Source organism: Natrinema sp. HArc-T2 (assembly GCF_041821085.1).
Classification (GTDB): Archaea; Halobacteriota; Halobacteria; order Halobacteriales; family Natrialbaceae; genus Natrinema.
The window spans coordinates 1-57,671 of the sequence record NZ_JBGUAZ010000011.1; the positions used below are offsets into that span (position 1 = coordinate 1).

A 57,671-nucleotide genomic window follows, 5' to 3' on the forward strand; every position below is an offset into this window, starting at 1 on the left:
TCCTCACGTAACTCTCGCCACGGCTCCAGTCTGGCCCGTAGTCCAGTTCCCGAACGGTGTTCAGAATCGCGTTGGTTTCCATGCTCTATAGCTTGAGACAGCAACTCGTCGCATTCCAGAACCCGTCCGGGAATGATTGTTTCTCACGGAATGAGCTTCTCTTGTTTCCACGGATTGTAATAAGTCGTGAGAAGCGATCATCATGGGAGTTCACTCCCATCTACATTAGCGATAACGTTTCTTATAGGTTCGTCGAGAGTGCCAGTCAGTCACAATATCGCTCTCAATTACGAGGTCATTGACTGTAAACCCTTATATCCCAACGCCGGTCGGGATTCCATGTCGGTCACGTCGTGGGAAAATATCAGGCAATCGAGCTTTCCTTGTCCCGTGCAGCCGTCAGGTGTTCCTGTCCCCATTTGGCCATCTCCTGAATCACTGGCTCTAGCGATTTGCCGTGTTCGGTCAACGAATACTCGACCCGGACCGGTTTTTCGCTGATGACCGACCGCTCGACCAACTGTTTGGCCTCGAGGTCCTCGAGTGAGTCCGAGAGGACTTTGCTCGAGATCCCGCCGACTTCTTTTTTCAGTGCGTTGAATCCAAGTGGCCCGTTGGCAAGCAATCGATGGAGGATAACGGTGTGCCACTTCTTGCCAATCAGTGTCGCTGTGGAGGTGACAGGACACCAGTCTTCGCCTGCACACCACACTTCCAGTTGCTCTGTCGACTCGCTCATACCTGTACAATGGTGCTGGAACGGCATATAGTTACGTGTTGTAACCTGGTTACTAACCAGTACTGTATTTTGCCCGCCGATGCGTCCTGCTCACGGTCGGTCTCCGAGTAAGTGAGACGGAACGAACAGACTCACGCGCTACTCGCCCTGATTGGGAGCGTCGTCTCGAGCAACGATAGTACCAACTGAACCGATTTACACATCGATCGCACAGCACGTGCGATCGAGTGTGCAGTGACGGTCAGTGGCTACTATAGCACGTACGCAACGGGAACGGGTAGACGACGTGGCCGACGAGTCGACGTCGATAGACGACTGACTTTCCTCAACGTAACCTCCTAACGAGGAGGTTCGCGAGTGCTTATACGTTACCAAGTGTTATCTAGTAGTGTAAGGTAAGCAATCAAGGAGAGACCCCATGTCCACAGATACGACACACTCCAACCAGCAGCCAACGATCGGCGTCGACGCCGCCCTGCTCGAGCGCTACTCGGCTGTCCAGACGGAAACCGACCAGTTGATCGTCTACGACGAACGGGACGACGACGCCTGGATTCAGTCGGACGACTGGATCGACGCGCTCACAATGGCGTGAACTGCGAACTCGAGCAGTGTGCCGTATCAGTCGTCGCCGACGACGCTCTCTTCGGTGGCAGCACACCGGTTCGGTCCCAGCTCGAGTTCGTCGGCCTCGTCCTTGCTTTCCAATTCGCGCTTGCCCTCGTTCGTCGCGATGACTTCTTCGTAGTTCGGGGGCTTTTCTGGGATGGTTTCGAACGCGGCCTGGACGTACTCGTCTTTGTCCATCTGGATCATTTCGTTGTGGGTCCGGATGTGGCCGATGGGAGACTGCATCGGCAGCCCGGGCGTGACACCGATGTACTCGCCGTCGTCGGTGACGTTGAAGTGCCCCGGAAGGACCGTCACGGTGTCCGGCTCAGCCATCAGCTTCTGTAGCGTCTCGTAGAGCACCCCCGACGCCTCCTCGGCGTCACCGCCTTCGAACTGGAGTTCGGTCCGGCCCACGGACTCGACGAACAGGGTATCGCCGGTCATGATCGCCTCGTCTTCAACCAGCCAGCTCGTCGAGCCAGTGGTGTGCCCAGGCGTGTGGACACCCTTCATTGTGATCTCGCCGATGTCGACGGTATCGTTTGGGTCGACGGGATCGTATTCGAACTGCGGGTCCCGTGTCTCGATCTCGCTCCCGAGGTAGTACGGGACGTTCAGTTCGTCACGCAGGCGCTTCCCGCCGGTCATCAAGTGGTCGGCGTGAATGTGTGTCTCGAAGATCGCCGTCACGTCGAAGCCGCGGTCCCGGGCAGCCTCGAGGAACTGTTGGGTATGCCGGGATGAATCGACGATCGCCGCCTTGCCGGTGCGTCGGCACCCGACGACGTAGCCAAGACAGCCTTTCGCGCGGCGCTGGAGTTGGAGGATCTCGATGTCGTCGTCTCGCGTCGCGATGGGGACGACGTCGTACACTCGGCTCCAGGCCTCCATACCGCCGTCGACCGTGGACACGTTCTTGTAGTTCCGTTCGTCGAGCCACTCGCCAAGCGCCTTGGAGGACCTGCCGACAGCACAGATGGTGATGATTTCGGTATCCTCCTCGAGTTCGTCTCGGACCGCGTCGAAATCGCCCCGGAGTTCGTCGTCCGTGGCCGAATACTCCATGTTCTCAGCCGCCGCGATGTGCCAGTTTTCGTAGTCCTCGGGGCTCCGGCTGTCGAAGAGGGCGAAGTCTTCGTCTCGGTCGATCTTCTCTTTGAGTTCGTCTGCCGTGATTAAATCTGTCATGAGTTGGTATGAGTGTTGGTTCGCTATCGGGTATCCGAACGACAGGTCGCACGGACGAGGGTCATCATCGCGCTCCCACCCGTCGGAGGAAATCGACGATTCGACCGATGCCGCGCCGGACGTTCCGATTCCGAAGTGCGCCGAGCAGCCCCAGGATCCCCATCTCTTTGGGCTCTTCCTCGGCGAATGCGCCCAGGCCGGCGTCGAGTGTCTTGAGGACCTGGGGATCGCCGATCCGCTGCGTGAGCCACATCATGTGTCCCAGATTCTGTCCGAGTTCGTATGGATCGGTGTCGTACTCGGCGGTCGCGTCGACTAACCCGGCCGCGACGAGGCGGGACTGTCGGATCGCTGGCCGCAAATCGCCGCTGGCATCTTGGAGTTCCGGAATGAGGTCGTCGACCAGCCCTTCTGTCGCATCCAGTAGATCAAGTGTCTCGGCAAGCGTATCTGCGTTCTCGCCCAGCCGCTCGACGAGGACGACGATGTCCTCGCGCTCGACGGCCATTCGGAGCCGCCGGAGAACGTCACGGTTCTCACGAACGGCAAAACGGAGTTCTGGCGCCAGATCCGAGGCCAGTCCTTCCGTCGCATCCAGCAGGCCGAGCAGTTCGGTCAGCTCTTCGGAGTGTTCGCCGAGTTGCTGGAGAAGGACGACGGTCTCCTCGCGCTCGAAGGCCATCCGGACCTCACGGAGCGGTTCGCGGTTCTCCCGGACAGCCGTCCGCATCTCGGGAGCAAGCTCCGCAGCCGTCTCCTGAATGACGGTCAGCAGCTCGAGCAGTTCCCGCAGTTCGTCGGCGTTCTCGTTGAGTGTCGCGGCGAGTTCCGCCATCTCCTCGTCGCTGAGGGCCGCTTCGGTCGCGTCACTCGCATCTGTTTTGCTCATGGGTCTATACCGGGAGTGGGTCGTAGCCGTGCATCCACAGGTTCCAGTACACCGACGGCAGGACGTTGACGTCCATGATCCAATTAGAGCGGGTCTCGACGGGTGCAGAGATGCTTTCCTCGTAGTCGAACTCCGCGATCATCGCTTTGCCTTTCTGAGTCAGCAGGGGACATGCCGCATAGCCGTCGTATTCCGGCTTGAGTTCTCGGTCGTTCATCGCGCGGACGACGTTCTCTGCCACGGTGTGGGACTCCTTGCGGGCAGCGGCGGCAGTCTTGGAGTGCGGTGCGTTCTCGCAGTCCCCCAGCGCGAAGACGGTCTCGTACTCGTCGTGCTGAAGGGTGTGCTTGTCGATCGTGACGTACTCGCCGTCGTGTTCGTCGTCACCTTCGGTCAGTGGCGAGCTGTCGGTGATGGCTTGCTGGCCGTACTGTGGCGAGACGGGTGTGTAGAAGTCGTACTCGATCTGGCCGTTGTCCGTGTGGATGACCTGCGCGTCCGGGTCGACCTCGCTGACCGACGTGTTAGCCTTGAACTCGATGTCGCGCTCGTCCCAGATATCGTATAGTTTGTCGCGATAGGGCTGGACGCCGAAGTGGTGGTCGGCGTTCCGAGTCATGATGAACTCGGCGTCGTCGCGGAACCCCTGTCGCCGGGCATAGTCCTCGGCGAGCATCGCCATCTTCAGCGGCGCACCCGGACACTTGAACGGTGTATCCGGAATCGTGACGACGAAGGTGCCGCCATCGAAGTCCTGAAGTCCCTCACGCATCTCGAGGGCTGCTTCGTAGTGGTAGAACGGATACACCACATCGGTTTCTTCCCACGCTTCGACCATTCCCGGGGTCGTCTCCGGGGCGAGCCGGTGCCCGGTGGCCACCACCAGATAGTCGTAGGTCAGATCATCGTCAGCCTCCTCGAGGTGAACGACCTGGTCGTCGGGGTCGACACCAGTCACCGCGTCGTGGACGAACTCGACATCGCTGTGGATGAGATCGCGGACGTCCCGCGACTGCTCTGGCTCCAGATAGCCGAACGGGACGAGGTAGAACGACGGCTGATAGAAATGTTCTACGCTCTTATCGACGAGAGTGATCGTCGCCTCGCTCGGGTCGAGTTTCCGACGCAGGATGTTAGCGGTCATTGCGCCGCCCGTCCCAGCACCGAGAATTGCTATGCGTGTCATTCCCACTCTATGGCTAAGAGAAGTAACGTGACAAAGATAGCGATGGGAGTAATTACCGGAACTGACCCGCCCTGTGCCAAGACTGCTGCAATAATTGCTGATTTTGATCTGAGAGGATTTCAACGCGATGCTCGGTTCGGGTGGTGGCAACGCCATCTGCGAACGCGGACACGTCTCCCGCTTGAGGCGGTCCGAACGGTCGCTTCGTGAGATAGAGTACGACCAGAAGTGCCGATGAACGCAGTCGATAGGGAGACCCGAACGGAACGCTCACTCCGTTTCCACGGGGACATCCACGAGGCTTCCCCACTCGGTCCAGGAGCCGTCGTAGTTCATCACCTCGGGATACCCCAGCAGTTCTGAGAGGACGACCCACGCGAGCGCCGAGCGTGCGCCCACGCCGCAGTACACGATAATCTTTCGACCGCCGGTGATGTCGGCGGCGGCCAAGACGTCCTCAACGGCGCTTCGAGATGCGAACCGGTTGCCATCGAACAGTCGGTCCAGCGGAATGTTGATCGCACCGGGGATGTGTCCCTGGATAGGCGTCGACGCCGACAGCTCGCTCCCGTCGTCTGCCTGGCCGCGGTATTCGGACGCCTGTCGAACATCGAGCAGTACAGTATCCTGACCGATCGCGCGGACGACATCGTCGCGGTACGCACGCACGTGATTAAACAGTCCACTGGCGGTGTACTCGACCGAGGGAAACGACCCCGGAACATGGGTTGTGGGGTATCCACTGGCGACCCAGTGTTCGAGGCCGCCGTCGAGCAGTCGCTGGTTTCGATGGCCGTAGTAGGCGAGCAACCAGTACACGTACGCGGCATGATACCCCTCACCATCGTCGTAGAGAACGAGGCTAGTATCTGCAGTCGCGCCGCGACTGCCGAGTAGTTCCTCGAGGTCGGTCCGGTCGGGAAGCCGCTGGCGGTTGGGGTCGAGCAGGTCCGATTCCACGTTCAGGACAACCGATCCTGGAATGACCGCACCGGCGGCGTCGTCCGACCCGACGTAGACGAGTCGTGCAGACGGATCGTCCTGCTGGAACGACGAGCGTTGCTCGTCGACCCAGTCCGGATCGACGAGGGCGTCGCGCGAGTACGTCGAGCACCCCGAGTCCCTGACGAGGGTATAGCAGGTCTGTCTCGCGTCATAATGTGCCGGATGGGACTCGACAAGTCCGGCGTTCTCGAGTTGTCCGATGGCGTAGTGCAGCGTCCGTGATGAGAGTCTGGTCTCATCGACAAGCTGTTTCTGTGAGAGCCGTCCGTTGTACTCGAGGACCTTGTAGACGAGGTTCGCACTCGGTGGGAGGTCCGACAGTTCGTCCTCGATCCAGTCTTCGGCCATGGCAAGTATCGTCAGTAGTCTCTGTACTGTTGTTAGTTACCGAGTCGAATCCGATGCGGGGAGACTAATTCGGCTGAGGGAAGATGCATATCGCGAAACTGAGGCGTTTCGACGGGATCACATCTCGACGTATCTTTGCCTCCGTGTGAACGGGATGTGTCCTCCAGTTGATCCTTGGCGCGATCTATCTGGATATTTGAACCGTACCTCTCTTCCACCCTTTTTTCAGTTCCTCTCAGAAGGCCATTGGTATTTGGCTCTACTATGCCTGAATATGCGTTTCTCTGATTCATGTATGCCGGTAGCACCCGAGAGACAATTAATCATGGTATCGAATACCAGTACAGTATATAGCAACAGCCGAAACTGTTCATCCACTGGTCACACGGCCTCCGTGCGAGCAGGTGTGCACTGACGGTCAGTGGCTACTATCGTTTATCATCACCGCCAGAACCTGTATGGATGATAACTAATGTTGTCGTTGTGCGATATAGTTGTGTGTAGCTTGATCAAGTACCACTCTGACGCCACCCGATTGCCCATCCAGAGTTATCGAAGTAACCAACGTGGTGAAATCGTAGTTTTTGGTCGATTGATGCAGAAATACAGCGTCTGAGTCGGGACCTTATTGCCGAAGACTGCGACACCGAAAATCGGTTTTGACTCCGTATTTCTTGCGATATATCCACAAGACTATTCGGCATATGTCTTGGCATATGGTTGACCGATAATAGCTCGCGACGGCTTCGCCGTTCTGATATGGGCACCGATTAGTCAGTTCGCAGCTGGTTGCGTGAGGACTGTGTAGTCAGTATGCAACTCGTTTTAGAACGGTTGATCGCTATCCGTCGTTCGATCATACTTTCCACTAATACTGATGGAAAGCAGAGCCGCTTGCGTGACACTGGCTCAATTCATCGATTGCTTTCCAACAGTACTGATGTAAACAGAGGCTTATTTATGACTGTGCGAGAACGTACACTCAGTCAATGAAACTGACACAGCACCGAGCGGGGTGTACCGCTCTCGATGGTTGAGCCAGCGGGTTGTTCGTGTAAAATCGGTCGGAATATCGAGACGTACGGCCTCGAGGAGCTAAACGCAGACCTCGTCGAGAAGCGACGAGAGGCTGACGCGAGCCTCCGAACTCTCGCAGCCCACTGTAATCGTCGGCTCTTGGAAGCAGCACTCGTCACTGCAGACGTCGACGTGACTGATGCAGTGTTCGGAGCCGTACACGGCGACGATGTCGTTGAGTTGGTGTACGATGCGCTCTCGAACGACGATGCGTCACCCGATACAGCGGCACGTGTCCGAACCCGGCTCGAGCAACAGGGAATCGATATCGAGACGATCGAATCGGACTGGGTGACACACCCGACGGTTCGGTCCCATCTCAACGAGTGTCTCGACATCGACACGAGCCGATCGGGGACGATCACAGTCGAGGATGCGAGGAACACTATCGAATGGGCACGGACGCAATGTACAGAGATCATCTCCAGAACGATCACACGACTCGAGAACGCTGGACTCGTTACTATCGGCACGCCGTCCGTGTCCGTCACTGTCCGGATTACCTGCATGGACTGTGGTGAGCGATACAGACCGACTGACCTGTTGACAGAGCGCACCTGCGCGTGTTCTACCACGACAGAGGGTGGATAAATCGAGTTGATCCAATGTTTTATCACAATCAATTTCCTCCGATCCAGTATGACTGACCAATCGACAACGACAGACACAGCGCCGGATCCGGAGCAGATCGAGGTGTCAGTCGAGAACCTCGGTGGGATCGAGCGCTGTTCGGTCGGCCTCGAAACAGGGGTCAACGTGCTGACCGGGAAGAACGCCACGAACCGGACGAGTTTCTTGCGGGCGCTCGTGGGCGCATTGGGCGGCTCGAAAACGACGCTCAAGAGCGATGCAGACGAGGGTCGAGTGTCAGTCGAGATCGGTTCCCACGTGTATCATCGGGAGTTCCACAGAACAGAGACAGGAATCACGACACATGGAACTCCATACACCGACGCGGAGCAACTGGTCGACAGCTTCGTCGCACTGCTCGAGGAGAACCCAGCACGACGTGCAGTGCAACGTGGTGACGATCTCCGCGAGATCATCATGCGGCCCGTCGACACTGACGAAATCGAACGGCAGATCCAAAGCCTCAAAGCGGACAAGGAGGCCCTCGAACAACGTCTCACAGAAGTCGACCGACGGACTGAACAGCTCCCGACTCTCGAAGAGCGACGGGCCAGTCTCACGGCGGAGATCGAGTCGATCAATTCGGAACTGGAGACGCTGCGAGCCGAGGTCGAGGCGTTCGAGGCTGATGCGGAGATGGCTGTGGAAGCTGAAGCGGTAATGGAACGGCTCGACGCTCGGCGGCAACAACTCAACGAAACGGAAGATCGGATCGACGTGCTCACTGCCGAGTTGGATGCACTCCGTGACAAACCGGCAGCCCTCCGTAGCGAACAGGCAGAACTTCCAGACCACTCGAAAGACGATCTGAAAGCCGTCCAGGAGCGACTCGAAGCAGTCAGGCGTGAGAAACGCAACGTCGACGAGACGATCACGAACCTCACGACGATCGTCGAGTTCAATGAGGACGTACTCTCCGGCGACAGCTCTGACTTAGAGAGTCTGCAATCAGCTACAGAGACCCCAGCCGCCGAACTCGCCCCCGATTCAGAACAGTCGGTCGACTGCTGGACCTGTGGCACCACGGTCAAGCGGGGAGACATAACGAACCGGCTGGAAAGCTTGCGCACTGTCATTCAAGAGAAACGGTCCGAGCAGACCGATCTCGCAAAGGAAGCAAGCGAACTGGAATCCAAACAACAGTCGATCATCGAAACGATCGATAGGCGGCAAGCGGTTGCCGACCGGCTCACGACTGTCGAAGAGAAACTCAACCGGAAGTCGACACAGCTTGCGGAACTCGAAACGGACGCCGCCGAGCTTCGAGACAGCATCGAAACACTCGAACACGAAGTCGCAGAAACCGAGGAGCTACGGGATACCGATCTGATGGACGCGTACGAACAGATCAGTGATCTCCAGTATGAGCGGGGCCAACTCCAGCAGGAGTTAGAAACTACAGTGGAGGAAATCGAAGCGATCGAAGCGTTACCGGACAGCGAGCAGCTACACGCAGAACTCGACGATGTCCGGGAATCACTCGCTCGCGAACGAACTCGGATCACAGATATCGAAACACAGGCAGTCGAGCAGTTTAACGAACACATGGACGATCTCCTGGCGGTCTTGGGATATAAAAACATCACGCGCGTCTGGATCGAGCGGAAACAGGCTGGTCGTGAGTCGTCGCCCGCAACCTTCGAGATGAACATCGTCCGCGAAACTGAGTCGGGGACGGTGTACGAAGATACGATCGACACGCTGAGCGAGAGTGAACGTGAGGTTATCGGGCTCGTGTTCGCACTTGCTGGATACCTCGTCCACGATGTCTACGAATCGATTCCGTTCATGCTGTTGGACTCGCTCGAGGCGATCGACGCCGATAGAATCTCGGCGCTCGTCGACTACTTTTCCGAGTACGCCCCATATCTCGTCGTGGCACTGCTTCCCGAGGACTCGGCAGGCGTCGAAATCGACCACAGACGGGTCCCTGCAGACACATTGGACTGATCTCGCGTCCACAGCTGTGCTTCGCGTCGTCGTCATACCTGTGCACTCACCCTCGCCGAGACGCCGTCGCCGAAGCCTACGATTCTAGCGAATGCTGAAGTCGAAGTCAGTTCGCTGAGAGAGTGGGTCCACACATGGTGAACAGCAGACTCCGACTGAGTCTCTTGATATGGGAATCTACTGCCGGTGATGTGGAACGTGACGCTCCTCAGCACCGAAAAGCGTGCATTGCTATTCACGAAAGGCGGAATCAGTACGGCTCGATCCGGGCTCCCGTCACTGGTCGTCCAGTCGTTGTGGATATGTCGTGTCAACCGACTCTCGGACGCTCGCCGAGTTCACGCTACGTGAATGACAACTCTGTTCGCTGGTGTACAAATCGGGTGTCGGGTTCACGATTGTCGATAACTATAACCCGATCCCGCCTAGTCCATGATGTATGATATCAAACCCGTCATCGAGGCAGGTCAAATCCGTCGAGACCTCCTTCGAGATCATCCACCTGCTCCAGGAGTACGGAGGTGCCACGCTAAACGAAGTGGCAGCCCACCTCGAGATCGCCAAGAGTACAGCCCACAACTACCTGGGAACGCTCGAATCGATGGGGTACGTGGTGAAACGGGACAGAACCTACCGATTGGGGCTTCGGTTTCTCACACACGGAATGGCAGCCAGAAACAGTCTGTCCATCGCCGATATCGTCCAGCAGTCGCTTGTAACGGTCGCTCAGGAGACCGGACAGTCGACGTGGTGGATCGTAGAGGAGTTCGGTCGGGGGTTTTTCGTCGATAATGCAGTTCCCGATGAGGACGGTGATAGCTACGGAACTATCGGGAAGCGGTCGTACCTCCACACGCACGCACCGGGAAAGGCGATACTCGCCCAACTGTCCAGAGACTACGTCTGGGAACTCATCGACTATCACGGATTGCCGATTTACACGACGAAGACGATTACGGACGCTGACACGCTCATCCAGGAGTTAGACACGATTCGTGATCAGGGATATGCAGTGAGTGACGGGGAAACAGCACTCGGCGTACAATCGACTGGCGTGGCGTTCGAGGACCCATACGGTGGCACAAACGCGATCGGTGTGTTCGGATACACGCACGACTTTGGCGGCGAGAGTCTCGAGAAAGACATTCCATCGCTGTTGAAACATGTTGTGAGTGACATCACCCAGTCACTCGAACGGGAGGTCGAGTGAGTATGGATGCGATTTCGCCACCTGAAACGCTCCGGACTGTCAAGAGTGCTGTCGAGATGAAAGCAGCGAGGAACAAAGACAAACCCTTCCTCCATTACCGAAACCAAGTGATTTCGTACGCTGAACTCGATCGCAACGCTGACGCGATCGCCACCAAACTCCGCGCGCAGGGAGTCGAAAAGGGTGACACCGTCTGTCTGTTCATGTACAACTGTCCCGAGTACATCTTCGTCTTCTTTGCACTCGCAAAGATCGGAGCCGTCGCGGCCCCGATCGATACGCGGTTCCGGGGTGAAACACTGGTGTACGTTCTCACCCAGTCTGACGCGACCACGATTTTCATCGACGCGAAAACGCGCCCAGAGTACGAGTCAGTCACCGCTTCGGTTCCGAACATCACGAGAGAGTACCTCATCGACGAGACTGGCACCGACCACCCGTACCGGAAGTTCGACACGCTCCTCGAGGACGACTCGATGTCTACGCCGACGACAGCCGTCGAACCGTCGGACCCACTCGCAGTGATCTACGTCCAGCGGAACGCAACCGAACAGCCGAAGGGCGTCGTGCTCCCCCACTACTCGTATATTAATACCGGCTGGGAGGCGTGCGAGAACCTGTTCGATTTTACCGAAGACGACCGCATATTCACGACGCTGCCACTGTACAGTAGCTTCACGTTTCATCTCGGCGTTATCGGGACGCTACTTGCCGATGCGGAGTTCGTCCTCGCCGGACAGTTCGATCCATCGCGGTTCTGGGAGCAGATCGAGTCCTCCGACGCTACCGTGTTTCTATATCTCAGTCGGATGCTCTCGGTGCTTTACAACCAAGACGAGAAACCGACCAACGGTGAGACGCCGATCGAGTTGGCCATCGGCCACAGCTTCGGATTCACAACGGATGAAGAGATGTTCCGAACACTGGAAGAACGGTTCGACATCACCATCCTCGAGGGATACGGTGTCACACCAGCGACCATTGTCACCTACAACTGTCCGGACGACCGACGGCTTGGAAGCGTCGGTAAAGAAGCGTCGTACGTCGATCTTGAGATCGTCGATGGGGACGACTGGCCCGTGTCACCGGGCGAAACAGGTGAGATCGTCGTTCGTCCGACGGAACCGCACACGATGATGCAAGGCTACTACAACCAACCCGAGGCCACCACGGAAGCCGTTCGGAATCAGTGGCTTCACACCGGCGGGATCGGCTACAAAGACGACGACGGATACCTCCACTTCGTCGCGAACAGGGACAACTCGATCTATCGTGGCCGCATCGATGGCCGGATCTCATCGCTCGAGATCGAGAGTGTGATCGATGCCCACCCCGGTGTTCGCCAGTCGAGTGTCGTCGGTGTGACCAACGAGGCGGGTAGCGAAGAGATCAAGGCGTTCGTAGTCCCCGAAGCCGACGCCGACATCACACCGATCGATATCTGCAAACGCTGTGAACGACAGCTCCCCTACCTCAAAGTCCCACGATACATCGAGATCCGCGAGGAGTTCCCCCGGAGTCCATCGGGGAAGATCAGAAAGCAAGAGCTCAAAGCCGAGGGGACAGTGAACGCGTGGGACCGCAAGAGTGGATACGAACTGAGCCGATAACGCCAGTCAGTCTGGATGTGAAAATATTCTTATAAGATTGCCGTGTGGAAAATCGAGCGGTTAGTCTTCGTCGTCGGTGCTACAGACGAGAACCGGACGGGTCGTGTTCAGGATTACCGCCTGCGTGACGCTCCCGAACAATACCTTGCCCGTCGGTGTCCGCTTTCGACCCGCGAGTACGATACGGTCTGCGTCGTGTCTGTCGGCGGCATGAATAATCGCAGTGGCCGGATCGCCACTGGTCCCCTCGAGTTCGACGTCGATGTCGGCGTCCTCGAGTATCTCTCGAGCACGTCTGACTGCGCCGACCTGCTCGACCGTTCCGCCTTGGGGGTTCTCGCCGAAGTCGTGGAGGAGTATCGCCGTAATTTCCGACGCTGCGCACGGAATCTGTGCGACTGTGTTCGCCTGTGACACTGCACGATCGGTATCCGTGTCAATACCAAGTACAACTGTGAACATGTAGCAAACATCGAAGCTATGCTATATTATTGTATCGGACAGTGTTTGCCAGCGGAAGTTATGTGGATATAATAGAAGATCGTCTGACCGGCACAGGTGGCCTCGGCCTGCAGCGTCGAGAGTGCGCGCCCAAGCTGTTTCTCGTTCATGTGGCACCATTCGCCAATTAATATGGTGGAAATAATACTGTATATGCTTACGATGCCGATTATTACACTCTCACGTTGGATGAAAATCCACGATATCCGTAATCTATATATAATATGTATTCATCTCCGTTTGTTGTGTTAATCCATGACAAACCAGGAGATAGCATCTGAAACGGAAGCGTGCGAACGGAGAACAGTGCTCAAAGGATTCGGCGGTGCTGCAGCAGGTGTAACAACGCTGTCGCTCGCCGGTTGTCTCGGTAGCGGCGACGGCAGCGGTGGCGTGTCAGTGCCCGGCCTCTACGACATGAGCGGTGCGACATCTGACGTCGGAAAGCCGTCCGGAATCGGCTCTCGTGACGCGATCAAGTGGATCAACGAAAACGACGAGTTGGACACGGAGATCGATCACCCGTGGCAGGACTACGCGTACGACGTGCCCACGGCAAAGAGTGCGTACGACGAGTACACGAGTGGATCGAAACCCCCCGTCATCATCGGCTGGGGTACTGCTGACACGGAAGCACTGTCTCCGTCGGTCGCTCGAGATCGTATCGTATACATCTCGGCGTCCTACTCGGCGAAGTTGGTCAAAGAGGAGACGCCGTTCAATTTCTTCGGCAACCTCGACTACACTAGCCAGGCCCGCGCACACCTCAAGTGGATCAAAGAGAACGATCCTGACGCGAAGGTGGCGTTTATTTTCTCGAATACGGCGTTCGGGAAATCGCCGGTCGAAGGCGGTCGCCAGTACGCGGAATCACTGGGACTGGATCTCGGTGAGAACATCAACCTCTCACTGACTGCAAACTCGGCGAAGACGCAGCTGCGAAAGGCCAAGAACCGAAACATCGACTACCTCATCCACCAGAACACGGCGGCACCGATGCAGGTGCTGCTGTCCGACCGGCAGGACGTCTACCCTGACGTCAACGTAATGGGACTTACCTACACGGTCGACGAGTTGCGTGCACAGGAATCGCCGGAACTGTTCGAGGGTGTCCGGTATGCGTCCGGGTTCAAGGTGTTCAATGAGGTCATGGCCAGCGACGTGCCGGGCAAGAAGATCATCGAGGAATCCTTCGAGCGTGAAGGACGGTCGATGGACGACCCGTCCGTAGCGAATCTCAACTACGTCCGTGGCGTCATCCACGCGCTTCTGGCGCTGAAAGGGCTCACAGAGGCCGACGACATGAACAGTGGACAGAGCGTCCGCGAAGGCCTGTTCAACGTGAGCGACTGGGACGTCCGCGGCCTGGCAGAGCCGTTCACCTACTCGGAGGACGACCGTCGTCCGACGATGAACGGTCGGATCTACCAGGTGACAGACGGCTCCTTCGAGTACGATTCGACGATGGAACTCCCACGAAAAGACGAATGGATCGGGCTCTAACATGACTGCCGGCGATACTACATCATCGCCTCCCGTCGTCGAACTCGACAACGTCGAAATCGTGTACGACCGTCACTTCCTGGCTGTCCAGGGGGTTTCGATGGAGGCCAACAAAGGTGATATCGTGGCACTACTCGGTCCCAACGGTGCAGGCAAGAGCACCATCCTGAAAATGATCTCGGGAATCGGGCTGACCGAACGCGGTGAGGTAACCCGTGGGACCGTCCGCTATGAGGGGACCGACGTGACTAACGCCGACACCAACCGAATGGTGAGCGAAGGGGTGACCCACATCCTTGAGGGACGGCGGTCGTTCGAGGATCTCACAGTCGAAGAGAACCTCCGATGTGGACTGTACCGGGGTGGGCGACGCCTGTCCTACAGCGAGGAGGACTACGAACTCGCGTTCGAGTACTTCCCGCAACTGGAGGACATCCTCGACCTCAAGGCGGGATACACCAGTGGCGGCGAACAGCAGATGCTCGTCATCGCTCGCGCACTGATACACCGACCGAAGCTGCTGTTGCTCGACGAGCCGTCGCTCGGACTCGCACCGAAGCTGGTTCAGGACATCTTCGAGACGCTGGTCGAGATCAACAGAAAAGAGGACATCACCATGATCGTGGCCGACCAGAACGCCAAACGGACGCTCGAGATCGCGGATTACGGCTACGTTATGGAAAACGGACAGGTCGAACTGCAGGATCCGGCTGAGACGCTGATGAACCGCGAGGAGATCAAGGAGTTCTACCTTGGAACCAGCCGCGAAGAGGGCCGGTACACGGATATCAAACACTACAAGATGCGCAAGCGGTGGACCTGATTCGAGACCATGAGTAGCGAAACCACAACGACAACCGAACCGAACATGGACCTCCGGGGTGGACCGAAGGTACCACCCGAACAGGCTGTCCTGGGCTGCAAAGACGTGACCAAAACGTTCGGTGCCGTGACTGCCGTCGACGACGTTTCGATCGGGATCGATGAGGGAGAGTGGATCTCTATCGTCGGCCCGAACGGTGCGGGAAAGACGACGCTGCTGAACATCCTCAATGGGTTCTACGACCCGGATCCGGGTGGTGAGGTCTACCTCAATGGAGAGGATGTCACCGCACTGAAATCCTACAAGCGTGCCCGCCGTGGTCTCGGTCGTACGTTCCAGGGATTGGAACTGTTCGAGAGCGAGGATGTCCTCGAGAACATCATGACGGTCAGAGCCGTCACGCAGCATCCGAATCTGTTGCAGGCGCTCACGTTCTACGGCTCCGGTCGAAAGATCGAAGCTCAGAACATGCGGCGGGTCGAGGAGATCCTCGATTACCTCGAACTCTGGGAATACCGTCACAGCAAGATATCCGGACTTCCGTTGGGGATCCGCCGTCGCGTCGACCTCGCACGGTCGCTCGCACTCGAGCCGGACGTGCTCCTCTTAGACGAAGCGATGAGTGGACTGACCTTCGACGAGAAGTACGACATGATCCGCTTTATCACCGATCTGTATGAGGAGGAAGGGCTCACCGTCGTGATGATCGAACACGACCTGGAAGTCGTGACCGACGTCTCCGACCGGATGATTGTACTCCAGAAAGGTGGGCTCCTCGCGCGTGGCCCGCCCGCTGCAGTCGTGGAAGATCCCGAGGTCCGTCACGTCTACACGGGGGTTGACTGATCATGACGGCCAAGGAAACGAAACTCGACACGGACACGGATGTGGATGCGGATTCAGATGTGGACGCGGACGGACTTTCGATCGACCGGATCATCACCGCACCAGACGGCGACGACGTCGAGATCGTCGACGACAAGGCACTGCCGGAGATCCTGCTCGAGCACGTCGAGAAACACGGCACAGACATCGCCCTGCGCTGGAAGCAGTACGGCGTCTGGCAGGAGTTCACCTGGGAAGAGTACTACGACCGCGTAAAGTGGTTCGCACTCGGACTGGACGACATTGGATTCGGCGAGGAAGACGTTCTCTTCACCATCGGGTACAACCGTCCACACCAGCTGTGGTCGTGGATGGCTGCACAGTCGCTGGGCGGCATCGCTGCGCCGAACTACGAGGAGATGCTTCCTGAAGACATCGGCAAACAGCTTGAGCTCATCGAGCCGACGGTCGCCTATGCCGAAGACCAGGAGATGGTCGACAAGCTGCTCAAGGTGACGGACATGGCCGAGTCGCTCGAGACGATCGTCTACCGCGACGAGCGGGGGATGTTCCGCTACGGTGACGAAGAAGACATCGAGATCGTCTCCTACGACGAGATCGAATCCCGTGGTCGGGAACGGCTGGACACCGGAGACGTGACCGACAGCTACCTGGCAGATCGCATCTCGAACATCGACCCGCAGCGCCCGGCGATGCTGTCGCCGACCAGTGGGACGACTGGGATGCCGAAGCGCGTCAAACTCAGCCACTTCAACTTCCTCAACCTCGCGAAGGCGGCGATCGAAATCGATCCGCTCCCGAAAGAGAGCGATTACTTCTCGTACCTTCCGATGGCGTGGGTCGGCGAGCAGATGATCCTGATCGCCGCGGCGTTCGTCGGCGGCTGGACCGCCAACTTCCCCGAGGAAGCCGAAACGGAGTCAGAAGACCTTCGAGAGATCGGCCCGGAGATCATCTTCTCGTCGCCACACTCCTACGAAGGGTGGGTCGCCGACATCAAGGCCAAAATCGAGAACACCAGCCGACTGAAACGCTGGGTGTACGACAAGGCGATGGATATTGGCGACCGGTACGCCGAGTACATCAGCGGTGACAAAAGCAGCGAGGAACCGCCGCTGTCACTGAAGGCGCTCCACTGGCTGTCCTACTGGGCGGCCTACAGACCGATCCTCGACAAGATCGGCCTCAAGCGTGCGAAGAACGTCTACACCGGCGGTGGCCCACTCGGCGAGGACCACTTCCAGTACTACCACGCGCTGGGCGTCCCGCTGAAACAGATCTGGGGTCAGTCCGAGGTATGTGGCTTCGTGACGATGCACCGTGACGGCGATATCGACGTCGACACAGTGGGTGAAGTGTTCCCGAACGTCGAAGTCGGTATCACGACAAACGGGGAACTCATCGTTCGTGGACCCGTCGTGACGAGCGGCTACTACAACCAGCCCGAAAAGACCGAGAGTGCTCTCGAGGACGGCTGGCTCCACACCGACGACTTCGGTGCGCTCACCGAAGACGGCCACGTCAAGGTGTTCGATCGGATGGACGACGTGCTGGAACTCGCGGACGGCACGCCGATCGCACCTATCAGCGTCGAGACGAAGCTGAAATTCAACCCCTATATCAAGGAAGTACTGGTCGTCGGCGATGGGCGAGAGTCGCTGTCGGCGATTATCAACATCCGCTACGACAACGTTGCGGAGTGGGCAGACCAGCGTGACATCCAGTACACTGGCTACCGCGACTTGACGCAGAAACCCGAAGTACTGGAACTCATTCGCGGCGTCGTCGACGAGACGAACGAGCGACTCGACAACGTCGATATCACGAGCTTCGTCAATCTCTTCAAGGAGTTCGACGCCGACGACGGCGAACTCACTCGGACCGGGAAGATCCGTCGCGAAGTGGTCACCGAACGCTACGAACAGCTCCTCGATGGAATCTTCGCGGAACAGGAACTCGTTGAAATGGATCTGACAATCACCTACCAGAACGGGAAAGAATCGCGCGAACACGGTGAGATGCGCGTCATCGACGTCGACGAACCGCTTACTGATACGGTCGACGGAGGGCAGTTCAATGGTTGACGTCAGCACCTTCTTCAGTATCACGATCGCCGGAATCGGCCTCGGCGCGTTGTACTCGCTCGTGGCGATGGGCTTTTCGCTCATCTACAAGGTCACTGGCGTGCTCAACTTCGCCCAGGGACAGTTGGCACTCATCGGTGCCTACGGCGTCGTGATCTTCGCGACACCGGCGGTTCTGGGCCTGAACTTACCGGCTGTCGTCGCGGTACTGGCCACGATCGCCCTTGGGCTCGTACTCGGGCTGGTGCTCGAGCGTGTGATCTTCCGTCACTTCATCGGTGAACCCGTGTTGTCGGTCATCATCGTGACGCTCGCACTCGGTGGGATCTTCAGTGGCCTGTTGCGGTTCCTGGTCGGCCCGAACTTCCGGTCGTACCCAGCCACACTCAAGCCGGGGTGGAGTATCGAGCTCCCGCTCGGGGCGTCGATCGGCGCCTCGTTCACCCTCGGCGTCATCCTGTCGCTGGCGGTCGTCATCTCGCTGATGCTGTTCTTCCGGTACACGGTAACCGGCTCGATCCTGCGAGCCGCAGCAGCTGACGAGCAAGCGGCGATGGTGCTCGGTGTCTCTATCGAGCGGACCATCATCATCTCGTGGGCGCTGTCGATCGCCATCACTGCGATCGGTGGCATTCTGCTGGCGATGGCCAGCGGTGGCGCAGGCTTTACCATCGAAGCAGTCGGCATCATCATCTTCGCCGCGGTGGTCTTCGGCGGGCTCGATAGCATCCCCGGTGCGTTCCTGGGTGCGATCGTCGTTGGCCTGCTTCAGGAGTACGGTGCCTTCTACGTGACCGATATTATCGGTCCGGGCGCCGGCGAGATCCTTCCGATGATCTTCCTGCTGGTGGTCATCCTGATCAAGCCACACGGACTGTTCGGAACGGAACGTATCGAGAGGATCTAGCAATGATGACAAAACTACCAATGACGACGAGACACGACATCTCAACACACGCACAGTACTGCAACACATCACGGGAGAAGGGAGGTATCCATGCCCTGCGGTGAGTACTTCACTAGCTACGAGAGCCGGATGGGACTGTTCCGCTGGCGGACCCAGCGGATCGCTCTAGTGCTGGGTCTTCCGATCCCGTTCATCCTCCCGTTCGCGTTACACGGCGGGCTGATGTCGACGATCACGCAGATATACATCTTCACCATCGCGGTCCTCGGTCTGAACGTCATCCTGGGCTACGCAGGCGAGATCGTTCTCGCCCAGGGGGCGTTCATGGCCATCGGTGCCTACACGACGAGTCAGATTCTGGCCGATGGCCTGTTCGGCGTCCAGATCGGGTTACTGCCGGCGATGGCCGTCGGCGGTCTGCTCGCCGGCTTCGTGGCCGTACTGTTCGGCATCCCGTCGTTCCGTGTGAAGGGGTTCTACATCGCGATCTCCACGCTCGCACTGCAGTTTATCTCCGAGTGGTTCTTCAACAACAGCCAACTGGAGTGGCTCCACGGCGGCACCCAGCAGACAATGCCGTTCGAAGTTGGACTCATCGGGCAGTGGCTCACCATCACGGGCACCGACATGGAACTGTACTTCATGTCGTTAGTACTCATGTTACTGTTCGCGATGCTCTCGCTCAACCTCAGTCGGAGTGGGACCGGGAAGGTATTCCGGGCGATCCACGACAACGATCTGTCTGCCGGTGTTCTCGGAATTAACGTCTTCCGGAACAAGCTGCTGGCGTTCGCGCTCGGCGGTTTCATGGTCGGCGTGGCCGGTGGCCTGTTCGGCTACTACATCGGCTTCATCAGCCCAGGCTACTTCACGCTTGACCTGACGCTCCAACACTACGTGATGTTGCTGTTTGGCGGCCTCGGTCGCGTCTGGGGCGCGATGCTCGGTGTTGGTGTTGTGACGGTACTACAGGAGTTCCTCCGAGGGTTCCTGCAGTCGGTCGCATCCAACGCGACGTCGCTCGAGCCAGTGTTCTTCGGCGTCATCATCATCGTGGTGCTGGCCGTCGAGCCGAAGGGTGTCCTCGCAGCACTTGGGCAGATCAAAGACTACCTGCGGAAATGGCCCTTCGCCTACTGACTGGCCGATTTTTCTGATCGATTGGCCTCGGTTTCGGCCGAGAGCCGCTCGAGCCATCGCCGGCCGTGACTGCTGTGGCGGATTCAACTACGGCCCCAACGTACGTGACGAGCGCGTACTGGTTCACGCTGGAGTATGTCACCAACAATTGACTAACAGTTGGTTTTATGTGTTGGGTTAGCGTACCATACAGTGATGTACGATTCCGCCACGTTGCATGCCGTCCAACAGCAGGTAGCACGCGCAACACGCTTCGACTTCTACGAAACACGGCTGGCGGAGGCCGACGTGGATCCGACAGCGATCGACTCGTGGGAGGCGTTCAGGGAACTGCCGTTCACGACGGGGGCGGCGTTAGAGGCCGACTTCGGGGAGGGACCGCCGACTGGCTCACTATATACGGAATCGGCGATGGTGACGTTCTCGCCGATGGGCGAGGGACTGAAACCCGTGTTCGACACCCGTGACGACTTGAGCTATCAGACATCCGTCAATGCCGACGTGTTCGAACAGGTCGGAATCGAACCCGGCGATCGCGTGGTCAATACGTTCGGCTACCAGCTGTTCGGGACGGGATACGTCATCCACAGGGCGCTCGAGGAACTCGGCGCAGAGGTATTCCCGCTCGGGCCCGGTGACTCCGAGCAGGCCGCAGACATTATCACCGAGTATGATGTCGACGCACTCATCGGCAATCCGAGTTTCGCGCTGAAGATCGGTGATGCAGGCGGTCAGGTCGACACGTTCGTGGGGGCTGGCGAGCCCTTCACGTCCGTCCCTGGCCGGCGAGCAGCAGTCAAAGAGGCGCTCGGTGCCTCGACAGCAACCGATTACTTCGGAACACGCCATATCATGCCCGTCGCTGCCGAAACCGACGCTGAGGACGGACTTCACGTCGTCGACGACTACGCAATCGTCGAGATCATCGATCCCGACACGGGCGAGGTTCTCGACGAGGGCGAACGTGGGGAAGTCGTCGTCACCCACGTCAAAAAAGACGGACTGCCACTGATCCGCTATCGAACGGGTGATCTCGCCGAACTCGAACAGCGCGGTGATTCGGTCGTGATGCCCGACGGCGTCATCGGTCGCACCGACGAACGGCTCAAAGTCAAAGGAGTGAAAGTTTACCCCGAGAGCATCGAGACGGTGCTCGCGGCGTTCGACGGGTTGACAGGCGAGTACCGCATCGAAGTCAACCAGAACGGCTCCACCGATCATTTGACTATCGTCTGTGAGGGAACCGCTGACGAGAGTGATCTAGCGAGCGAGCTCGGTGACAGACTGCTGATCTCACCCGATACAGTCGAACTCGTCGAGGAACTGGAACCGGGCGATCGTATCGTCGACAACCGATACTGATCACTCGTCCTCGGTGGCGGTTATCATTTGGCATCAGACATAAGCGGGAACTAGCTATACTGTTGATAAGTTATCCATCATTCACCAGTCATTTTGTAGACGCCAGTCCCGGTTGCACACACGTCGTCACCGGATTCGACCTCGATATCGGCCACACCGATCTGCTTCCCTCTCGTGAGACAGTCGCCGTGGCGTACAGTGGTTGTTTCCCGGCGGGTTGCAGATAGTTCACACGTAGATCGATCGTCGGTGTATACTCCTCACAGCGACCGGCAAACACTGCAGCACCCGTCAGATCGACGAGCGAACCGATCGCGCCGCCGTGCAGCACTTCCAGGTCTGGATTTCCCACGAGCGACTCGTCGAATGGGAGTTTCGTCTCAGCCCGGCGCGGGGTGACGACCACTATTTCGATGCCGTGTTTCCGGTGGAACGGAATCACATCGTACAGTTCCCTTACGATATCTGTTCGCTCATCAGCAGTGTTTGTCATCTGTCTCGAACGCTATCCGGAAGCGAATCCGTGACTGGTATGTTACACGTTATCTCTCATAGAATAAGTATGTCTAGGTGCAAAGAGTCCCCATCAAGTGTTGGAGTCCATCTGCCCATTCATACGGTCTACTGTACCGATTTACCGGCGCACCCGCAGGACGGGTCGCGGGTTCGCCAGAATGACTTACAGTAGTCCGTATCGGTCCTCGCCGGCTCAGTATTGTCTGCGACTGTCGGAACCCTTCAGTCGCGGTTTCCGGATTGGCGTCGCGGAACTCGAGGCTCAAGGGGTCTCAGTGTCAAGTAGTCCATGGTGTTCTGGCTGTTCTTTTCATTTGTTCTGCTAGATAGCGACCCAATAACAACATCAGTCTGAATAGCAATCCTCTTTGTCACGATACTCTCGGTTTCGCGGCTCATTCGTAACAACCGTTGGATGGTGAAGGATATCACCTAATCAGATGGATCGCATCAGGTGGAATTGTCGCCTGAATGCTGGAACCGACTTCAAGCGGGACTTGGCCGAAACCCGGTGGACGAATCGTCGTCGTAAGCGTGATCGGTGCGTCGTCAAGAGCGACTTCCACTCGGTACTCGTCACCCTCGTTTAACCACCGGTCGATCGTTCCCGAAACTGTGTTCTCACAATGGAGGTCATCATCCCTGTTCGGTGTGTGCACCTGTACACGCGATGGGTGGATGCAGAGCGTAACACCTGTCCCAGGAGTGGCTGCTGTTGTCGCCTGAAGACGAACGTTGCCAACTCGAAGGAAAGTCATGTCTTCGCGCTGTTCAACGACGGTTGCGTCGAACAGATTCTCGTTGCCGGTGAATCTCGCGACGAACCGCGTTGTGGGACGGTTGATAACGGCCATTGGAGATCCAACCTGCTCGATTGTACCGTCGCGAAAGATAGCTGTTCGGTCACCAAGCGCCGTCGCCGTTCGCTGATCATGCGTGACGTAGATAACTGGAATCTCGAGCGAACTGAAGAGCGTATGGAGTTCCCTGCGAAGTCGACGCCGAATCGGCGCATCGAGACTTGCTAACGGCTCGTCAAGTAGCAGGAGGTCAGGATCTGCTGCCAACGTGCGTGCAAGCGCGACGCGTTGCTGTTCGCCACCCGACAGCGTCGGCGGTCGGCGGTCTAGTACGTCCGTGATCTCGAGCAGCGATGCGAACTTTGCGATTCGGTCCCTGTCAGTTGCGGCATAGCCGATGTTCTCTCGGGCAGTCATGTGCGGGAACAGAGCTCCGTCTTGAAACACGAGGCCAGTCCGGCGCTCTTGAAGGGGACACCCATTGAGACGGTCGCTGTTCAGCGAGATGGCCCCCTCATCTGGGTCGACGATGCCCGCGATTAGCGACAGCAGTGTCGTCTTGCCACTGCCTGACGGGCCGAGAATCGAGAGGACTTCGTCGTCGACAGTGAGATCGACTGGGCCAAAGTCGAAGGTGTCGTACCTCTTGGTGAGGGAGGTCACTTCGAGCATCGATTACTCCAATGGGTTCGTCCCGAGCACGTTTAGCACGACAAGCGTTGCGACGGCGATTCCGACCAGAATGACGGCCACGGGGAAGGCGTTCTCCAATCCGAGCGTTGTAAACGAGACCCAGATCTGCACGGGCATCGTCCGTGGGTAGTATGCGAGCATGATCGTCGCTCCGAACTCACCGATCGCACGAGCAAACGCGAGCGTAATGCCGGCGAGAATTCCCGGCCAGGCGAGCGGCAGCGTAACCCGGCGAAACGTCGTCAGCCGACTCTTTCCGAGCGACTGGGAGGCATACTCGAGACTGCGGTCGACGCTCTCGAACGCTGCTTTCGCCGTGACGACGACGAACGGCGAAGCGACGAACGTCTGTGCCAGCACGATTCCGGCGACTGATCGGGTCAGTTGGAGTCCGTTTGCTGCTGCCAGTCCCCCGATGAACGTGTTCGGGCCGACGACCGTGAGCAACACCATGCCGCTGACGATCGGCGGGAGTACGAGCGGCAGTACGACGACAGCGGTCACGATCGTTTTCACTCGTCCGTCAACGCGGGCAAGCCAGTAAGCGAGTGGGAGTCCAAACAGCGACGCGATAGTCGCACTCGTGACCGATGCGGTAAGTGATGTGGTCGCAGCTGAGACGACAGCAGGTCTGGTCAGTCGCTGGATGACGACCCCTGGTGGCTGACTGAGAGCGAGTGCGAGGAGCGGAACGAGATAGTAACAGAGCAGCACCGCTCCAAGGAGGAACGCGACTGTCAGCCAGTCGAACCGTCCGACGGTGGCATTAGTTCGTGACTTCGCTGGGAGCATTGCCTGTGAACCGTGGATAATCGTCCGGAACGACGAACCCGAACTCGTTCAGATACGCTCCTGTTATATGTTCCGTGAACACATCGATAGCGGCGGGCGATTGGTGGCGAATCGTTGAACCATAGCTGATGAGTCCGCCGCTGACGACCTTCCCGCTCGGGAGTTCGTAGGTCGCCGATTCGTAAGTGTCTGTATAGCTTGGATCACTGAGGTCGATTTCCGCTGGGAGGTCGATGTAGTCGTATCCGCGCTCGACAGCCATGTTTCGATACGCGATGGCAGCGTCGACCGACCCAGTTTCGAACTGACTAATGAGCTGTGTTTCAGGATATATCTGTTCTGTCCGTGGAATCGCGTCTCGGAGATTCGTGTCCGTCCCGTAGTGTGCAGTCGCGAGCTCGAGCATGAACAGCGCTCGATATCCGAGTGGATCGAGCTCCGGGTCGGTCCTCCCGATCGTAACGTCTCCGCTCAAGAGCGGTTGATACCAATCCTCGGCTCCTGCGTCGGCGAGTTGTTGGCCACCTTCCGTATTGGGGTTGTACGCGATGACGATCGAATTGGTCGCAAATTCGGCAAACCAGTCCGGCTGAAGTGGTGAGTCAAAGAGGGCGATATCCGCAACTGAGACGATATCGGGATCTTTCTGTCCCGCTGCGATGAGCCGAGCGACCTCGGCGGAGCCGTGTACTTCTATCTGAACCGTTGCATCTACGCTCGATCGCACTCCGTTTTCGAGTGCATTATTCAAGCTTCCCGCAGCGAGCATCGAGACGGTCAGCGACTGTCCGTCGTTCCCTTGGAGTGTACCGGAACAGCCAGCAACACCCGAGAGTGCGACGGCGGTAGCCGAGAGTACTGAACGTCGGCGAGTCCGCAGTCCGTCACCAGCCATATCGCAACAATTAGTGTTTCATCAATAAGCTTATCTCAAACACTCTTGTTTGACTTTATATGGTGGCGACCACGGAGACAATATTGACGGACCGACAGGTCGAGGTACTCAGGCTCCGTGAGAACGGTCAGACACAGCAGGAAGTGGCCGACACGTTGGGAACGACCGCCTCGAACGTGAGTGCTGTCGAACGGGCTGCAGAACAGAACATCGAGAAAGCACGCCGAACGCTCGAACTTGCCCGAACACTACGCGCGCCGGTGCAATTTACTGTTCCAGCCGGAACGTCGTTCGATGACCTCGTCACTCAGGTGTACGCCCGCGGCGACGAAGCTGGTATCAAGATCGCATACTGTCGACCAGAGCTCTACACGCATCTCTACGGGATTCTCGAAGCGGTCACCGACGCCAATCAACTCAACGAAACGATCACGCTCGGTCTGACGGAAGATGGAGAGGTGAAGGTGTATACAGATGAAGTAGGTTCCGTTGAAGGACACAGATTATAGTATACTGTCGGACAAACCGGATCACACATCGATCGTGTCTCGGCGCCTGTCGCCGCTGGCGACAGCGTCTCGAGTGCGCTCGAGTGTTCACGGACTGTTGTCCGAAGTATAACAACTGAGACAGACTCCTATCAGTGGTGTCAACGCACTTGCGACCTGCCCTGCGGTCCCACCGGGCCAGTAGGCAGCAGACCGTCTGCGACAAGAACGTGTGCTGACGAGTTCGACTCGGCATTCTTGGAGACAGCAGACTCCGAGACAGGAAAGAAAGTCGTGTCACTCGTCACCCGAGCGGTTCACTCCATATCCGGTTTGACGAGAATTTTGACATGATCGCTTTCGGGATCGATGAGTCGCTCGAACCCGTTGGCGACGATTTCCTCGAGACCGATTCGACCAGTGATGAACGGATCCGGGTCGAGGCGCCCGTCGGCAAGCATCTCGATCACCATTCCGTACTCTTCGTCGGACCGCGGGCCGCCGAGATAGGCGAGTGTCCCAGTCACGGTCCGTTCGCCGAGGACGAGGGTATTCGGATGCGTACTCACTTCCTCCTCCCAGATGCTTACGACGGTCGTACGGCCGCTGGGTGCCGTGCTTTCGACGGCTGCATTGAAAGAGGGTCCGACGCCCGCGACCTCGAACGTGCTGTCGGCACCGCCGTCCGTGTGCGAGTGGATGTACTCGACGGGGTCGGTCGTCGACGGATCGATGAGTTCCGTTGCACCACAGTCCGCTGCGCGTTCGCGCCTAGCGTCTCGTGGCTCGGAGACGAAAATCGTTCCCGCACCGGCCACGCGAGCACACTGGATGACCGCCAAGCCAATGGGTCCACTTCCGAACACGGCGACGGCATCGCCTGCCTGAAGTCCGGAGCGGCGGACTGCGTGCAGCCCCACGCTCAGTGGCTCGACCAGCGCGCCGTGTTCGACGGGAACGTCTTCCCCAAGCGGGACGGCGTGTTCTGCGTCGACGACTGCGCTCTCGGCGAAGCCACCGCTTCCCCCGGAGAGCCCGATGAACCCGATCGAATCACAGATGTGGTAGTTTCCCCGCCGGCACTGCCGGCACTCCCCACAGTAGAGGATGGGGTTAACTGCGACGGCGTCACCGACAGCCAGGTCCGTCACGGACTCGCCGACCTCCGCGATTGTGCCACTGTACTCGTGACCCATCCTGATCGGTGCTTCCTCCCCAGAGACGGGGTGGGGATCGCCTTCCGGAACGAAAATCGGGCCGGCAGTGTATTCGTGGAGGTCCGACCCACAGATGCCACACGAATCGATGTCAATTCGGACCTCGTCCGCTCCAACCGCTCCCTCTGCTACCTCCTCGACACGGATGTCCTTCTGGCCGTGGTATGTTGCTGCTTGCATAGCAGCCTATAATTACATTCAATCACAATTAAATCTCTCCTCACGACGGTTGATAGATCGTCGGCATCGTTCGTGCTATCTAATAGAACAGCTGAACGTCACTGCGCCTCCGATGGCACAGCTGTCATGCGATCATCGTATCATCCAGTTGTCAATCTAGCGTGATACCGTGAGAAGACTGGAACGTCTTACTGTCTGAGAACCTCGACGTGCTTGCTATCGGTTGTGGTGACGGCACACGGATACTTTTGAACACCTCCAGGGAGCATCGGTCTCGACGGATCTTGGTGGCTCGAGTTCGCAGTCGAGTCGGTTCCGACAGTCCAGTTGATTCGTGTGACGAGCAGGTCGACGAGATACCAGTTACCGACAGTGACGACGAGTCCTTGTTTTAGGCCCGCAAAAATATCTCACCTTACGCCACGTATTTTTAGGCCTGCAAAAACAATCTTTGTGTGTTTGGAAACACTCTTGGGCCTGTATCGATAATAGTACGATATGGCGCTGACCCAAAATCTCGCCCTTGTGTTTGTTGCTGGACTCCTCACAGCGTTTGCAACTGGGATCGGAGCGCTCCCGTTTTTCTTTGTCGAGGAGTTCAGCGACCGATGGAACGTGACGCTGTGGGGTATTGCATCTGGAATTATGGTCGCGGCGTCGTTGTTCGGCCTTCTCAATGAAGGACTAGCCTACTCTTCAGGTGTTGTTCCGACCCTGATGATCGGCGGGGTCCTTGCAGGTGTTGTGCTGGTCGAAGTCTCCGATCGGGTACTCGACACCGTCGAGTTCGGGGAGCACGATGCCGTTTCCGAGCATGGCGGCAGTCCGGCCAACGAAGTGCAGACCGACGGCGCAGGTCACGCCCACGACGAGCACACGCTGGAGGCGAAAGCGTTTGCCGAAGGGAACGTGAAGAAACTCGCCCTCATTCTCGGGATCCTCACGGTCCATAGCTTCCCGGAAGGCGTCGCAGTCGGCGTTTCGTTTGCGGAACTCGGTCTGGAAGGTGGCATCCCCGTTCTCGGGGTTACGGTTCCGGTGTTGGCGATCTTCATGACTGTCGCGATCTCCATCCATAACGTTCCCGAGGGAACTGCAATCGCAATCCCAATGCGTGCAATGGGACTGTCAAACTGGCGGATGGTCGGTGCAGCAGTTTTCTCGAGCCTGCCGCAACCGATTGGCGCTGTGATCGCGTTTGCATTTGTCAGGTGGGCAGAGGCGTTTCTGCCGTTCGGGTTCGGGTTCGCTGCCGGGGCAATGGTGTACTTAGTGATCACGGAGTTCATCCCGGAAGCGCTGGAAACGGGTGCAGAACTGCCGAATAACGGTCACCGTGAGTTACTGTTCGGTCTCGCAGCAGGTGTTCTGGCTATGCTACCGCTGATGTCTGTGTAAGCGAATCTGTCGGACAACACGGAACACATATTGATCGAACTCGAGACACGATCGAGTGTTCACTGACTGTCGTCCGACAGTATCAGGGAAGTTCTCACTTGGCATATTCCACGTCACGCACATCTCCGAAGAAATAGACCACTGGTATTGAGATCAACCACGTACACGGCGACCGGTGCCATCAACGACGATTACCGTCGAATCGTGATTGATCGGCCACATTTTTATAATAGTCATCCGTTGTGTCCCGGGTGATGTCAATGGTTGTTGGTACCAAGTGGCGCGCTCTTGTTCTCGTCGGAGTCGCCGAACTGTTCGCGATGACGTTGTGGTTTAGTGGGAGTGCCGTCGGCCCTGAATTGGCCGAGATGTGGAATCTCACGCCGGCCGAGACGGCGTGGTTGACCAATGCTGTCCAGCTCGGATTCGTCGTCGGAGCGCTTCTCTCGGCTTCGCTCACCATCGCCGACGTGATCCGACCACGATATCTCTTCGCCGGCTGCGCGTTTGCCGGTGCGGCGGCGACCGCCCTTATCGCTGGTGTCGTCGAGAGCGGCTTGTCGGCGATTGTCCTGCGCTTTCTCACCGGCGTCGCGCTGGCCGGCGTCTACCCGACCGGAATGAAGATGATGGCCTCGTGGTTCGTCCAGGGCCGCGGGCTCGCCATCGGCGTTCTCGTCGGCGCACTCACTGTCGGCTCTGCCTCGCCACACCTTCTTCGGGCTGTCAGCGGGATCGGACAACCACGGGTCGTTCTCTACGGAACGGCCACTATCGCAGCGATCGGCGGCCTCCTCGTCCTGGCCTACGAGGACGGCCCCCACCAGCCTGAGACGGCACCCTTCGATCCAAGCGCGATCCGACGCATCGTAACCGACCGTGGCGTCGTCCTCGCAAACACCGGCTACTTCGGTCACATGTGGGAACTTTACGCGGTCTGGACGTGGATTCCGGTCTATCTCCTCGCCAGCCTCGAGGCCAGCGGAACGGCAAACCCGGAGCGATACGCGGCACTGCTCGCGTTCGGGACGATCGCGATCGGTGGTGTCGGGGCGTGGATCGCGGGGTCGGCCGCGGACCGCGCCGGGAGATCCGTCGTCACCAGCGTGTCGATGGTCGTCTCCGGAAGTGCGTGTCTGCTTGCCGGCGTGGTCTACGGTTCGTCGCTCACCGTCGTCGCCCCCTTCGTGCTCGTCTGGGGCTTTTTCATCGTCGCGGACTCCGCGCAGTTCTCCGCAGCGATCTCCGAACTCGCAGACGATAGCTACGTTGGCTCCGCGCTGACGCTGCAGACCGCTATCGGCTTTCTGATCACCATCGGGTCGATTCAGCTCATTCCCGTCGTCCAGCGTGCCGTCGGCTGGCGGTGGGCGTTCGTCCCGCTCGCTGTTGGGCCGCTGATCGGGACGCTCTCGATGCTTCGACTCCGATCCCTGCCGGAGTCAGATCAACTGGCCGGCGGTCGCGGATAGCGCGTTCTCCGGTTGCGATAGTCGGCCAAGCAGTAATCATACCGTGGGGCACAGACTTCAGCCGGTGTCCCAACCGCACTCCGTTGACCGCGTGGCCCGGTCGCCTAATTGGTGTGCTCTAGCAAGACCCTGTGAAGCGCCACTGAACTCTCGCTCTGTCGCGACGATGTAGGGGCTTGTGCTCCGCTGTTGTATCGCTTCGCTGACAGTATAACACGTTACTCTCTCCGCGTCGTGACCGCAGTTCCAGAGAGGTTGACCCAGAGCATGCCCTCACCCATTTCCTCGTAGTCAAACGTTGCACCAACGACGGCGTCGGCACCACGCTCTTTCGCATCCGCCTGAAGGTCCTTGATCGCTTCCCTCCGTCCGTTCTCGATCTTCTTCTCGTACGAGCCGCTTCGTCCCCCGACAACGTCACGGATCCCGGCAGCGATATCACTCATCACGTTCGCGCCGATGACTGCTTCGCCCGAAATCACGCCGAGATATTCGGTTATTTCTCTCCCCTCGAGACTATCCGTCGTTGTGATCGTCACGTCTGGTTCTGTCATACGTGCCGTTGTCCGACCGGACTGATCATAACATTCTAGTCTGAGTTACAGAACACGAACACACCATGGAATACGCGTGGGTGCAATAGCGTGCTGGAAGGGATGTCCACCTTCGCGTTGAGGAAGCGACCGAGCAAGGGTGCTTCGTGACTTGAAAGTGTTCGACTGTATGGTGAAAAGGCTCATCGGCAGTTGGTTCTACAGAGAAAAGCAAGCCGAGACAGTTCACCCTGACACCTCTCGAATTATATGTCTCTCACCTCGTGTGTGATTCGCCTTTTTCGTGCTCGCCCCCGAACAGGTTCTCATGTCCCTCTGCTCGTCGTTCAGTGGCGCTACGTTCGACACCTCGAGCCGTGTCTCAGGTGATGTCGATGACTGAGCCTCGAGCATATCTGCCGATCGAGTCCTACGGCGTCATCGGCAACCTCGAGACGTGTGCGCTCGTTGCACCGAACGGCTCGATCGACTGGTTCCCCTTTCCACACCTCGAGTCGCCGAGTATCCTTGCTGCGATCCTCGATGCCGACCGTGGCGGGCGATTCCAAATCAGGCCGACAACCCCCTTTGAGACGAATCAACAGTATATCGACAGTACGAACGTTCTCGAGACGACATTCCAGACACCCGGCGGCACAGTAACCGTGACTGACTTTCTGCCGCCAGCGGGTCAAGTCGACCAGCCGAAGCAGGTCCTCTATCGGAAAGTCACCTGTACGGATGGGGCTGTCGACCTCGCGATCGACCTCGAGCCGCAGTTCGACTACGGTCGCGCGGAGACGACGCTCGAATCCGTCGACGACGGTGTTCTCGCCGCCGGCGAGGCCGAGCAGGTACTGCTCGAGACTGCGATCGACCTCGAGATCGACGGTGGTCGAATCAGTGGCGAGTTCTCGCTCGAGGCAGGCCAGACGGAGTGGGTCTTGCTCCGGTGTACTGGTGCTGAGAGCGCAAGCACGGACCCCGACGCCGCGTTGGACGAGACGATCGAGTATTGGACCGAGTGGGGACATCGCTGCGGTCCCGAGGACGACTGCGCATTCGAGGGGCCCTGGCACGACTTCGTCGTTCGTTCGGAGCTCGTCCTCAAGCTCCTGACACACGCCGAATCGGGTGCGATCGCCGCTGCACCGACCACGTCGCTGCCGGAGGACATCGGCGGCGTCCGCAACTGGGACTATCGGTTCAATTGGCTTCGCGACGCAGGATTTACCGTTCAAGCTCTGATGAACCTCGGGACCGTCGCCGAAGCGACCGACTATTTCGAGTGGTTCGTGGATCTCTGTCAGGTGGCCGATCCAGAGGCGATTCAGCCGCTGTACGGTCTCCATGGCGAGGCGGAACTCGAGGAACGGGAGCTCGAGCATCTCGCGGGATATCGTGGTTCGCAGCCGGTACGGGTCGGAAACGAAGCGGCCCAGCAGCGACAACTCGACATCTACGGTGAACTCCTGTTGGCCGTCGACGAAATGTGTCAGCGTGGTCGAGCACTGAACGACGATGAATGGGTTCGGATTCGAGATATAGTCGACTACGTCTGCGATGTCTGGGACGAACCCGATGCGGGTATTTGGGAGGTCCGCGGCGGGAACGAACACTTCGTCTACTCGAAAGTGATGTGTTGGGTCGCCCTCGACCGCGGGATCGAACTCGGTCGTGAACGCGACCGCGACGCCCCGCTCGAGGCCTGGCGGGCGACTCGCGAACGGATCAGAGCGGACGTGCTCGAGAACGGCTACGACGAGGAAATCGGCGCGTTCGTCCAGTCCTACGAGACGAACGCGCTCGACGCGACGGCGCTTTTGTTGCCGCTTGTCGGCTTTTTGCCCTTCGACGACGAGCGCGTCCAGGGGACCATCGATGCGATCGACGAGCGATTGGTTACGGACGACATTTTCGTGGCTCGCTACCACGGTGACGATGGGCTCCCCGGCGATGAAGGCGCGTTCGTCCTCTGTTCGTGTTGGTTCGTCAACGCACTCGCACTCACCGGACGCGTCGAGGATGCCCGGTCACGGTTTGAATCACTGCTCGAGTATCTGAGTCCGCTGGGGCTGGTCGCAGAGGAGATCGACCCTGAGACTGGTGCACATCTCGGGAACTATCCGCAGGCGTTCAGCCACATTGGAATCATCAATAGCGCGCTGTACCTCGGCTACGTTCACGGGCATGAGTTACCCGGTCCGGAACCGATGGGGATTCGGCTCGGTAATCCAGCCGTGGTCTTCGATGAGTGAGCGCGACTGTGGCCGTCGTTGACGGAGCATTGGAGGCCACAGACCCCATACGAGACGCATTGGTCTCGCTCGAATACGGTGATATCGAGGTTGGGAGCGTCACTGGCTACCGACATTCCCGGGATGTCACCGCCGACGACAACGGATATACTCATGGATCGAATGCTATAGGAACCCTCAGAAACACCGCTCGAATGTGTGTGCGTTGGTTCCCGATTTGCCTCGTATCTGTGTAACCGACGTAACCAAAGACGAGCCCTCACTGGTATCGTGGCAACTGAAACTATTTATGCACCGACCGTACAGCCCTCGTGCGATCAGGTGTACACTGACGGCCAGTGGCTACGATAGCAAAAACACTATCGGCACCCCTGCGGAATCACCAGTGAATGGACCGACGAGACGCTGTCCGACGCGTCGGTGTCGTCGTACTTGTGGTAAATTTCTTGCTGGCCGTCGCGAAAGGTGCGGTGTGGTGGACAACGGGGAGCTACGCCGTCGGCTCGGAAGCGGTCAATAGCATTGCAGACACGGTCTACAGCGTCGTCGTGCTCGCTGGGCTGTACGTTACCACCCAACCGCCGGATTTCGAACATCCACACGGCCACGAGCGCATCGAGCCGTTCGTCTCGCTGTTCGTTGCCGCCGGCGTACTCGCCGCAGGTGGCACCGTTCTCTACCGATCAGTGATGACGCTCGTCGCGGGAGATTACGCAGTGTTCGCTGGTCCGTGGGCGGTCGGCGTGCTCGTCACGAGCGCGGTGGTGAAGTTCGGGCTCTTCCGGTACTGTCTGCGGGTTGCCGATGCGTACAACTCACCCGCGACGACCGCGACAGCGCTCGATAATCGCAACGACATTCTGACCGCGGCTGCGGCGCTTGTGGGCGTTTTGGGTGCCGCCGCAGGGTACCCGTTCCTGGATCCGTTAGCTGGTGCCGTCGTCGCGCTGGGAATCTTCTATACGGGCTACGACATCGTCAGCGAGAACATCGACTATCTCGTCGGTGCAGCGCCGCCACCCGAACTCCGTGAGGAGATCCGTGAGCGGGCGCTCGCCCACCCAGAGGTCTACGGCGCCCACGACGTCGTTGCCCACTACGTCGGTCCAGAAATCGACGTCAGCTTGCACATCGAAGTCGAGGGCGACCTGACGCTCCAACAAGCCCACGATATCGAGTCGACGATTGCGGCGGATATCCGTGACATCCCCGAGGTCGACGATGTATTCGTCCACGTCGATCCACGGGAGCTCGGCGAGTGGAAAGAGAACAAATAGCGATGCCTCAGGAGACCAATCCAGCACCCAGAACCGAGTTCAATCCGAGAGTTGCACAGACCCAGTAATACCATACCGCCGGACGGCCCACGAACCAGCTGCGAGGACGCCTGCCACTGCTGCAGGCCAGCGGTCAGTACTGAGATACAGATCCGGAGACGGTAGCCGATACGTACTAATCGGGAAGAAAACGGCGTACGCCTCGCCGGTCGTCGTGAGCAACGCAACGTCGAGGGCATGGTGTGAGACTGCGCCGATAGCAGTCAGCGCAATCGCTTGTCGTCGATAGTCGGGTGCGACCAGAAGCGATCCCAAGAGGACAACGAGCACACTCCCACCGAGCGTGTGCAGCGGTGCCCACGAAACGGGGCTGCCGGTTACCAACTCGAGAGGGCCAGTCGGGATCACGGGTGCAATCTTTCTGAAATCCGGCGACAGCGCACCGACCATCACGAGAGTGACCTGTGGCGCTCGAACTCGCTCGTATCGAACCGAAAGCAGCGTCCCGATGCTGTAGCCGACCAGCACGTGCGTGAGGAGATCGGGCATCACCGATCACGCTGCTCCCGCTGTCGCTCGGCATGCGAGCAGTCTCGGTGTTGCTTGATCGAGCCGTCAGCGGATGTGCCACCGTCTTGTGACTGACCGGAGACGACACCGGATGTGTCACCGTTCGTCGGCGCCGTGGGTCGGGGAACGAGCGCCTTTCGGGCCCGATCGACGCGCCAGTCCCGGACGAGTCGTGCGAGAACCCAGCACCCGGCGACGAACGAGATGCCGATCATATAAAACGATTCCCACAGGGCAGTAGAGATCGTTCGAGTCGCGTCGAGTGTCGACGCGTCTTCGAGCGTTCCGAACACCGTCACGCGATCGCCCGTCTCGAGGGGGCCGGTCGACCGCTTGAGGCTATCAGCAGTATGGACCACTGAGAACCTGCCGTTCCCGTTCGGCTGCGTTGCGATCATAAGGGGGTCAGTCTCGACGACAGACCCATCAAGAACGACACGCTCACCGATATACGATTCGCGATTCGACGTCACGTCGGCTTCGTCCGGATACGTTGTTTCCAGCGGATCAACGACTGCTGTGCTCGCCCAAGACAGGAGACCGACGAGAGTGATAAGGAGGACGACACCGGCCAGAAGCCGACCGGACTGACCGAACGGTTCACGTGTGGACATTCACTCTCATGACTGTCGCCTGAGACATAGCCGTTGTGCAGGATATGCTGACTATCAGCGACAGCTTCCACACCTGCCTTTGGTTCATCGGAGTGGTCAGCGTACTTCTGAACAGCTGGAAGAAACGTTTCGATCCAGTCACTTGCGAAACTCAGCCGATGGCTCAATCTCGGACAGGTGGCGCACCAGCAAACCACGCTGACTGTTGGTCATCGAGACGGATACGTTTCAAAGGGATCAACGCTTTTGCAGACCGCTCGAGGGGGCCAACACTATACGTGTTGGTATCGAACGGTTGATGCTATGGCCGACGATAAGACCGGCCCAGTTTACTACGTGATCAGTGATCTCCACATCGGCGGCGACGAACAATTAGCGAAGGTTGACTTTCTCGACGAATTGCTCGACTTTCTCGAGCGCCTCGAGACGACCGACGAGGACGCAGAGTTACTGATCAACGGCGATGCGTTCGGACTGTGGGAGTTCACCGAGCTCGACGGACTGGCGAAATTCGATGTCCTGACTGAAACGTATCCTGAGCTGTTCGAGCAGTTACGTGCGACCGGTGAATCAGTACCAATCACGCTGTTGCCGGGAAACCACGACAGCGAACTTGCCGCATATGACGAGTACGTCGAGCGGTTGGCTGAATACAACGTCGACCTCGTTCAGGCCGAGTCGATCACCCGGCCAGTCGGCAACCGGGAGATCTGGTTCGAACATGGACACCAGCAGGACCCGAACAACCGATTCGAGGATTTCGGGAATCCGTATGAGACACCGCTAGGGTACTTCTACAACACGCACGTGACGAGCCGGGCAGGCCAACTGTCAGACAGAGGACGGTACAATTGGTTGAAAGACGTGCAGGCAGTTACGCCGACCGAGCGTGTGCCTCACTGGCTCCTCTCGAAGTACTTCTACCGAGAAATGAACCCCATCTTGAGATATGCTGTGATCCCGTTTCTGTTACTCTTCAATATCAGCGTCGTTCTCGCGGTGCTGGCGGGATTAGATGTAGCTGGCATCTGGACGATACCAGTCGAGACGACGGATGCGGTGCTCTCCCAATTGGGCTTGGTTGGGGAGGCTGTTCACTTCGTCCTCGTCGTTAACGCGGCGGTCGCCGGCGTTATTCTTCTTGTGGGGATTCCCGTTTATTTTATCCTTCGGGATCTCGGAGAGACTATCGATCGATTCGGGATTTCCGAGACGGACCTCACCGTCGACCCTGATGAACCGTACAAGGAGGCTGCCCGCGAAGTGTTTGCTGACCAGCCGGAGACAGCAGTTTTCTGTTACGGTCACACCCATCGTCCGACGATGAACGAGGTTGACGGCAGGTTGCTCGTCAACACTGGAACGTGGCTCAAGCGCCTCCATCGACGAGACGTCATCGCGGGGGTACTCCCGCCAGTGTTCTACCCGTCGTATCAGCTGTGTGTCGTTCGCATCACGTCTACACCAGAGGGCGTGGTAGTCGAGTACGAGGAGATAGAGAAACCGAGCCCCAGCACGGACGAGATCACCTTTATCGAGCGTCTTCTCACGCTGGGTCGCGAACCGAGACCGGAGTTGCCGGGGCGATCGGTCGTCGACGATGAGGTACCAGAATCTGCTTCCAACGCGGGTGAATGAGTAGAGTCGACGTTCAGATTCGACCAGCGACAGCACCTCTTCGAAACATGGACCCCAGCCCCAGTCCCGTGGTCAGCAGGTCAGCTCTGACCAAGCTGGTTTAAATCGAAAACATATGTCAGAGTGTGTCGTGGACCGTCATCCTCGTCCACCTGCGTTCGTGATAATGACTAACTCACCACACAGTATTGCAGTGATCGATGGCAAGTTCAGAAGATAATCCCTCAGAGCACAACGCGGAGACACTGTCGATTGACGCTGGAGGGACGTTGACCGACACGTTCCTCATGGACTCGAACGGAGAGTTTACCGTCGGCAAAGCGAAGACGACCCCCGACGATGAATCACGAGGGTTCATCAAATCGTCCAAAGACGCACTAGATTCTTGGGATCTGGACGTGGACGATGCGTTCCCGAATCTCGTTTCGACGGTTTACTCGGGGACGGCGATGCTCAATCGACTGGTCGAGCGCGAAAGTGAAGTCGACGTTGGCATCCTCACTACCGGAGGGATGGAAGACACACTCCGGATGGGGCGTGGCCGGCAGTCGTATACCGGTTTTTCGTACTCGGATCGCCTACACGTTAATACGCACAAACATCCCGAGCCGCTGATTCCCCGGAACCGTATTCGGGGCGTTCGAGAACGGATCGACGTCAAAGGGAACGAACTGATCCCCCTCGAAGAGTACGAAGATGACATCAGGGAGGGCGTCAACGACCTTCTCGATCAAGGCGTCGACGAGATCGCAGTGATGTTCCTTCACTCCTACCAGGAAGACAAACACGAGCAACGGACGAAGGAGGTCGCCGAGGAGGTCATCGAAGAACGGGGCGCGGACACGACGGTTATGCTGTCAAGCGAGTACTATCCCACCCTGAAGGAGCTCCCCCGACTGAACACACTCGTTGCGGAAGCGTTCGCCGCGGAGCCATCACGGGAACAGCTGACGAGGGTTCAACAGTCCGTTGACGACCACGGTGGCGAAGTCGGCGTCCGGGTCATGGCGAGTCATGGTGGGACGATCGACATCTACGCAAACGAGCTGGCGCGGACGCTGATCTCCGGTCCCATCGGTGGGATGATCGGAGCGAACTACTTCGGCAAAGAACTCGGCTACGAGAACCTCGTCTGTACCGACATCGGGGGGACGAGCTTCGACATGGGGATCATCATCGACAACGACTGGAAAATCGATTACAGTCCGGAGATGGCTCGGCTCCTCCTGTCGTTGCCGATGGTCAATATGGAGAGTGTCGGGTCGGGGACCGGTAGTTACGTCCGGGTGAACCCGACGTTCGACAAAATCGAGCTTGGCCCGGAGAGTGCGGGTGACCAGGTCGGCGTCTGTGCAACCGAAACCGACGTCGAGACGGTAACAGTAACCGACTGCCACGTTGCGCTGGGCTGGATCGACCCCGAAAACTTCCTCGGTGGAGACATGCCCATCAGTCGTGAAGTCGCCGAAGAAGCGATCGAAGAACAGGTCGCGGATAAGCTGGATATGGGCGTTTACGAGGCTGCGGAAGGGGTTATCAAAATCCTCGAGAACAAGCTGCAAAACGACCTCGAGGCCGTCGTGACCGGCGAGGGATACGCACCGTCGAACTTCAAGTGCCTCTCCTACGGTGGGGGCGGACCGGTTCACACGGCTGGATACACCAAAAGCCTCGGCTTCGACGAGGTCCTTATTCCGGAGTGGGCGGCTGGGTTCTCCGCGTTCGGCTGTGGTGCAGCCGACTACGAATACCGGTACGACCAGACGACCAGCATCGACATCGACGCCGATCTGTCGATAGAAGAAGCGGCCCAAACCGCCGGGGAAGAACTAACGCAGGTCTGGAAGAACCTCGAGGGCAAGGTCGAAGACGAGTTCGCCAAAAGCGACATCGGACTGGAGGAAGTCGAGTTCCAGTACAACATCCTCGGACAGTACCAGGGACAGCTCAACAGTATCGACATCCGGTCGCCCGTTGACCGAGTCGATACCCCGGAAAAACTGGAGGAGCTGATCGACACGTTCGAAGAAGGCTACCGGCGGCAGTACTCCGAAGAAGCGCGTTCCCCGGAGCTCGGACACACGATCACGCAGGCGTCTGTCCGTGGCGTCCGAGACGTGGTCAAACCCGAAATACCGACAGAAGAAGTACAGGGCGCCGAGCCCCCCGAGGACGCCCACAAGGGGTCCCGCGAGGCCTACTGGGACGGCGTGTGGATCAAGACTGACGTCTACGATCTCCACGCACTCAACCCCGGGAACGAGGTCAGCGGTCCCGCCGTTCTCGAGGGTGAGGCAACGACGTACATCGTTCCACCGAACTACGAGACGTGGCTCGACGAGCACCGCGTCCACCACCTCACACGGGAGGAATAGAGAGAGCGACCTCTCGCCTTTCGTGTAGATATGCATCTACCACACTGTGGGTATCGCAGGCACTGTGATAACCCGGAAGTGAGGTGGGTGCACTGCACCAGCCCACATCTGGCTGTAGACAGATGAAGATGTCAGACAAGCAAATATGAGTTCAGAACAACATCCACCGGACGCGTCAGAAGAAGAAGAGTACGAACAGAGCGGAGAGAGCTTTCCTCGAATGCAGGAGGAAAAACGGAAGGTCCAAACGAAGCTAGAAAACGGCGAAGGCATCGGCTGGGATGGACAGACCCTTCGCGGACAGTTCGAGGACCTCGAAGAAAAGACCGAGAAGACGGGCCACTATGCTGGATTCGAGAAACTCTCGTTGAAAGACGAGAACCCGATCGAATACGAGCAGATGTTCGCCCAGCTGCGTGGCGAACTGGTCAACGCGCGAGAAACCTCGAAAGAGGTCGCCGCGACCCCGATCGTCGAACAGGAAGGTGAGCTATGTTATGGTCTGTTCACACCGGAGGGTGACTCGATCGCCATCTCGACTGGGATCATCGTGCACATCCACACGATGAGTGAGGCGATCAAGTACATGATCAATCACGATTACGAGGAGAGTCCCGGGATCGAACCCGGCGACATCTTCGTGAACAACGACACACACGTGGGTAACGTCCATCCCTGTGACATCGCGACCCTCATCCCCATCTTCCACGAGGGCGAGCTTATCGCCTGGGCTGGCGGTGTCAACCACGTCATCGATACGGGTGCGGTCGGGCCTGGTAGCATGAACGTCTCACAGGCCTCCCGCTTCGGTGACGGGGCTTACTACACCGCCCGAAAAATCGGAGAGGAGCTCGAGATATACAACTCTTGGAAAAACGATTTCCCGGACAAGACCAGAACGCCGGACTTCCTGAAGCTCGACGAGCGGACGCGGATGACCGGCTGTCTGATGATCCGCAATGCCGTAAACGATCTCATCGACGATTACGGTATCGAGAAATTCAAGCAGCTCTCTCGTGAGGCGATCGAGGACGGTCGCCGGGGCTTCCGAAGTCGTATCCAGAAGACGATGCTGCCCGGAACCTACCGCGGTGCATCCTTCGTCGATGCACTCTACGAGGGACAGAAGAACCTTTCGCGAGCGTATGCGAGTGAGAACCACCTCATGCACGCTCCGTCGGAGCTACACGTCCGCGAGGATGGCTCCTTCCAAGTGTCCTTCGAGGGGGCAAACAAGTGGGGATGGCATCCGTATAACTGTACGCCAGCCGCCATTCAGGGTGGTATCTGGGTGATGCTTACCCAAACGGTCATCCCGAACAAACTGGTCAACGACGGTGCCTACTACAGCTGTGACTTCCACTTACCGGAGGGTTCGTGGGCGAACACACAGAACACGGAGACAGCACACGCATATGCGTGGCACTTCCTCGTCTCCGCGTGGGCCCCGCTCTGGCAGCACCTCTCACGAGGGTACTTCTCCCGCGGGTTCCGCGAGGAGATCAACGCCGGGAACGCCAACACCTCGAACTGGCTGCAGGGCGGCGGTATCGACCAGTTCGACAAGCTTCACGCGGTCAACTCCTTCGAAGCGGCGTGTGAAGGTACCGGTGCCCGCTACGTCGACGACGGCGAGCCCCACGCCGCGGCGATCTGGAATCCCGAAGGCGACATGGGTGACGCCGAAGTCTGGGAGATGACCGAACCGCTGCCGTTCCTCGGGCGGAACGTCAAGCCCAACACGGGTGGCGCAGGCCGACGGACGGGCGGCGCAGGCTTCGAGTCGATGCGAACGATCAAGGACGTGAGCCGATGGTTGCTCTACGAGATGGGCAACGGCTACATGTCGAGTGACAGTGGCCTCTTCGGCGGCTATCCCGCCGCCTCGGGCTACATCCTCAACGCCCAGGACACCGACCTCAAGGAGCGCTTCGAGAACGGTGAGGACTATCCCCAATCCGACCTTGACCCCGAAAGCGGCGACTTCGAATCCAAGATCGAGGGCGAGATCACCCGTCGTCCCGAAGGGATCAGCACGCCCAAGGAGTTCGACGACTACGACATGTACCTGAACTACCTCCGTGGTGGTTCGGGCCTCGGCGACCCGCTGGAGCGGGAACCCGAGAAGGTCGTCGAGGACATCCACGACGGCTACGTCCTGCCCCGCCACGCCAAGGACGCCTACGCCGTCGTCGTCAACAAAGTCGACGACGAGGCCAAACACAACTCCGCCGTGCAGGGTGAGTGGGAACTCGACGAGGAAGCGACCGAAGAACTCCGCGAAGAGCGGATGGAAGAACGCGAAGAGAGAGCCCAGCCGGTCTCCGAGTGGTACGAGGACGAACGCCTGCGCATTCGTGACGACGAGGATCTGATCGAGGACGTCAAAAAGACCTACGAGAGCAGCATGCGAATGAGCAAGCAGTTCACCGAGTTCTACTGCGACTTCTGGGAGCTGCCGGACGACTTCCGGTTCTCGCTGAGTGAGGACGCCGAAAAGTCGCTCGAAAACCGGTTCAAGACCGGCATGAAAAAGAAGTGGAAGAACCCGACGAAGAGCCACGAAACCTGGCTCGGGGTCGGTCGAGATGACGAGCCCGAGGTGCCCTACACGTGGACCAGTGAGAGATCGATTCAGGATCTGTCAGGTCCCGATGCATCGTTCGAGACGGCGTCGAAGGAACCAGCAACGGACGACGACTAATACAGAGGTGAATACAAATGCCAGAATCATACCCACGCGAACACATTGAGGACCTGGTCGACGACAATCTAGAGTGGAGCGAGTTGCACAACATGATGAGCGACTTCAAGGACGCGGACCGGTTCCAGCAGGTCCGTGACGTCCTTCAGGAACGGGTCGATTGGGACGATCCGATCGTTATCCCGTATGCGGACCACCTGTACGTCGTCGCGAAGTCGGAGGACCGATGGGTCATCAAGTGCGACTGTGGCCACGAGTTCTGTGAACACGACGAGAACTGGAAGCATGACGCACTGATCAACGTCCGGGATACGGAAGAAGAGTACCTCGAGATCTATCCGGAAGACATGCATCCCCATCCGGATTACATGGAGCTTCGGGAGTACTTCTGCCCGGGCTGTCAGACGCTGCTCGAAGTGACCAACGTCATGCCGGGATACCCCATCATCCACGAGTTCGAACCGGACATCGAGACCTTCTACGAGGACTGGATCGGCGAGCCGATTCCGACGCCGGAGACGCAGTCGGCGTAAGTTCTCGAGAGACCGCTTTCCCGTCTTTATGCGATCAAACGAACCATGTCAGAACAGAGTATGCCAACGCTGAAACAGCTCTACGAGTCAGTTCTCAGTCGCTATGAGACTGCGACCGCCATCACCTACGGGAACGAGACGCTGACCTACGGCGATCTCGACGACGATTCCTCACGCCTCGCCAGTGCACTCGTCGGTCTCGGCCTCCAGACGGAGGAACGTGTGGGGATTTTGATGTCGAACCGCCCCGAGTACGCCGTCGTCGACATCGCGCTCGCCCGTGCAGGTCTCGCGAGGGTCCCGCTGAACGACATGCTGTCGGCAGCGGACGTCGAGTATATGCTGAACAACAGCGAAGCCAGTACGCTCGTCGTGGGTCCGGGGCTCATCGAGACTGCCCGGACGGTCGCTCCAAACGTGTCAACACTAGATCGAGTCATCACGATCGATGCGTCACCCAGTGCCGAACTGGAGGGCGATTACGACGTCGAATCGTTCGAACGTCTGCTTGAAACGGGTGATTCGGACCCCCCGGATGTCTCCGTCTCGAGTTCTACGCTCGCCGGTATCTTTCATACGGGCGGGACGACCGGCGATCCAAAGGGCGTGAAACACACTCAAGAGAACCTCGCACTGAACGCGCTCGCACACGCAATCGAACTCGACATCAAACCACGGGACCGGCTCCTGTTGATGACACCACTGCCCCACTCGGCCGGCCTTATCATGGCTGGCGGGTTGACTCAAGGGAGTACCCACGTAATCACACAGGGGTTCGACGCCGAGCATGCGCTCACCCTCATCGACCAGGCGGAGATCTCCTGGACGTTCATGGTCCCAACGATGGTGTATCGCGTCCTCGACCTGCTCGACGAACAGGAGTACGACACCTCGTCGCTCGAGACGCTCGTCTACGGCGCAGCACCGATGAAGCCGGATCGACTTCGCGAGGGGCTCGACAAACTCGGGAACGTCTTCCTGCAGTTGTACGGCCAGTACGAGACGCCGGATCTCATCACCGTCTTACCGAAGGGCGCACACGACCCCGACGACGAGCAACGACTCTCCTCGTGTGGCCTCCCGACCACGATGTGTGAGGTGATGATCGTCGACGACGACGGCGAGCAGGTCCCGCCCGGCCAGCCGGGCGAAATTCTCGCCCGCGGCGCCTACTCCATGGAAGGGTACTACAAGATGCCCGAAAAGACCGAAGAAACGATAGACAACGGGTGGGTCCACACCGGTGACATCGGCAAAACGGACGAGGACGGCTTCGTCTACATTGTCGACCGGGATTCGGACGTCATCGTCAGCGGCGGTATGAACGTCTACTCAGTTACCGTCGAAGAGGTCATCCAGCAACACGACCAGGTCGCAAACGTCGCCGTCATCGGCGTTCCGGACGACGAGTGGGGTGAAGCGGTCAAGGCCGTCGTCGTCCCGCAAGACGACACGATCGACCGGGACGAACTGAAGACGTTCTGTGTGGTTCGACTCGCCAACTACGAGGTGCCGAAATCGTTCGATGTCGTCGCGGAACTCCCGACAACACCCTATGGGAAGATCGACAAAAAACAACTCCGTGGACCCTACTGGAAAGACGAGTCACGTCAGATCAGCTAACCCATGGTCTCCAAGATCGATCACCTCGGTATCCTCGTCGACGACATCGACCGGAACCGGACGCTGTTCGAACGCCTCGGCCTCGAGGTCGGAGCGGTCGAACGAGTCCCGGCGTTCGGCGTCGAGATCGCCTTCATCAGGGTCGGCGAGAGTCTAGTCGAACTCGTCGAACCAGTCGAACCGGATTCCGGTCTCGCTGCCGATCTCGAGACAGCAAAACGGCCGGCGGTGTTACACCACGTTGCGTTCCGCGTCGACGACCTCGAAGAGCAACTCGCGGCGTTGCACACGGCTGGCGTGCCACTCGCAGACGAGGTGCCACGTCAGGGCGCGGGAGACGCGTCCGTCGCCTTTCTCGAGCGACGAGCAGCCAACGGCGTCCGTATCGAACTCGTCGAGCGGCCCACTGACAGTCCCCTTAGGTAACGGATTTGAAAACAACAGGGGTTTTTATGACCCGATAGCGTATGCCAACTACACCCGTGATAATTATCAACAAAGTAGATTATGTTAGTTCGACTACTGATTCCGTCGTAACGGAGCTGATCTGATAACAATCAATGTCTACACAGTTCCGTGAAGTCCCAACAGTGGGGGCCGACGTGGGGAAAACAGCGTTCACAGCAGTAGGTTGCAAGGGGTTGTGCTGAACGATGCTTAGAATCGAATTTCAGATCGGGTTAGCGGGGATTTCGGCCCGCCTATTCAACATCGAAGAACAGGTCACGAGTGTCGAAATTGACAACGCGCTACCAGCTTTCGGTGATATGGTCTTTCTCTTTTTATCAGTTCGGTTCGACTCCGAGATCTCAGTGGAACAGTTATCAGATCAATTACCATCAATGCAGATCGTCGACGTAACACAGGCAGAGCTGAATCGGCACATCTACTATATCGGTGTGATGGCAGACCATTCTGACGCATCCGTTCTATCGCTGTTGACACAAAATCAGGCGATTCCACACCGGATCGTCGGAAAGAACGCTCACCTCGAGGTGATGGCATCCGTTCGTGACTGGAACCATCTCAAAGAGGTAGCCAACGCAATCGAAGGTGAGCACGGCTCGCTCGAGTTGCTCGGCACGACGCAGACTGAAAGTATCGGATTTCCACTCGGGAGCAACAAAATCAAACAGAGCATGTCCGGGAAGTTGTCCAAAGAGCAGTTGGAGGTGCTCGAGACGGCCTACCAGATGGGCTATTTCAAGGTGCCACAGGAGGTGACAGCGGAGGAGATCGCAAGCGAATTGGATATCAGCAGGTCGACACTTTCCGCACGCCTTCGCCGCGTCGAGCACAACTTCTGTGCATTGCTCTTTGGTCCACAAGAATGACGACGATCATCATCATCAAGTCGGTCGAACACGACGCGTCCGTGAGGGAAATCCTCGGATCCGTCGTTGACGAAGGTGAACGGGTTCACCTTCTCCGACTGCCGACTGTCCGGTGTCTCGGTCCGCTCATTCAGGAAGTAAACCCCATGATCAACTACGGGGTAGACTACACGATCACCGCGCTCCCGAAGGGATACGACGTGTCCACGCTCGTCGAGTTCGCGACCGAATTCGACGCAAATCGCATCTGCATCGGAATCTCTGACCGGACACTGACCGGCAAGGCACGAATCGACGATCTGACCCAATCGATCCTGCTCCACGACGACATTTCCGGCGACTTCGTGGTCGGCGAACACACGATCATCCTGGAGGACCTCGAGTATGGAGACTAACCGTACGAGACAGTCGCGAGCTAGAATTGGCCCACGAACACCAGTTTACCGAACCAAAGCACTACTCAGTAAACTATGAGCCCGTCCGATCACGCTGACGACCGACGCGCCGAAGCACGACGCGAGAAAGAAGCGGTACGAGAGAAGCAACGACGCGGGGAAGGGATCGGCTGGAACGGTCGGACGCTCCGCGAGCAGCTGGCCGAACTCGAGGACAAAACAGAAGCGACGGGCCACTACTGTGGCCTGTCGGAGCTGACGTTGAAAAACGAGGATCCGATCCGATACGAGCAGTTGTACGCGCGCCTCCGCGGCGACCTCGTGACGGCACGCGAGAGGTCGAAGGAAGTGTCCGCGACGCCGATCGTCGAGCAGGAGGGTGAACTGTGTTATGGCCTCTTTACTCCGGAGGGCGATTCGATCGCCGTCTCGACGGGGATCATCGTCCACGTCCACACGATGAGCGAGGCGATCAAGTTCATGATCAATCACGATTACGAGGAGAGTCCCGGCATCGAGCCCGGAGACATCTTCGTCAACAACGATCCCCACGTCGGTGACGTTCATCCGTGTGATCTTATGACGATCATCCCTATCTTCCACGACGGGGAACTCATCGCCTGGGTCGGTGGCGTGAATCACGTCATCGACACCGGCGCGATCGGGCCGGGAAGCATGAACGTCTCGCAGGCCTCCCGCTTCGGCGACGGTGCCTACTACACGGCTCGCAAGATCGGTGAGAACTTCGAACTCTACAACTCTTGGAAGAAAGAATATCCCGCCAAGACGCGGACGCCGGACTTCCTGAAACTCGACGAGCGGACGCGGATGACTGGCTGTCTGATGATTCGACACTCGGTCAAAGAGCTGATAGCCGAGCATGGGATAGAGACGTTCAAGCAACTCTCTCGTGAAGCCGTTGAGGACGGTCGTCGAGGCTTCCGGAGCCGAATCAAACGAACTCTGTTACCCGGCACGTACCGCGGTGCCTCGTTCGTCGATGCGCTCTACGAGGGCCAAGAACACGTCACTCGCGAGTACGCCCAGGAGAACCACATCATGCACGCTCCTTCGGAGCTCCACATTCGAGCGGATGGGACGTTTCAGGTCTCCTTCGAGGGCGCCAACAAGTGGGGCTGGCATCCGTTTAACTGTACGCCGGCCGCGATACAGGGCGGTATCTGGGTGATGCTCACGCAGACCGTCATCCCGAACGAGTTGGTCAACGACGGTGCCTACTACGCCTGTGATTTCCACCTGCCGGTCGGTTCGTGGGCCAACACCCAGAACACGGAGACTGCCCATGCCTACGCCTGGCACTTCCTGGTGTCGGCGTGGGCACCGCTCTGGCAACACCTCTCGAGAGGATACTTCGCCCGCGGCTTCTGGGAAGAGATCAACGCCGGGAACGCCAACACCTCGAACTGGCTCCAGGGCGGTGGTATCGACCAGTTCGACAAACTCCACGCCGTCAACTCCTTCGAATCGGCCTGTGAGGGCGTCGGTGCCCGCTACGTCGACGACGGCGAGCCCCACGCGTCGGCGGTCTGGAACCCCGAGGGCGATATGGGTGATGCCGAAGCGTGGGAGATGGTCGAACCGCTGCCGTTCCTCGGACGAGCGGTCAAACCGAATACCGGCGGTGTAGGGCGCCGGGCAGGCGGGGCCGGCTTCGAATCCATGCGAACGGTCAAGGACGTCAGCAGGTGGCTCCTCTACGAGATGGGCAACGGCTACATGACCAGCGACGGCGGCCTCTTCGGTGGCTATCCCGCTGCGTCGGGCTACATCCTCAACGCTCGGGATACCGACCTCGAGGAGCGCTTCGAGAACGGCGAGGACTACCCACAGCATGACCTCGACCCCGAAAGCGGCGACTTCGAGTCCAAGGTCGACGGCGAGATCACCCGCCGACCCGAAGGGATCAGCACGCCCAAAGAGTTCGACGACTACGACATGTATCTGAACTACCTCCGTGGCGGCTCGGGGCTTGGTGATCCACTGGAACGCGACCCTGAAGACGTCCTCTCGGACATCCACGACGGCTACGTCCTGCCCCGCCACGCGGAAGACGCCTACGGTGTCGTCGTCGAGAAAGTCGACGGCGAAGCCCAACACAACTCCGCCGTCCAGGGCGAGTGGGAACTCGACGAGGAAGCGACCAAAACGCGTCGCCGAGAGAGGCGCACAGAACGAACTGAGAAAGCACAGCCTGTCTCCGAATGGTATGACGAAGAACGTGAGCGGATTCGTACCCAGAACGATCTCATCGACGACGTAAAAAAGACCTACGAGAGCAGTATGCGGATGAGTCCCCAGTTCGCCGCCTTCTTCCGTGATTTCTGGGACCTGTCGGATGATTTTGTATTCGACCTCAGCGAGCAGGCACAGAAATCACTCGACAACCGGTTCGACTCCGGACTCCGACCAATGTGGGACAGCCACACACGAGGGCACAAAACGTGGCTCGAGGTCGATGACGAACCGTATGTCCCGTACACGTGGATGGACCGTTCTATTCAGGACCTCCCCGGTCCGGAATCGACGTTTGCCGACCGGGAACGAGCGAGCGACGACGATTGAGATGGCCTGCGGTCACGAGTACTCGGCGCGATCTCGAACAGTTCGGCGCGGTCGCCGGGCGTGACTGGCAGGGGTACATCAGCTGACTGATCAAATAGGTTCGATGTTCACGTCCGTTGGCGTCGGATTCCCGATGTTGTCGCCAACGGGACAGCGTTCCTCGACCGTCTCGCTCAACGCATCCAGAGCGTCCCGGTCGGCATCAGACTCGACACGGTGATTGTCACACTAAGCTCCTGATAGCCCGCTCGGACGTCGTCGGTCGCGCCGAGGAATTTCCGTGGGTCGAGGGGGCCTTGAATCTCGATTTCGACGTTGTCGAGGTCGATTCCACGTTCTTCGGCGACGGTATGGACGACGACGTTGAGGCAACCGGCCCACGCGCCGATGAGGTACTCGACGGGGTTGGGGCCGTCGTTGGTGCCGCCTAATGCTGCAGGTTCATCGACGACGAACTCGAAGTCCCGCGCCTCGACGACCGTCTTTGTCTCGCTCTCGCTGTCTGCCGAAACCGCGAACCGTTGGATATGGTCTGTCTCGCTCATCGTTTCGTTTGATGGGGCGGTATCTCATCAAGCGACCGACCGGGGGCAGATGCGCCGCCCTCTGTGACGGCCACGTTCCGCGTCGTTCCAGTCGAGCATCCCCAAAACGCTCGTTCGCCGTGGATCGGGATCAGAAAGGCAGTCGTCTCTTCCGGCAAGTATTTCGAGACGAGTGAGTCAGCAGCGCAACGACTTCGCGAACGGAGCGCCAGCGGAGCCAAACGGCGCGGAGACAGCGTCTACAGAGAAAAGCAGGCCGAGTACCTCAGGGACCGAGGCAGTTCACTTGTGTTGGTGTACCCAGTTAGTAAGTTTGATAAATGATGATTCGTCACACCCGCCACACGAATCAGGAGGCTCGAACGTATGCTCGCCGCCGGATTCGTGGATCGGTGTGCCAGCATGAATTATCTGACATTTTTCGCAGACGTACTGTACCGGTTTCTCTGGAGCGTGCGCCATGATACCACTGGTGGCAATATCATACATAGAACTGTTGGCTCCACACCCGGAATTAATTGGAGACTGAGAGTTCCGTTCTCACCGAACAAACGAGGAGACAGAGCTTCGATAGCAGCGGTTTCACCTGCTCTTGAGCCAGCCAGCGTCGGCGGCGATGGCATATAGTTCGTAGGCGAACACGATCGCAACGCCGAGGAGTGCGCCCCACAGCAACACGGCAAACAGCGTCGGACCGAGGACGGCCATCAGTCACGCACCTCCCCGCCGTCGGTCGTCGGCTCGTCGAGTCGCTGGATTTCGGTCGTGAGCTCGCCGTGGTCGTACTCGCCGGCGAAAAGTCGCGCCGCAACCAGCGTCGCGGCAGTCGAGACGAGGAAAGCCCCACCGAAGGCGGTCAGATAGAGCGGGTCCGCGGCTGGAAGGAGACCACCGAGGACCGGAATCGAGCGCAAGCGGCCAGCGAAATCGGGGAAGTACGCGAGCCCGACCGCGAGCCCGAGCACGCTACTGGCGAGTGCGCCTGCACCGGTGAGCCGCTCCGAGTAAAGGCCATATAGAAGCGGGAACGCGACCGCCGCACCGAGCAGATCGGCGAGGAAAAAGAGTCGGAGGACGCTCCGGGCCCGCAGGCTGACGTAGATCGCACTCACAGCGACGACAACGGTCAGCAGTCGTGCGCCGAGTTTGAGCGCCCGGTCGTCCGGGTCGGACAGCAGCCGGGGAAGATCCGCAGTGACGATGCTCGAGAGCGCGTTGAACAGCGTATCGACGGAACTCATCACTAGCAAGAGCGCGAGGAGGACGACCGCAAGAACGATCCATTCGGGGAAGGCGGTCTGCAAGAGGATGAAGAAGGCGATATCGGCGTTGTATGCCGAACTCGTCACGTCGGTCACGATATCGGCGCTGCCGGCGGCGACGAGGCCAAAGAGACCCGCGAGGAAGACGATGAGGCCGTTCGCGATGATGGCGTTACGAAAGCCGCGTTCGACCGTCTGTCCGTCCTCGGCGGCGTAGATTCGCTGCCACCACATTTGGTTGATCAACTCGGCGCCGAGAATCGCAAAGGCCAGCGCGAGCCCGAACTGGAGGCCTGGGACGAAGCCAGGATCAAGCAGTGATGGATTCGTAGACGTGATTCCGGCATGGATCTCGCCGGCACCGCCGAGTGAGACGATCGCACCCGCGAAGGCAACGACCAGTAGTGGGAGGACGAGCAACGCCTGAATCGAGTCAGTGAAGATCGACGCCCGGAGCCCACCGTAGCTCGTATACAACAGGACGAACCCGCCGACGAGGACGGCGGTCTGCCACTGCGGGACGCCGGCCACGAGCGAGAGCGCGCCGGCGATCCCGGTTAGCTCGGCGGCCAGGAAGACGAACATGTACAGCCCACTCACGAGCAGGACGAACGCGTACATCGCCGTGCCGTAGCGGGCGTGGGCGTACTCGGTCAGTGAGTGACCGTTCGGGATCACCTCCCGAATTCGTGGCCCAACTCTCGAGTAGGCGAGCATCGGGAGCGCCTCGCCGATCGCGTAGCCGACGACGGCGGCGATTCCGAAACTCGCGCCAGCCTCCGGAGCCGCCAGCAGAATCCAGACGCCCATCACGGAGGCGACGAGCGTCGCCGTCATCCGTCCGGTTCCGGTCGAATTTCGAGCCGTGATCAGGTCTTCGACGGTTCCGACCGTCCGTCGCGAGTACCAGAGACCGGCGGCGGTGAACCCGACAAGTACTGCGACGGTCAGGCCGATCGCGACGGTCGTGCTCACCACCGACCATCACCGTCCGGAGCGGCATCTTCCGGCTTATCCGCTGGCGTTTCGAACGCAGCATCGAAGAAGGCAACTTCCAACTCGACTGTTCGGTCAAAGAGCCGTGCCAGCCGCTGTTGTCGCCGGTTCGATGCGGCAGCCCCTTCCCGGTCCAGTTCCATCCGGAGCCAGGAGACGAACGCATCGAATGCAGGATTGTCATGGAGGGTGACCCACTCGGCGAGATACTCCCGCTCTGGCAGTTCCGTTCCCTTGCCGGCCCACGACCGATAGATCCACTCAGCCGGGACGAGGGCTGCAAGCGTTTCTGCATAGCCGCCTTCCCGCGCGGCACGCCCAAGCAGGTCCTGTAACGCCCGCGTCACCGGCATCAGCGTGGGATCAGTTCGCTCGGCAGCGGGCACCTCGAGTGCGTCGAACGAGCGCTCGAAGTAGTCGTCTTCGTCGTCGGTGAGCGTCCCGAGGAAGTCCGCGAGCTGGGACTTGGCAGCCATCGAGGGTGCATCGCCGAGCGCGTGGCCGAAGGTCCCGACCAACGTCTCGAGGAAGGCGTAGTCCTGGACGAGATACCGGCGAAACGCCGCGTCGTCGAGCGTCCCGGCGTGTAGTTCTTCGGTGAACCGATGTTCGGTCGCGGCGGTCCAGTTAGGTTCAGACCGCGCTCGACACCACTCTGTAAACCGCGGTTCGTCGCCGTCTGTGCTATCGCCGGACTCGGATTCGACGGTCGCAGCGTACTCGTCGAACGTGTCGGCGACGGAATCACGGCTGCTCATATCGACCACGCTTCCTGTCGCCAAGCAGCGTCCCAGAAGCGGTACTCGTAACGTGCGGAGGTCCGGAACAGCTCACGATAGCGGTCGCGTTCGTCGGGGGTCGACTCGGCCCACACGTCGTCCATCAGGTCCTTGCACCACTCGGTGAGTTCCGTGAATTCCTCACCGGCGTACATATCGATCCACTCGGCGTACCCCTCGTGGTCGGGCCGGCCCTGCTCTGCCAAGCGCTTCCCGGTGACATTGAACCCCCACATACAGGGCAGCAGTGCGGCGATCAGGTCACCGAAGGTCCCCGTTGCTGCGGTCCGGACGAGGAAATCGGTATACCCCTGTGTCGTCGGCGACGGCTCAGTCGCTTCGAGTTCGGCCTCGCTGATCCCGAAGGTCTCAGCATAGGCACGGTGCAGATCCATTTCGGTGTTGATCGTCGAATCCAGCAACTCCGCGAAGGTCCCCATCCGCTCGAGGTCCGGCGCCATCGCCGCGCCGTGGGCGAACACGCGGGCGTACTCGATCAGATAGACGTAGTCCTGGCGGACCCAGTAACGGAAGGGCTCCTCGTCGAGGGTTCCCTCCCCAAGCTGGGTGACCATCGGATGCTCGAGGATCGCCTTCCAGATCGGATCCCCGATCGTGGACAGTTCGTCAGTAGCGCTCATACATGCTGATGGGCGCTTTGCCGACTTATAACTTGATAATATAGGCCAGTTATCCTCTGCCTGAACATCCGGACAACCGTCATCTCAGCGGTTGGCTATCCGCGTCGAGACGTGAGCACAACGTGCTATCCGGTGACGAAAGCAGGCCGATACGACCGAACTCGTCGAGCACGCCTGGCAACTGGCCGCCAATCGTTTCCTCGAGTACGACGTCAAACCACGGGAAGCAATCGACGTACTCGAGATTGGATCGTAGGAATCTGTCACAAAACAGCTCACACAGAGAGTGCCGCCCCAGTATTAAAACAGTTCGTCGAGCGGACGATCGGCGTCGTCCTCGGTGGTGGCGTCTAGGTCTGGTTCCACTGGGGGAGCGTCGAAGAGTCGGCCGCCACCACGTTCCCGGGCAGCCAACACATCGTCAAGTTCGGCTTGCATTTCATCGTCGAGAGTGGGCGCGGTGAAAGCGTTGGCAACGTCATCAGGCAGGGCGGGACGAGGTGCATTTCGGTGCCGCTCGATTTTCTCAGTGAGGTAGAGGTTGTCCTGAAGGGCGCGCAGCACAGGCACGTACCGGAGGTAGTCGTATTCATCAAGTAGGGTGATGCCGTAGCTGGTGAACCGCCAGAACTCGCGTGGATCATTCTGTTCAGCGTCATCACCGTTATAGACATGTTTTGTCACGAGTTCTTTCTCCGCGAGGCGGTCGAGATGCTCAAGGATGGTCGACCGATTCTTGGGTACCAGGTATTCCAATTCGTCCAGTGTGACGAGATGGTCAGGATGCCCGAGGGTTGCTTGGATAATGTAGTAGCGAGTTTTCTGCGTGATAAACCGGTGTGCGCGTCGCTGTTTTTCGAACGGCAGAACGTCTTCCCCACCGAAAGGATCGGTTGGCCTTTCGGGTGGACCGCGGTGGGCGTCCGCGCTATTGCTCATATGCGTCTTTTCCAGCCGAAGTTATGTAACTGTTCGGATTAGCCAGGTTGGGGTTAGACCGCTTCTGCCAACTTGTCCTATCAACACTTAAGGCGAACACTTCTGTAGAGTGGAATATGAGCGGTCCACGGGTTCCCCAGAACGCAAACGCCATCTACCAAGCTGTCAACCGAATATTCGAGGGGATAGAAGCGCCACAGAGAGACTGGCAGGAAGTCATTCGATACATGAATGAGGAACTGCCACGATTCGAGCAAGCAGACACCAGTTACCTCGTTCTCGGTAGCTACCGGGGCCAGTACGGCCACCGGCTACGCGAGTTCGCCAACTGCTTGAACATGCCAACCAACTCCGAGTCGATCGTGCTTGGAGACACACTCGATCTTGACACAGCGGTTATCCCTGCATTCGATATCAAAATCAATCTACTCGGTGAATTCGCTGACTCTATCGCGGGCGTCTACGAGAAAGAAGACGGCGGAGAGAGTCCTGAATTGGGCGTGTGCAGATCGTTGTTCGCGAGGAAGACGTTTGTGTTTCCTCGAGATTACACAGGCCTCACTCGTGGCGGCCTTGAAACACGAGAGGACGTTATCCAGGCAGCACTCTCCGTTTACTATACAGACTTTGACAACATCGATGAGAAAAATCGAGAGCAAGAAAAGAAGAAACGAGAGTTAGCGTCGCTCATCACAGCCGCACAGCGTGAGGGGATCCATATCACCGAGCGCGAGTTAACCGACATTATCAAAGAGAGAACTGCCGGTGTTGACGAGGAACCGGCGGTGTACAGCTGGGTGCATCTGAGTTTCTTCAAGCGGTGGGAAGCGATGGGGCAATGCCACACGTGGACAACGCTTGATGAACTGCGCAATCTTGCTGACGAGATGCCAGGGCCGGTGCGACCACGCTGGGAAACTGAATTTGACGTCGACACTTTCCTTGACGAATAGACGTGGCTCAGCCGATATGCCAGTAGACCGTCTTATTGTAGCTTCAACCGTGAACTTGTGAGTACATCATCCTACGATCAAACTGCCAGTTCCAACTCATTTTTTGAAGCCCTGCAAGATATACAGCGCGAATGTCGCACAGGAAGGGTTCATATTCACCCCTCGTTGGCTACCGGAGAAGTTCTTCTTCGAGTAAGGTAAGATCAGCAGCCCGCTAAAATTCATCCCCACTATCGAGACTCGTCCCTACCCGGACTGGGTCGGACTCGGGATCAATCGCCACCAGAAATCGACCCATTAGCCACAGACTGATGGCCGTCAACGTTCCAAAGATGAGGATCTGGGGCAGCGGCACGACCTGCCCGTCGAGGGTCATGAAAACAATCATTGCGAGGACAGCGCCGCCGAGCGTGGCGATCTTCACGAGCAAAACGGCGGTGAACGCGTATCCCCAAGATCGACGGTTCCAGAGCCAGTAGGCTGTCAGTGCAAATGCGGGGACGATGATGCCCAGATCCAGCGAATAGATGACCGCCGTGGGGAGTCCCGTCTCGGCGATGGCCGCTGGTGACGTCCCCGCGAGGGTCGCCGACAGAATCTCCGAGAGCCATAGCAACGAGACCAATACGGCCAGCGATAGCTGGAAGGCGACGTAGGGGCGGACGGACGCCTCACTCAGCTCCCGTTTCAGCACCGCCACATCGAGCCGAACCATTCCCCCGATGAACGTGAACAGCGTCAGCCAGAGCAACGTCGTATACACGAGGTACAGTTCGTTGAACGCGGTCATGAAGGCGTATGAGGCATAGGTGTACAACAGATAGCCAGTCACGCCAAGCCAAACGACGTAGCCTCGTAGCGACCCACGGTCTGCATAGTACAGCGAAACAGCAAGGACTGGAACGCCGACCACGAGCGTTAACAGGTCTTGCCCGTAGATCTGGGGGAGCAACACCGGGTGATCGCGGTAGAAGTTCGGGACGAACAGTCCGACGCTGGTGGCAACTGTCGTTAGCACCAGCGTCGTGAGCGATGCGAGACGGTACAAGCGGGGGATCGGTGACCGGGACACGCCTACCATTTCAGTTGTTGCTCCGCCTGGTGTCGCAGTGGGCCAGCACGGTCTTGTACGTGGGCAGTGATGGGACGTTGCACTCGGCGCAGGAATTCATCTACCGAAATGATCATTCTGAGATACTGTATACGTACAGGTATGAAAAGTCTCCTGACGTACGTGGGATCGACCATCCTCGTTGGACATGGGATTGTTAATCTTCTTGGCACCGCTGTGTATTTCGAACTCGCCGACGTCGCCTAGTTCCCGTACAAGACGACGCTCCTCGACAGTGCGGTGAACGTCGGAGACATGAGTGTGCGTGTGTTCGGGATCCTGTGGGCGGTGGCTGCCATCGGATTCGTCGCCGCTGCCGGCGCGTTGTTCATTGATTGGGACCACTGGCCCTTGTTAGTGGGTACGGTTGCTGTCTTTTCGCTGGCCTTGACCGTCCTTGACTACACAGTCGCCTACGCCGGCATCGTCGTCAACGTAGGAATCCTCGCCGCAGTGGTGTATTCCCATTTCATGTGATTCGGATCCGTCGTCAGGTTGCTATCGCTGGATACACCCGCTGTCTCTTGTACGCCCGTCCATCATATTCTTAACGGATAGTTTGAAACGTGCGAGATACAGGGCGCAAATTCAGCATCACTATTGCTCACCTAGACGGAGGCAGAATTGGTCAATACAGGCGACAATCAAACTATCACCCCCGAACTACTATATTTGTTAGTTCAGTATGTCCACATTGGCCATGGTATATACTACCAAGGCCACTAAACATCATGACATTGGAAGACCGCTACCTCGAAAACGAGTACTACACACAGGACGAACACGGTGACTTCGAATTATTTGATCTCGGGGATTTCGAGCTCGCGCGTGGGCAAACGCTCCGAGATGCTAAACTCGCCTATCAGACGTTCGGCGACCTGAATGACGAGAAAGATAATGCCATCCTCTTTCCCCATATGTATTCTGGGACCCACCGGGATATGGAACGGTTTATCGGCGAAGACATGGCAATCGACCCGACAGAGTATTTTGTCATTCTCCCAAATCAGTTCGGGAACGGCCTTTCGTCGTCACCGCACAACACGCCGCCACAAGACGGTGGTATGGGCTATTTTCCGGATGTAATGATCGAGGACGACATCCGTGCCCAGCACAAACTCATCACGGAACAGTTTGGGATTGAAGAACTCCAACTCGTCCTTGGGTGGTCGATGGGTGCACAGCAGACCTACGAGTGGATCGTTCGGTATCCGGATATGGTCAAGCGAGCCGCTCCAATCGCTGGTACGGCCAAGGTCACACCACACGACCAGCTTTTTATCGAAGCCCACAAAGAGATGATCCGTTCAGACCCCGCGTGGAACGAGGGGTTTTATACGGAGCCGCACGCTGTCCACACGGGGCTGCGGCGACACGCTCTTATCTGGTCAGTTATGGGTCTAAGCACCCAGTTTTATCACCAGTCCGAACAGGCCTGGGAGCGGGCAGGATTCCAGTCAGTCGATGACTTCATGGCAAACTTCTTTGAGGACTGGTTCCTGCCAATGGACCCGAATAACCTACTCACGATGGCGACAAAATGGCAGCACGGCGACGTGAGTCGCAATACCGATGGCGATCTTGAAGCGGCGCTTGGCCGGATTGAAGCGAAAGTATACGTTATGCCTTTCGAGGAGAATATGTTTTTCCCGGTACGGGACTGCAAATACGAGGAGACGATGATTCCAGACAGTGAGTTCCGACCGATCCCTAGCTTGTGGGGTCATTTTACCATGTTTGGTGTGTTCGACGAGGATCTCGAAACGATCGATGAACATATCAGTGATCTCCTGAACGAATCAGTGTAACACAGAGGATTTGGCAGCGCTCGATTCTCATTTTCCAGAATAGATGTCGGTACCGGCTGAATCCGGTTTTCCGCTGAGCTAGAGATGAATACCAACTCTGATGAAGTTAGCCTCTGAGCCGGTCATGCTACTCCTGACA

The 57,671-nt window shown here is 58.3% G+C and carries 49 protein-coding genes and 1 pseudogene; 29 read left to right on the plus strand and 21 right to left on the minus strand.

The annotated features are described in order from the left end of the window. Positions 1-364: 364 nt before the first annotated feature. Positions 365-739, minus strand: coding sequence for a winged helix-turn-helix transcriptional regulator (locus ACERI1_RS17430; protein WP_373619733.1), 375 nt, complete (start codon positions 737-739; stop codon positions 365-367). A 418-nt stretch (positions 740-1,157) separates the two neighbouring features. Here ACERI1_RS17430 and ACERI1_RS17435 point away from each other — a divergent pair, with 418 nt between their 5' ends. Next, positions 1,158-1,334, plus strand: coding sequence for a hypothetical protein (locus ACERI1_RS17435; protein ID WP_373619734.1), 177 nt, complete (start codon positions 1,158-1,160; stop codon positions 1,332-1,334). Positions 1,335-1,360: 26 nt separating this feature from the next. On the opposite strand, the gene ACERI1_RS17440 is transcribed toward ACERI1_RS17435, so the two are convergent. The 4 genes from ACERI1_RS17440 to ACERI1_RS17455 form a co-directional block, all read right to left on the minus strand. Further along, the gene (locus tag ACERI1_RS17440) at positions 1,361-2,539 is read right to left on the minus strand and encodes a rhodanese-like domain-containing protein (RefSeq protein ID WP_373619735.1); all 1,179 of its coding nucleotides are present in this window, start codon (positions 2,537-2,539) and stop codon (positions 1,361-1,363) included. Between the two features lie 64 nt (positions 2,540-2,603). After that, positions 2,604-3,428, minus strand: a complete 825-nt coding sequence (locus tag ACERI1_RS17445; protein WP_373619736.1) for a DUF1641 domain-containing protein — start codon at positions 3,426-3,428, stop codon at positions 2,604-2,606. Positions 3,429-3,432: 4 nt separating this feature from the next. After that, positions 3,433-4,614: an NAD(P)/FAD-dependent oxidoreductase gene (locus ACERI1_RS17450; protein WP_373619737.1), complete on the minus strand. Its 1,182-nt coding sequence runs from the start codon at positions 4,612-4,614 to the stop codon at positions 3,433-3,435. Positions 4,615-4,884: 270 nt separating this feature from the next. Beyond that, positions 4,885-5,967: a rhodanese-like domain-containing protein gene (locus ACERI1_RS17455; RefSeq protein WP_373619738.1), complete on the minus strand. Its 1,083-nt coding sequence runs from the start codon at positions 5,965-5,967 to the stop codon at positions 4,885-4,887. Positions 5,968-6,996: 1,029 nt separating this feature from the next. On the opposite strand from ACERI1_RS17455, the gene rdfA reads away from it, so the two are divergent. From rdfA to ACERI1_RS17475, 4 genes are all read left to right on the plus strand, one after another. After that, positions 6,997-7,635, plus strand: coding sequence for a rod-determining factor RdfA (gene rdfA, locus ACERI1_RS17460; protein WP_373619739.1), 639 nt, complete (start codon positions 6,997-6,999; stop codon positions 7,633-7,635). Positions 7,636-7,683: 48 nt separating this feature from the next. Next, positions 7,684-9,624, plus strand: a complete 1,941-nt coding sequence (locus ACERI1_RS17465; protein WP_373619740.1) for an archaea-specific SMC-related protein — start codon at positions 7,684-7,686, stop codon at positions 9,622-9,624. A 439-nt stretch (positions 9,625-10,063) separates the two neighbouring features. Further along, positions 10,064-10,834 carry an IclR family transcriptional regulator gene (locus tag ACERI1_RS17470; RefSeq protein ID WP_373619741.1) on the plus strand — a complete coding sequence of 257 codons (771 nt, stop codon included), beginning with the start codon at positions 10,064-10,066 and terminating at the stop codon, positions 10,832-10,834. Between the two features lie 2 nt (positions 10,835-10,836). Next, complete coding sequence (locus ACERI1_RS17475) at positions 10,837-12,444, plus strand: AMP-binding protein (RefSeq protein WP_373619742.1); 1,608 nt, start codon at positions 10,837-10,839, stop codon at positions 12,442-12,444. A 60-nt stretch (positions 12,445-12,504) separates the two neighbouring features. Here the strand turns inward: ACERI1_RS17475 and ACERI1_RS17480 are convergent, their stop codons facing one another. Next, on the minus strand, positions 12,505-12,906 hold the full coding sequence (locus ACERI1_RS17480) for a universal stress protein (RefSeq protein ID WP_373619743.1): 402 nt from the start codon (positions 12,904-12,906) through the stop codon (positions 12,505-12,507). A 294-nt stretch (positions 12,907-13,200) separates the two neighbouring features. On the opposite strand from ACERI1_RS17480, the gene ACERI1_RS17485 reads away from it, so the two are divergent. From ACERI1_RS17485 to ACERI1_RS17515, 7 genes are all read left to right on the plus strand, one after another. Then, the gene (locus ACERI1_RS17485; protein WP_373619744.1) at positions 13,201-14,448 is read left to right on the plus strand and encodes an ABC transporter substrate-binding protein; all 1,248 of its coding nucleotides are present in this window, start codon (positions 13,201-13,203) and stop codon (positions 14,446-14,448) included. A gap of 1 nt (position 14,449) precedes the next feature. Continuing rightward, positions 14,450-15,271, plus strand: coding sequence for an ABC transporter ATP-binding protein (locus ACERI1_RS17490; RefSeq protein WP_373619745.1), 822 nt, complete (start codon positions 14,450-14,452; stop codon positions 15,269-15,271). 9 nt (positions 15,272-15,280) lie between these two features. After that, positions 15,281-16,117 (plus strand): ABC transporter ATP-binding protein, encoded by an 837-nt coding sequence (locus ACERI1_RS17495; RefSeq protein ID WP_373619746.1) that lies wholly within the window; start codon positions 15,281-15,283, stop codon positions 16,115-16,117. Positions 16,118-16,119: 2 nt separating this feature from the next. Beyond that, on the plus strand, positions 16,120-18,201 hold the full coding sequence (locus tag ACERI1_RS17500; protein ID WP_373619747.1) for an AMP-binding protein: 2,082 nt from the start codon (positions 16,120-16,122) through the stop codon (positions 18,199-18,201). Continuing rightward, positions 18,194-19,108: a branched-chain amino acid ABC transporter permease gene (locus ACERI1_RS17505; protein ID WP_373619748.1), complete on the plus strand. Its 915-nt coding sequence runs from the start codon at positions 18,194-18,196 to the stop codon at positions 19,106-19,108. Before ACERI1_RS17500 ends, ACERI1_RS17505 begins: the two co-directional genes overlap by 8 nt. A gap of 90 nt (positions 19,109-19,198) precedes the next feature. Further along, positions 19,199-20,248, plus strand: coding sequence for a branched-chain amino acid ABC transporter permease (locus ACERI1_RS17510; RefSeq protein WP_373619749.1), 1,050 nt, complete (start codon positions 19,199-19,201; stop codon positions 20,246-20,248). Between the two features lie 195 nt (positions 20,249-20,443). Continuing rightward, positions 20,444-21,610: a phenylacetate--CoA ligase family protein gene (locus tag ACERI1_RS17515; RefSeq protein WP_373619750.1), complete on the plus strand. Its 1,167-nt coding sequence runs from the start codon at positions 20,444-20,446 to the stop codon at positions 21,608-21,610. 88 nt (positions 21,611-21,698) lie between these two features. Here the strand turns inward: ACERI1_RS17515 and ACERI1_RS17520 are convergent, their stop codons facing one another. The 4 genes from ACERI1_RS17520 to ACERI1_RS17535 all read right to left on the minus strand — a co-directional run bounded on the left by ACERI1_RS17520 (position 21,699) and on the right by ACERI1_RS17535 (position 25,306). Then, the gene (locus tag ACERI1_RS17520; protein ID WP_373619751.1) at positions 21,699-22,103 is read right to left on the minus strand and encodes a PaaI family thioesterase; all 405 of its coding nucleotides are present in this window, start codon (positions 22,101-22,103) and stop codon (positions 21,699-21,701) included. A gap of 451 nt (positions 22,104-22,554) precedes the next feature. After that, the gene (locus ACERI1_RS17525) at positions 22,555-23,598 is read right to left on the minus strand and encodes an ABC transporter ATP-binding protein (protein ID WP_373619752.1); all 1,044 of its coding nucleotides are present in this window, start codon (positions 23,596-23,598) and stop codon (positions 22,555-22,557) included. Positions 23,599-23,601: 3 nt separating this feature from the next. After that, positions 23,602-24,411, minus strand: a complete 810-nt coding sequence (locus ACERI1_RS17530; protein ID WP_373619753.1) for an ABC transporter permease — start codon at positions 24,409-24,411, stop codon at positions 23,602-23,604. Continuing rightward, the gene (locus ACERI1_RS17535) at positions 24,386-25,306 is read right to left on the minus strand and encodes an extracellular solute-binding protein (protein ID WP_373619754.1); all 921 of its coding nucleotides are present in this window, start codon (positions 25,304-25,306) and stop codon (positions 24,386-24,388) included. The genes ACERI1_RS17530 and ACERI1_RS17535 overlap by 26 nt, the downstream gene beginning before the upstream one ends. A gap of 59 nt (positions 25,307-25,365) precedes the next feature. On the opposite strand from ACERI1_RS17535, the gene ACERI1_RS17540 reads away from it, so the two are divergent. Beyond that, on the plus strand, positions 25,366-25,815 hold the full coding sequence (locus ACERI1_RS17540) for a Tfx family DNA-binding protein (RefSeq protein WP_373619755.1): 450 nt from the start codon (positions 25,366-25,368) through the stop codon (positions 25,813-25,815). Between the two features lie 296 nt (positions 25,816-26,111). On the opposite strand, the gene ACERI1_RS17545 is transcribed toward ACERI1_RS17540, so the two are convergent. Continuing rightward, a complete protein-coding gene (locus tag ACERI1_RS17545; RefSeq protein WP_373619756.1) occupies positions 26,112-27,191 on the minus strand; it encodes a 2,3-butanediol dehydrogenase in 1,080 nt (359 codons plus the stop codon). A gap of 498 nt (positions 27,192-27,689) precedes the next feature. Between ACERI1_RS17545 and ACERI1_RS17550 the strand changes: the two genes are divergently transcribed. After that, positions 27,690-28,589: a ZIP family metal transporter gene (locus tag ACERI1_RS17550; protein ID WP_373619757.1), complete on the plus strand. Its 900-nt coding sequence runs from the start codon at positions 27,690-27,692 to the stop codon at positions 28,587-28,589. 254 nt (positions 28,590-28,843) lie between these two features. After that, positions 28,844-30,061 carry an MFS transporter gene (locus ACERI1_RS17555; RefSeq protein ID WP_373619758.1) on the plus strand — a complete coding sequence of 406 codons (1,218 nt, stop codon included), beginning with the start codon at positions 28,844-28,846 and terminating at the stop codon, positions 30,059-30,061. Positions 30,062-30,279: 218 nt separating this feature from the next. Here the strand turns inward: ACERI1_RS17555 and ACERI1_RS17560 are convergent, their stop codons facing one another. Continuing rightward, positions 30,280-30,615, minus strand: coding sequence for a YbjQ family protein (locus ACERI1_RS17560; protein WP_373619759.1), 336 nt, complete (start codon positions 30,613-30,615; stop codon positions 30,280-30,282). A 374-nt stretch (positions 30,616-30,989) separates the two neighbouring features. Between ACERI1_RS17560 and ACERI1_RS17565 the strand changes: the two genes are divergently transcribed. Both ACERI1_RS17565 and ACERI1_RS17570 read left to right on the plus strand, forming a co-directional pair. Further along, positions 30,990-32,852: a glycoside hydrolase family 15 protein gene (locus ACERI1_RS17565; protein WP_373619760.1), complete on the plus strand. Its 1,863-nt coding sequence runs from the start codon at positions 30,990-30,992 to the stop codon at positions 32,850-32,852. A gap of 389 nt (positions 32,853-33,241) precedes the next feature. After that, positions 33,242-34,129, plus strand: a complete 888-nt coding sequence (locus ACERI1_RS17570; RefSeq protein ID WP_373619761.1) for a cation diffusion facilitator family transporter — start codon at positions 33,242-33,244, stop codon at positions 34,127-34,129. A gap of 39 nt (positions 34,130-34,168) precedes the next feature. On the opposite strand, the gene ACERI1_RS17575 is transcribed toward ACERI1_RS17570, so the two are convergent. Both ACERI1_RS17575 and ACERI1_RS17580 read right to left on the minus strand, forming a co-directional pair. Then, complete coding sequence (locus ACERI1_RS17575; RefSeq protein WP_373619762.1) at positions 34,169-34,678, minus strand: metal-dependent hydrolase; 510 nt, start codon at positions 34,676-34,678, stop codon at positions 34,169-34,171. Beyond that, positions 34,678-35,313 carry a hypothetical protein gene (locus ACERI1_RS17580; RefSeq protein ID WP_373619763.1) on the minus strand — a complete coding sequence of 212 codons (636 nt, stop codon included), beginning with the start codon at positions 35,311-35,313 and terminating at the stop codon, positions 34,678-34,680. Before ACERI1_RS17580 ends, ACERI1_RS17575 begins: the two co-directional genes overlap by 1 nt. Positions 35,314-35,616: 303 nt before the next feature. Between ACERI1_RS17580 and ACERI1_RS17585 the strand changes: the two genes are divergently transcribed. The 9 genes from ACERI1_RS17585 to ACERI1_RS17625 all read left to right on the plus strand — a co-directional run bounded on the left by ACERI1_RS17585 (position 35,617) and on the right by ACERI1_RS17625 (position 48,498). Continuing rightward, positions 35,617-36,951, plus strand: coding sequence for a metallophosphoesterase (locus tag ACERI1_RS17585; protein WP_373619764.1), 1,335 nt, complete (start codon positions 35,617-35,619; stop codon positions 36,949-36,951). Between the two features lie 200 nt (positions 36,952-37,151). Continuing rightward, complete coding sequence (locus tag ACERI1_RS17590) at positions 37,152-39,326, plus strand: hydantoinase/oxoprolinase family protein (protein ID WP_373619765.1); 2,175 nt, start codon at positions 37,152-37,154, stop codon at positions 39,324-39,326. A gap of 145 nt (positions 39,327-39,471) precedes the next feature. Beyond that, the gene (locus ACERI1_RS17595) at positions 39,472-42,030 is read left to right on the plus strand and encodes a hydantoinase B/oxoprolinase family protein (protein WP_373619766.1); all 2,559 of its coding nucleotides are present in this window, start codon (positions 39,472-39,474) and stop codon (positions 42,028-42,030) included. Between the two features lie 17 nt (positions 42,031-42,047). Beyond that, a complete protein-coding gene (locus ACERI1_RS17600; protein ID WP_373619767.1) occupies positions 42,048-42,563 on the plus strand; it encodes an acetone carboxylase subunit gamma in 516 nt (171 codons plus the stop codon). Between the two features lie 45 nt (positions 42,564-42,608). Further along, positions 42,609-44,186, plus strand: coding sequence for an AMP-binding protein (locus ACERI1_RS17605; protein ID WP_373619768.1), 1,578 nt, complete (start codon positions 42,609-42,611; stop codon positions 44,184-44,186). 3 nt (positions 44,187-44,189) lie between these two features. Continuing rightward, positions 44,190-44,612 (plus strand): VOC family protein, encoded by a 423-nt coding sequence (locus tag ACERI1_RS17610; protein WP_373619769.1) that lies wholly within the window; start codon positions 44,190-44,192, stop codon positions 44,610-44,612. 476 nt (positions 44,613-45,088) lie between these two features. Continuing rightward, positions 45,089-45,520: a helix-turn-helix domain-containing protein gene (locus ACERI1_RS17615; RefSeq protein WP_373619770.1), complete on the plus strand. Its 432-nt coding sequence runs from the start codon at positions 45,089-45,091 to the stop codon at positions 45,518-45,520. Further along, positions 45,517-45,915 (plus strand): hypothetical protein, encoded by a 399-nt coding sequence (locus ACERI1_RS17620; protein WP_373619771.1) that lies wholly within the window; start codon positions 45,517-45,519, stop codon positions 45,913-45,915. Before ACERI1_RS17615 ends, ACERI1_RS17620 begins: the two co-directional genes overlap by 4 nt. Before the next feature lie 75 nt (positions 45,916-45,990). After that, entirely contained in the window at positions 45,991-48,498 is a 2,508-nt protein-coding gene (locus ACERI1_RS17625; RefSeq protein WP_373619772.1) for a hydantoinase B/oxoprolinase family protein, read from the plus strand. 90 nt (positions 48,499-48,588) lie between these two features. Here the strand turns inward: ACERI1_RS17625 and ACERI1_RS17630 are convergent. The 6 genes and pseudogenes from ACERI1_RS17630 to ACERI1_RS17655 form a co-directional block, all read right to left on the minus strand. Then, a pseudogene (locus tag ACERI1_RS17630) lies at positions 48,589-49,043 on the minus strand (OsmC family protein). A 582-nt stretch (positions 49,044-49,625) separates the two neighbouring features. Continuing rightward, a complete protein-coding gene (locus tag ACERI1_RS17635; protein ID WP_373619773.1) occupies positions 49,626-49,751 on the minus strand; it encodes a hypothetical protein in 126 nt (41 codons plus the stop codon). Continuing rightward, the gene (locus tag ACERI1_RS17640; RefSeq protein WP_373619774.1) at positions 49,751-51,283 is read right to left on the minus strand and encodes a sodium:proline symporter; all 1,533 of its coding nucleotides are present in this window, start codon (positions 51,281-51,283) and stop codon (positions 49,751-49,753) included. The genes ACERI1_RS17635 and ACERI1_RS17640 overlap by 1 nt, the downstream gene beginning before the upstream one ends. Continuing rightward, the gene (locus ACERI1_RS17645; protein WP_373619775.1) at positions 51,277-52,059 is read right to left on the minus strand and encodes a TenA family protein; all 783 of its coding nucleotides are present in this window, start codon (positions 52,057-52,059) and stop codon (positions 51,277-51,279) included. The genes ACERI1_RS17640 and ACERI1_RS17645 overlap by 7 nt, the downstream gene beginning before the upstream one ends. Continuing rightward, on the minus strand, positions 52,056-52,721 hold the full coding sequence (gene tenA, locus ACERI1_RS17650) for a thiaminase II (RefSeq protein ID WP_373619776.1): 666 nt from the start codon (positions 52,719-52,721) through the stop codon (positions 52,056-52,058). The genes ACERI1_RS17645 and tenA overlap by 4 nt, the downstream gene beginning before the upstream one ends. A 300-nt stretch (positions 52,722-53,021) precedes the next feature. Beyond that, positions 53,022-53,660 carry a hypothetical protein gene (locus tag ACERI1_RS17655; protein WP_373619777.1) on the minus strand — a complete coding sequence of 213 codons (639 nt, stop codon included), beginning with the start codon at positions 53,658-53,660 and terminating at the stop codon, positions 53,022-53,024. 116 nt (positions 53,661-53,776) lie between these two features. On the opposite strand from ACERI1_RS17655, the gene ACERI1_RS17660 reads away from it, so the two are divergent. After that, positions 53,777-54,613, plus strand: coding sequence for a hypothetical protein (locus ACERI1_RS17660; protein WP_373619778.1), 837 nt, complete (start codon positions 53,777-53,779; stop codon positions 54,611-54,613). Positions 54,614-54,827: 214 nt separating this feature from the next. On the opposite strand, the gene ACERI1_RS17665 is transcribed toward ACERI1_RS17660, so the two are convergent. Next, positions 54,828-55,694, minus strand: coding sequence for a hypothetical protein (locus ACERI1_RS17665; protein ID WP_373619779.1), 867 nt, complete (start codon positions 55,692-55,694; stop codon positions 54,828-54,830). A 297-nt stretch (positions 55,695-55,991) separates the two neighbouring features. Here ACERI1_RS17665 and ACERI1_RS17670 point away from each other — a divergent pair, with 297 nt between their 5' ends. Beyond that, positions 55,992-56,201, plus strand: a complete 210-nt coding sequence (locus ACERI1_RS17670) for a hypothetical protein (protein WP_373619780.1) — start codon at positions 55,992-55,994, stop codon at positions 56,199-56,201. Between the two features lie 254 nt (positions 56,202-56,455). Beyond that, positions 56,456-57,532, plus strand: a complete 1,077-nt coding sequence (locus ACERI1_RS17675) for an alpha/beta fold hydrolase (protein ID WP_373619781.1) — start codon at positions 56,456-56,458, stop codon at positions 57,530-57,532. Positions 57,533-57,671: the final 139 nt, after the last annotated feature.

Excerpts from the sequence above, each read along its gene's own strand:
- ACERI1_RS17435 (WP_373619734.1), top strand. The coding sequence starts at position 1,158 with ATGTCCACAGATACGACACACTCCAACCAGCAGCCAACGATCGGCGTC.
- ACERI1_RS17440 (WP_373619735.1), bottom strand. The coding sequence starts at position 2,539 with ATGACAGATTTAATCACGGCAGACGAACTCAAAGAGAAGATCGACCGA.
- ACERI1_RS17540 (WP_373619755.1), top strand. The coding sequence starts at position 25,366 with ATGGTGGCGACCACGGAGACAATATTGACGGACCGACAGGTCGAGGTA.
- ACERI1_RS17565 (WP_373619760.1), top strand. The coding sequence starts at position 30,990 with ATGACTGAGCCTCGAGCATATCTGCCGATCGAGTCCTACGGCGTCATC.
- ACERI1_RS17645 (WP_373619775.1), bottom strand. The coding sequence starts at position 52,059 with ATGAGCAGCCGTGATTCCGTCGCCGACACGTTCGACGAGTACGCTGCG.
- ACERI1_RS17590 (WP_373619765.1), top strand. The coding sequence starts at position 37,152 with ATGGCAAGTTCAGAAGATAATCCCTCAGAGCACAACGCGGAGACACTG.
- ACERI1_RS17500 (WP_373619747.1), top strand. The coding sequence starts at position 16,120 with ATGACGGCCAAGGAAACGAAACTCGACACGGACACGGATGTGGATGCG.
- tenA (WP_373619776.1), bottom strand. The coding sequence starts at position 52,721 with ATGAGCGCTACTGACGAACTGTCCACGATCGGGGATCCGATCTGGAAG.
- ACERI1_RS17470 (WP_373619741.1), top strand. The coding sequence starts at position 10,064 with ATGATATCAAACCCGTCATCGAGGCAGGTCAAATCCGTCGAGACCTCC.
- ACERI1_RS17600 (WP_373619767.1), top strand. The coding sequence starts at position 42,048 with ATGCCAGAATCATACCCACGCGAACACATTGAGGACCTGGTCGACGAC.
- ACERI1_RS17610 (WP_373619769.1), top strand. The coding sequence starts at position 44,190 with ATGGTCTCCAAGATCGATCACCTCGGTATCCTCGTCGACGACATCGAC.
- ACERI1_RS17485 (WP_373619744.1), top strand. The coding sequence starts at position 13,201 with ATGACAAACCAGGAGATAGCATCTGAAACGGAAGCGTGCGAACGGAGA.
- ACERI1_RS17655 (WP_373619777.1), bottom strand. The coding sequence starts at position 53,660 with ATGAGCAATAGCGCGGACGCCCACCGCGGTCCACCCGAAAGGCCAACC.
- ACERI1_RS17575 (WP_373619762.1), bottom strand. The coding sequence starts at position 34,678 with ATGCCCGATCTCCTCACGCACGTGCTGGTCGGCTACAGCATCGGGACG.
- ACERI1_RS17475 (WP_373619742.1), top strand. The coding sequence starts at position 10,837 with ATGGATGCGATTTCGCCACCTGAAACGCTCCGGACTGTCAAGAGTGCT.
- ACERI1_RS17445 (WP_373619736.1), bottom strand. The coding sequence starts at position 3,428 with ATGAGCAAAACAGATGCGAGTGACGCGACCGAAGCGGCCCTCAGCGAC.
- ACERI1_RS17530 (WP_373619753.1), bottom strand. The coding sequence starts at position 24,411 with ATGCTCCCAGCGAAGTCACGAACTAATGCCACCGTCGGACGGTTCGAC.
- ACERI1_RS17665 (WP_373619779.1), bottom strand. The coding sequence starts at position 55,694 with ATGGTAGGCGTGTCCCGGTCACCGATCCCCCGCTTGTACCGTCTCGCA.
- ACERI1_RS17480 (WP_373619743.1), bottom strand. The coding sequence starts at position 12,906 with ATGTTCACAGTTGTACTTGGTATTGACACGGATACCGATCGTGCAGTG.
- ACERI1_RS17510 (WP_373619749.1), top strand. The coding sequence starts at position 19,199 with ATGCCCTGCGGTGAGTACTTCACTAGCTACGAGAGCCGGATGGGACTG.
- ACERI1_RS17580 (WP_373619763.1), bottom strand. The coding sequence starts at position 35,313 with ATGTCCACACGTGAACCGTTCGGTCAGTCCGGTCGGCTTCTGGCCGGT.
- ACERI1_RS17560 (WP_373619759.1), bottom strand. The coding sequence starts at position 30,615 with ATGACAGAACCAGACGTGACGATCACAACGACGGATAGTCTCGAGGGG.
- ACERI1_RS17525 (WP_373619752.1), bottom strand. The coding sequence starts at position 23,598 with ATGCTCGAAGTGACCTCCCTCACCAAGAGGTACGACACCTTCGACTTT.
- ACERI1_RS17635 (WP_373619773.1), bottom strand. The coding sequence starts at position 49,751 with ATGGCCGTCCTCGGTCCGACGCTGTTTGCCGTGTTGCTGTGGGGCGCA.
- ACERI1_RS17660 (WP_373619778.1), top strand. The coding sequence starts at position 53,777 with ATGAGCGGTCCACGGGTTCCCCAGAACGCAAACGCCATCTACCAAGCT.
- ACERI1_RS17675 (WP_373619781.1), top strand. The coding sequence starts at position 56,456 with ATGACATTGGAAGACCGCTACCTCGAAAACGAGTACTACACACAGGAC.
- ACERI1_RS17570 (WP_373619761.1), top strand. The coding sequence starts at position 33,242 with ATGGACCGACGAGACGCTGTCCGACGCGTCGGTGTCGTCGTACTTGTG.
- ACERI1_RS17450 (WP_373619737.1), bottom strand. The coding sequence starts at position 4,614 with ATGACACGCATAGCAATTCTCGGTGCTGGGACGGGCGGCGCAATGACC.
- ACERI1_RS17615 (WP_373619770.1), top strand. The coding sequence starts at position 45,089 with ATGGCAGACCATTCTGACGCATCCGTTCTATCGCTGTTGACACAAAAT.
- rdfA (WP_373619739.1), top strand. The coding sequence starts at position 6,997 with ATGGTTGAGCCAGCGGGTTGTTCGTGTAAAATCGGTCGGAATATCGAG.
- ACERI1_RS17490 (WP_373619745.1), top strand. The coding sequence starts at position 14,450 with ATGACTGCCGGCGATACTACATCATCGCCTCCCGTCGTCGAACTCGAC.
- ACERI1_RS17520 (WP_373619751.1), bottom strand. The coding sequence starts at position 22,103 with ATGACAAACACTGCTGATGAGCGAACAGATATCGTAAGGGAACTGTAC.
- ACERI1_RS17550 (WP_373619757.1), top strand. The coding sequence starts at position 27,690 with ATGGCGCTGACCCAAAATCTCGCCCTTGTGTTTGTTGCTGGACTCCTC.
- ACERI1_RS17585 (WP_373619764.1), top strand. The coding sequence starts at position 35,617 with ATGGCCGACGATAAGACCGGCCCAGTTTACTACGTGATCAGTGATCTC.
- ACERI1_RS17595 (WP_373619766.1), top strand. The coding sequence starts at position 39,472 with ATGAGTTCAGAACAACATCCACCGGACGCGTCAGAAGAAGAAGAGTAC.
- ACERI1_RS17495 (WP_373619746.1), top strand. The coding sequence starts at position 15,281 with ATGAGTAGCGAAACCACAACGACAACCGAACCGAACATGGACCTCCGG.
- ACERI1_RS17430 (WP_373619733.1), bottom strand. The coding sequence starts at position 739 with ATGAGCGAGTCGACAGAGCAACTGGAAGTGTGGTGTGCAGGCGAAGAC.
- ACERI1_RS17555 (WP_373619758.1), top strand. The coding sequence starts at position 28,844 with ATGTCAATGGTTGTTGGTACCAAGTGGCGCGCTCTTGTTCTCGTCGGA.
- ACERI1_RS17625 (WP_373619772.1), top strand. The coding sequence starts at position 45,991 with ATGAGCCCGTCCGATCACGCTGACGACCGACGCGCCGAAGCACGACGC.
- ACERI1_RS17455 (WP_373619738.1), bottom strand. The coding sequence starts at position 5,967 with ATGGCCGAAGACTGGATCGAGGACGAACTGTCGGACCTCCCACCGAGT.
- ACERI1_RS17505 (WP_373619748.1), top strand. The coding sequence starts at position 18,194 with ATGGTTGACGTCAGCACCTTCTTCAGTATCACGATCGCCGGAATCGGC.
- ACERI1_RS17465 (WP_373619740.1), top strand. The coding sequence starts at position 7,684 with ATGACTGACCAATCGACAACGACAGACACAGCGCCGGATCCGGAGCAG.
- ACERI1_RS17515 (WP_373619750.1), top strand. The coding sequence starts at position 20,444 with ATGTACGATTCCGCCACGTTGCATGCCGTCCAACAGCAGGTAGCACGC.
- ACERI1_RS17605 (WP_373619768.1), top strand. The coding sequence starts at position 42,609 with ATGTCAGAACAGAGTATGCCAACGCTGAAACAGCTCTACGAGTCAGTT.
- ACERI1_RS17535 (WP_373619754.1), bottom strand. The coding sequence starts at position 25,306 with ATGGCTGGTGACGGACTGCGGACTCGCCGACGTTCAGTACTCTCGGCT.
- ACERI1_RS17545 (WP_373619756.1), bottom strand. The coding sequence starts at position 27,191 with ATGCAAGCAGCAACATACCACGGCCAGAAGGACATCCGTGTCGAGGAG.
- ACERI1_RS17620 (WP_373619771.1), top strand. The coding sequence starts at position 45,517 with ATGACGACGATCATCATCATCAAGTCGGTCGAACACGACGCGTCCGTG.